48 protein-coding genes and 1 tRNA gene (2 of these 49 running past the window's edge) are annotated in these 57,671 nt (G+C 40.0%); 25 read left to right on the top strand and 24 right to left on the bottom strand.

What is annotated here, in order from left to right; translation table 11 throughout:
- From CBW18_RS04680 to CBW18_RS04725, 10 genes are all read left to right on the top strand, one after another.
- Positions 1-580, top strand: the 3' portion of a protein-coding gene (locus tag CBW18_RS04680; RefSeq protein ID WP_140418628.1) for a glycosyltransferase. 491 nt of this gene lie to the left of the window's left edge; only the last 580 of its 1,071 coding nucleotides appear in the window; its start codon lies beyond the left edge, outside the window; it ends in the stop codon at positions 578-580.
- A gap of 50 nt (positions 581-630) precedes the next feature.
- A complete protein-coding gene (locus CBW18_RS04685; protein ID WP_253248966.1) occupies positions 631-1,884 on the top strand; it encodes a glycosyltransferase in 1,254 nt (417 codons plus the stop codon).
- Positions 1,862-2,719 carry an FkbM family methyltransferase gene (locus tag CBW18_RS04690; RefSeq protein WP_088300132.1) on the top strand — a complete coding sequence of 286 codons (858 nt, stop codon included), beginning with the start codon at positions 1,862-1,864 and terminating at the stop codon, positions 2,717-2,719. Before CBW18_RS04685 ends, CBW18_RS04690 begins: the two co-directional genes overlap by 23 nt.
- 1 nt (position 2,720) lies before the next feature.
- Positions 2,721-3,914 carry a glycosyltransferase family 4 protein gene (locus CBW18_RS04695; protein ID WP_088300134.1) on the top strand — a complete coding sequence of 398 codons (1,194 nt, stop codon included), beginning with the start codon at positions 2,721-2,723 and terminating at the stop codon, positions 3,912-3,914.
- Positions 3,901-5,313 carry an exosortase Y-associated Wzy-like protein gene (locus tag CBW18_RS04700; protein WP_140418629.1) on the top strand — a complete coding sequence of 471 codons (1,413 nt, stop codon included), beginning with the start codon at positions 3,901-3,903 and terminating at the stop codon, positions 5,311-5,313. Before CBW18_RS04695 ends, CBW18_RS04700 begins: the two co-directional genes overlap by 14 nt.
- The gene (locus CBW18_RS04705; RefSeq protein ID WP_088300136.1) at positions 5,310-6,518 is read left to right on the top strand and encodes an XrtY-associated glycosyltransferase XYAG1; all 1,209 of its coding nucleotides are present in this window, start codon (positions 5,310-5,312) and stop codon (positions 6,516-6,518) included. The genes CBW18_RS04700 and CBW18_RS04705 overlap by 4 nt, the downstream gene beginning before the upstream one ends.
- Positions 6,511-7,374, top strand: coding sequence for a glycosyltransferase family 2 protein (locus tag CBW18_RS04710; RefSeq protein ID WP_088300137.1), 864 nt, complete (start codon positions 6,511-6,513; stop codon positions 7,372-7,374). The genes CBW18_RS04705 and CBW18_RS04710 overlap by 8 nt, the downstream gene beginning before the upstream one ends.
- A gap of 30 nt (positions 7,375-7,404) precedes the next feature.
- Complete coding sequence (gene xrtY / locus CBW18_RS04715; RefSeq protein WP_088300139.1) at positions 7,405-7,989, top strand: exosortase Y; 585 nt, start codon at positions 7,405-7,407, stop codon at positions 7,987-7,989.
- A 26-nt stretch (positions 7,990-8,015) separates the two neighbouring features.
- Entirely contained in the window at positions 8,016-8,567 is a 552-nt protein-coding gene (locus tag CBW18_RS04720; RefSeq protein ID WP_088300141.1) for a WcaF family extracellular polysaccharide biosynthesis acetyltransferase, read from the top strand.
- 315 nt (positions 8,568-8,882) lie between these two features.
- Entirely contained in the window at positions 8,883-9,392 is a 510-nt protein-coding gene (locus CBW18_RS04725; protein ID WP_088300142.1) for an RNA polymerase sigma factor, read from the top strand.
- Positions 9,393-9,468: 76 nt separating this feature from the next.
- On the opposite strand, the gene CBW18_RS04730 is transcribed toward CBW18_RS04725, so the two are convergent.
- Positions 9,469-9,708 carry a hypothetical protein gene (locus tag CBW18_RS04730; protein ID WP_088300144.1) on the bottom strand — a complete coding sequence of 80 codons (240 nt, stop codon included), beginning with the start codon at positions 9,706-9,708 and terminating at the stop codon, positions 9,469-9,471.
- Between the two features lie 271 nt (positions 9,709-9,979).
- On the opposite strand from CBW18_RS04730, the gene CBW18_RS04735 reads away from it, so the two are divergent.
- A complete protein-coding gene (locus CBW18_RS04735; RefSeq protein WP_088300146.1) occupies positions 9,980-10,780 on the top strand; it encodes a murein L,D-transpeptidase catalytic domain family protein in 801 nt (266 codons plus the stop codon).
- Here the strand turns inward: CBW18_RS04735 and CBW18_RS04740 are convergent.
- On the bottom strand, positions 10,777-12,309 hold the full coding sequence (locus CBW18_RS04740) for a L,D-transpeptidase family protein (RefSeq protein WP_088300148.1): 1,533 nt from the start codon (positions 12,307-12,309) through the stop codon (positions 10,777-10,779). The genes CBW18_RS04735 and CBW18_RS04740 overlap by 4 nt on opposite strands.
- A gap of 250 nt (positions 12,310-12,559) precedes the next feature.
- Between CBW18_RS04740 and CBW18_RS21325 the strand changes: the two genes are divergently transcribed.
- Positions 12,560-12,730: a hypothetical protein gene (locus CBW18_RS21325; RefSeq protein ID WP_172406444.1), complete on the top strand. Its 171-nt coding sequence runs from the start codon at positions 12,560-12,562 to the stop codon at positions 12,728-12,730.
- A gap of 56 nt (positions 12,731-12,786) precedes the next feature.
- Complete coding sequence (locus CBW18_RS04745; RefSeq protein ID WP_088300150.1) at positions 12,787-12,972, top strand: hypothetical protein; 186 nt, start codon at positions 12,787-12,789, stop codon at positions 12,970-12,972.
- 78 nt (positions 12,973-13,050) lie between these two features.
- Here the strand turns inward: CBW18_RS04745 and CBW18_RS04750 are convergent, their stop codons facing one another.
- The 3 genes from CBW18_RS04750 to CBW18_RS04760 form a co-directional block, all read right to left on the bottom strand.
- Entirely contained in the window at positions 13,051-13,341 is a 291-nt protein-coding gene (locus tag CBW18_RS04750; protein WP_088300151.1) for a hypothetical protein, read from the bottom strand.
- 101 nt (positions 13,342-13,442) lie between these two features.
- Complete coding sequence (locus CBW18_RS04755) at positions 13,443-15,638, bottom strand: catalase (protein WP_088300153.1); 2,196 nt, start codon at positions 15,636-15,638, stop codon at positions 13,443-13,445.
- An 11-nt stretch (positions 15,639-15,649) separates the two neighbouring features.
- The gene (locus CBW18_RS04760) at positions 15,650-16,204 is read right to left on the bottom strand and encodes a ferritin-like domain-containing protein (protein ID WP_088300379.1); all 555 of its coding nucleotides are present in this window, start codon (positions 16,202-16,204) and stop codon (positions 15,650-15,652) included.
- A gap of 268 nt (positions 16,205-16,472) precedes the next feature.
- Between CBW18_RS04760 and CBW18_RS04765 the strand changes: the two genes are divergently transcribed.
- Positions 16,473-16,949: an ankyrin repeat domain-containing protein gene (locus CBW18_RS04765; protein WP_088300155.1), complete on the top strand. Its 477-nt coding sequence runs from the start codon at positions 16,473-16,475 to the stop codon at positions 16,947-16,949.
- Between the two features lie 276 nt (positions 16,950-17,225).
- Here CBW18_RS04765 and CBW18_RS04770 read toward each other — a convergent pair whose 3' ends face one another.
- The 5 genes from CBW18_RS04770 to CBW18_RS04790 all read right to left on the bottom strand — a co-directional run bounded on the left by CBW18_RS04770 (position 17,226) and on the right by CBW18_RS04790 (position 25,651).
- A complete protein-coding gene (locus CBW18_RS04770; RefSeq protein WP_088300156.1) occupies positions 17,226-19,079 on the bottom strand; it encodes an alkaline phosphatase in 1,854 nt (617 codons plus the stop codon).
- Entirely contained in the window at positions 19,073-20,593 is a 1,521-nt protein-coding gene (locus CBW18_RS04775; RefSeq protein WP_088300158.1) for a RagB/SusD family nutrient uptake outer membrane protein, read from the bottom strand. Before CBW18_RS04775 ends, CBW18_RS04770 begins: the two co-directional genes overlap by 7 nt.
- Before the next feature lie 11 nt (positions 20,594-20,604).
- Positions 20,605-23,952, bottom strand: a complete 3,348-nt coding sequence (locus CBW18_RS04780; protein WP_253248968.1) for a TonB-dependent receptor — start codon at positions 23,950-23,952, stop codon at positions 20,605-20,607.
- Positions 23,953-24,038: 86 nt separating this feature from the next.
- A complete protein-coding gene (locus CBW18_RS04785; RefSeq protein WP_088300162.1) occupies positions 24,039-24,983 on the bottom strand; it encodes a FecR family protein in 945 nt (314 codons plus the stop codon).
- Between the two features lie 110 nt (positions 24,984-25,093).
- Positions 25,094-25,651: an RNA polymerase sigma factor gene (locus CBW18_RS04790; protein ID WP_088300164.1), complete on the bottom strand. Its 558-nt coding sequence runs from the start codon at positions 25,649-25,651 to the stop codon at positions 25,094-25,096.
- Between the two features lie 262 nt (positions 25,652-25,913).
- Between CBW18_RS04790 and CBW18_RS04795 the strand changes: the two genes are divergently transcribed.
- The gene (locus CBW18_RS04795) at positions 25,914-26,498 is read left to right on the top strand and encodes a hypothetical protein (RefSeq protein WP_088300166.1); all 585 of its coding nucleotides are present in this window, start codon (positions 25,914-25,916) and stop codon (positions 26,496-26,498) included.
- 73 nt (positions 26,499-26,571) lie between these two features.
- Here the strand turns inward: CBW18_RS04795 and CBW18_RS04800 are convergent, their stop codons facing one another.
- On the bottom strand, positions 26,572-27,837 hold the full coding sequence (locus CBW18_RS04800) for an ATP-binding protein (protein WP_088300167.1): 1,266 nt from the start codon (positions 27,835-27,837) through the stop codon (positions 26,572-26,574).
- A gap of 234 nt (positions 27,838-28,071) precedes the next feature.
- Here CBW18_RS04800 and CBW18_RS04805 point away from each other — a divergent pair, with 234 nt between their 5' ends.
- From CBW18_RS04805 to CBW18_RS04820, 4 genes are all read left to right on the top strand, one after another.
- Positions 28,072-28,686 (top strand): Crp/Fnr family transcriptional regulator, encoded by a 615-nt coding sequence (locus CBW18_RS04805; RefSeq protein ID WP_088300168.1) that lies wholly within the window; start codon positions 28,072-28,074, stop codon positions 28,684-28,686.
- A 30-nt stretch (positions 28,687-28,716) separates the two neighbouring features.
- On the top strand, positions 28,717-29,409 hold the full coding sequence (gene pepE / locus CBW18_RS04810; protein ID WP_088300169.1) for a dipeptidase PepE: 693 nt from the start codon (positions 28,717-28,719) through the stop codon (positions 29,407-29,409).
- 143 nt (positions 29,410-29,552) lie between these two features.
- A complete protein-coding gene (locus CBW18_RS04815) occupies positions 29,553-29,990 on the top strand; it encodes a DoxX family protein (protein ID WP_088300171.1) in 438 nt (145 codons plus the stop codon).
- A gap of 185 nt (positions 29,991-30,175) precedes the next feature.
- Positions 30,176-30,260: transfer RNA gene (locus CBW18_RS04820), tRNA-Ser, on the top strand.
- Between the two features lie 496 nt (positions 30,261-30,756).
- On the opposite strand, the gene CBW18_RS04825 is transcribed toward CBW18_RS04820, so the two are convergent.
- The 4 genes from CBW18_RS04825 to CBW18_RS04840 are packed head-to-tail and all read right to left on the bottom strand — an operon-like array spanning position 30,757 to position 37,433.
- Positions 30,757-32,238, bottom strand: a complete 1,482-nt coding sequence (locus tag CBW18_RS04825) for an NAD(P)/FAD-dependent oxidoreductase (protein ID WP_088300173.1) — start codon at positions 32,236-32,238, stop codon at positions 30,757-30,759.
- Between the two features lie 10 nt (positions 32,239-32,248).
- On the bottom strand, positions 32,249-33,625 hold the full coding sequence (locus CBW18_RS04830) for a radical SAM/SPASM domain-containing protein (protein WP_088300174.1): 1,377 nt from the start codon (positions 33,623-33,625) through the stop codon (positions 32,249-32,251).
- Positions 33,626-33,649: 24 nt separating this feature from the next.
- Complete coding sequence (locus CBW18_RS04835) at positions 33,650-35,911, bottom strand: hypothetical protein (RefSeq protein ID WP_088300175.1); 2,262 nt, start codon at positions 35,909-35,911, stop codon at positions 33,650-33,652.
- Between the two features lie 19 nt (positions 35,912-35,930).
- On the bottom strand, positions 35,931-37,433 hold the full coding sequence (locus CBW18_RS04840) for a ferritin-like protein (protein WP_088300177.1): 1,503 nt from the start codon (positions 37,431-37,433) through the stop codon (positions 35,931-35,933).
- 840 nt (positions 37,434-38,273) lie between these two features.
- On the opposite strand from CBW18_RS04840, the gene CBW18_RS04850 reads away from it, so the two are divergent.
- Entirely contained in the window at positions 38,274-38,696 is a 423-nt protein-coding gene (locus CBW18_RS04850) for a hypothetical protein (protein WP_088300180.1), read from the top strand.
- A 49-nt stretch (positions 38,697-38,745) separates the two neighbouring features.
- On the top strand, positions 38,746-39,555 hold the full coding sequence (locus CBW18_RS04855) for a hypothetical protein (protein WP_088300182.1): 810 nt from the start codon (positions 38,746-38,748) through the stop codon (positions 39,553-39,555).
- Positions 39,556-39,941: 386 nt separating this feature from the next.
- Here the strand turns inward: CBW18_RS04855 and CBW18_RS04860 are convergent, their stop codons facing one another.
- The 3 genes from CBW18_RS04860 to CBW18_RS04870 all read right to left on the bottom strand — a co-directional run bounded on the left by CBW18_RS04860 (position 39,942) and on the right by CBW18_RS04870 (position 45,178).
- The gene (locus tag CBW18_RS04860) at positions 39,942-42,203 is read right to left on the bottom strand and encodes a mechanosensitive ion channel family protein (RefSeq protein ID WP_088300380.1); all 2,262 of its coding nucleotides are present in this window, start codon (positions 42,201-42,203) and stop codon (positions 39,942-39,944) included.
- Between the two features lie 349 nt (positions 42,204-42,552).
- Positions 42,553-43,188: a response regulator transcription factor gene (locus tag CBW18_RS04865; protein WP_088300183.1), complete on the bottom strand. Its 636-nt coding sequence runs from the start codon at positions 43,186-43,188 to the stop codon at positions 42,553-42,555.
- Positions 43,175-45,178, bottom strand: a complete 2,004-nt coding sequence (locus CBW18_RS04870; protein WP_088300184.1) for a sensor histidine kinase — start codon at positions 45,176-45,178, stop codon at positions 43,175-43,177. Before CBW18_RS04870 ends, CBW18_RS04865 begins: the two co-directional genes overlap by 14 nt.
- A gap of 362 nt (positions 45,179-45,540) precedes the next feature.
- Here CBW18_RS04870 and CBW18_RS04875 point away from each other — a divergent pair, with 362 nt between their 5' ends.
- Both CBW18_RS04875 and CBW18_RS04880 read left to right on the top strand, forming a co-directional pair.
- Positions 45,541-46,335: a hypothetical protein gene (locus CBW18_RS04875; RefSeq protein ID WP_140418631.1), complete on the top strand. Its 795-nt coding sequence runs from the start codon at positions 45,541-45,543 to the stop codon at positions 46,333-46,335.
- A 77-nt stretch (positions 46,336-46,412) separates the two neighbouring features.
- A complete protein-coding gene (locus CBW18_RS04880; protein ID WP_088300186.1) occupies positions 46,413-47,063 on the top strand; it encodes a DUF6624 domain-containing protein in 651 nt (216 codons plus the stop codon).
- A 28-nt stretch (positions 47,064-47,091) separates the two neighbouring features.
- On the opposite strand, the gene CBW18_RS04885 is transcribed toward CBW18_RS04880, so the two are convergent.
- On the bottom strand, positions 47,092-47,604 hold the full coding sequence (locus CBW18_RS04885) for a hypothetical protein (RefSeq protein ID WP_088300188.1): 513 nt from the start codon (positions 47,602-47,604) through the stop codon (positions 47,092-47,094).
- Between the two features lie 307 nt (positions 47,605-47,911).
- Here CBW18_RS04885 and CBW18_RS04890 point away from each other — a divergent pair, with 307 nt between their 5' ends.
- Both CBW18_RS04890 and CBW18_RS04895 read left to right on the top strand, forming a co-directional pair.
- Positions 47,912-50,413, top strand: a complete 2,502-nt coding sequence (locus CBW18_RS04890; RefSeq protein ID WP_088300189.1) for a TonB-dependent receptor — start codon at positions 47,912-47,914, stop codon at positions 50,411-50,413.
- A 116-nt stretch (positions 50,414-50,529) separates the two neighbouring features.
- Positions 50,530-51,543, top strand: a complete 1,014-nt coding sequence (locus CBW18_RS04895) for an FAD:protein FMN transferase (RefSeq protein WP_088300381.1) — start codon at positions 50,530-50,532, stop codon at positions 51,541-51,543.
- A gap of 116 nt (positions 51,544-51,659) precedes the next feature.
- Here the strand turns inward: CBW18_RS04895 and CBW18_RS04900 are convergent, their stop codons facing one another.
- The 5 genes from CBW18_RS04900 to CBW18_RS04920 form a co-directional block, all read right to left on the bottom strand.
- Positions 51,660-53,849: a PepSY domain-containing protein gene (locus tag CBW18_RS04900; RefSeq protein ID WP_088300190.1), complete on the bottom strand. Its 2,190-nt coding sequence runs from the start codon at positions 53,847-53,849 to the stop codon at positions 51,660-51,662.
- A 12-nt stretch (positions 53,850-53,861) separates the two neighbouring features.
- On the bottom strand, positions 53,862-54,347 hold the full coding sequence (locus CBW18_RS04905; RefSeq protein ID WP_088300192.1) for a DUF2271 domain-containing protein: 486 nt from the start codon (positions 54,345-54,347) through the stop codon (positions 53,862-53,864).
- A gap of 4 nt (positions 54,348-54,351) precedes the next feature.
- Positions 54,352-55,824, bottom strand: coding sequence for an ankyrin repeat domain-containing protein (locus CBW18_RS04910; protein ID WP_088300194.1), 1,473 nt, complete (start codon positions 55,822-55,824; stop codon positions 54,352-54,354).
- 175 nt (positions 55,825-55,999) lie between these two features.
- Positions 56,000-57,514, bottom strand: a complete 1,515-nt coding sequence (locus CBW18_RS04915) for a SusD/RagB family nutrient-binding outer membrane lipoprotein (RefSeq protein ID WP_088300195.1) — start codon at positions 57,512-57,514, stop codon at positions 56,000-56,002.
- A gap of 13 nt (positions 57,515-57,527) precedes the next feature.
- On the bottom strand, positions 57,528-57,671 hold the 3' portion of the coding sequence (locus CBW18_RS04920) for a SusC/RagA family TonB-linked outer membrane protein (RefSeq protein ID WP_088300196.1). The gene runs 2,883 nt beyond the window's last position; the window shows 144 of its 3,027 coding nt (coding positions 2,884-3,027); its start codon lies off the right edge, out of view; the stop codon is at positions 57,528-57,530.

Below are 57,671 nucleotides of genomic sequence, written 5' to 3' on the forward strand. Positions count from 1 at the left end.
GTTTTTTAGCAATAACGCAATACTGAGAATCTTTTGGTTTTCACAAACTATAGGAGATAATAGAGGTATAGAAACAATAATTGAAGCCCTTAACATCTCTGATAATAAGTTTGAACTACACTTACTTGGCAGCGTGGATCTGCAATATGCCGAAACACTAAAGAATCAACTTGCAATAAATAAGAGTCAAATTCATTTTCATTCTCCAATAACACCCGAAAAGCTACCAGCTTTTGCAAGCCAATTTGACATTGGAATAGCCTCAGAAACAGGGTTTTCAAAAAACAATAAATATGCACTAAGCAATAAAATTTTTACTTATATCCAAACTGGTTTAGTAACCATAGCAAGTGATACGCCAGCTCAAAAAGAATTATTAACAAAATACCCGAATATTGGCTCACTCTACAGAATTGGCAATGCCAGTCAGTTGGCAGCAGTATTAGATCAATATCAGAATGATCGCAACCTGCTATTGGTTCAAAAAACAGCTGCATTTGATTTGGGACAATCAGCGCTTAACTGGGAGGTAGAGGGCAAAAAACTGTTAGCATTGATTAGAAGTACATTCGAAGTTTGAAAAAGATCCTCATCATTTCCCCCTATTTTCCTCCAGTAAATTCGGCAGATATGCAACGCATCAGAATGAGCCTGCCCTATTTTTCCTCCCATGGATGGGAACCTGCGGTGGTAGTGGTAGATCCGGAATATACCGACCTGCCGACTGATACCCTTTTGAATGAAAATATTCCTGCCAGCTTAACCATCCACCAGGTAAAGGCATTACAAAAAAAATGGACGAGTAAGATGGGTTTAGGCAGTATTGCTTTACGTGCTTTATGGTTCTATAAGAGAAAGGTGAATCAATTGCTCAAAAGTGAAAAATTTGACCTCATTTATTTTAGCACTACACAATTCCCCGTATTAATTCTGGGCCCGTACTGGAAAAAAAAATTCGGGGTTCCGTATATAATCGATATGCAGGATCCCTGGCGTTCTGAATACTACCAGGACAAACCGAAGAGCGAACGCCCGAAAAAGCACTGGTTTTCATATCGATTGAACAAGTTTTTAGAGCCCATTGCCATGCAAAAAGTTGATGGGTTGATCAGTGTTTCAAAAGGCTATTTAGATACACTGACCGAACGGTATCCCCAATTAAATGATTTACCAAAACGCATAATCACATTTGCCGCATTTCCTCCAGATTTCGAGACGGTAAGGAAACACCGCGCAGAATTCAACCTACCCTATCTAAAAACCGCATCGAATTATAATTTTGTATATGTCGGCCGCGGCGGCCACGATCTTAAACAGGCAGCGGAAATTTTATTTTCGGCATTTCAAACCGGGCTTAAAGCACATCCCGGGTTATTTAAACATGCCCGCTTTCACTTTATCGGCACCAGTTACGCCCCCAAAGGAGAAGGAGTTGCCACTATTCAACCCATTGCCCGACAAATGAATATCTCAACATATGTAAATGAACAAACCGATCGTTTACCTTTTTATCAAAGCCTGTTCACACTCGATAATGCTGATCATTTACTGATACTGGGATCTGAAGATAAAAGCTATACCGCGTCTAAAATCTTTCCTTATATTTTATCTGACAAACCCATACTGGCCTTTTTTCACTCTGAAAGCAGTGCCGCACAAATTATTAGTGAATGCCAGGCGGGCACGGTGATTCCATTGGAAGAAGATGCTATCCATTTACAGAAGATAGTGTATGAATATTTGCATCGGGCACTGCTAGGCAGACAAAAACCTGCGAAAACCGATTGGAAAGCCTTTGAAAATTATGAAGCGTTTAACATGTGCCGTAAGCAGTGTGAAGTTTTTAATGAAGTAATAGCAAATGCGGAAAGAAAAAATGGTTAAAAAATCTATACATCGTTTGTTGCGCTTCATTTTAAGGAGGAAGCTATTTAAAGGCCAATTCAGAATTTTCCTGTCACTGTTCAAACGTCATATCCTTCATGGAATAATCACCATTACCCGGCCATTGTCTGGAAATTTTCGCTTAAATGTAAATACCGGTAACTTTATTGATGCAGCTATATATTTTACTGGTGATTACGAACCCTATTTAAAAAAACAATATCAAAAACTGATCAACCCTGGAGACTATGTCATGGATATTGGTGCCAATATTGGCTTCCACACGATGTATTTTGCTGAACTTTGCGGACCTGATGGAATGGTATTTGCCTTTGAACCCATCCAATTCAACTACGATGCTTTATTGGATAATTTATCATTAAATAGCTTCACTCAAATACGCACTGTTAATGCTGCCTTAGGAAATGAAAACAGGGAAATGGATATACATATCGATCCATCAGCGAAAAATCCAGGAGCATATAACCTCCTTAGCGAAGGAGAAAAAAACACCTTTATAACCTGCCTGAAGGGTGATGATTATCTTTCGAGTATAGCACTTAAAAACATCAATTTTATAAAAATTGATGTTGAAGGTTATGAATATGAAGTATTGAAAGGTTTGAAACAAACGATACTACGTTTTCGCCCCACTATAATTTTTGAATATGACCGGAATTACCAGCTCAAGATGAACGCAGATGCCAGGGTTATTTTTGATTTCTTAAAAGAGCTAAAATATAATTTTTACTGTGTTGATGGTTATGGTGTACGAAAGCCTTTTACATATAATGAGCATGTACAGGGTGCTGAAATCATAGCACTTGCAAATTAACATGAAAAAACTCGCCATCATTGTTACCCATCCCATCCAGTATTACGTACCTGTTTATCAGCAACTTGCTAAAGCCTGCCATTTGAAAGTTTTCTATACCTGGGGAGAGCAGGGTGCCACATCAAAATATGATCCTGGTTTTAAAAAACATGTTCAATGGGATATTCCACTACTGGATGGTTATGATTTTGAGTTTTTAAAAAATACATCCAAAAATCCCGGATCACACCATTATAAAGGCATCATTAATCCTCAATTAATTGGAAGCATCAAAGCCTTTCAGCCAGATGCAATACTCATTTACGGCTGGGCTTATCAAAGTCATCTTGCGGTGTTGCGCTACTTTAAAGGAAAAATTCCACTATGGTTCCGTGGTGATTCTACCCTGCTGGATAAAGGTACCGGCCTTAAACAGTTGTTGCGGAATTTATTTTTAAAATGGGTTTACCGTCATGTAGACCGGGCGTTTTTTGTCGGCAGTGCAAACCAGGCATATTTTTTAAGATTTGGCCTGCAAAACAGGCAACTCATTCTTGCACCGCATGCAATAGACAATAGCCGTTTTGCGGCAGACAGATCAGATGAGGCCCTTTTGCTCAGGAAAAAACTGGGTATTGATCAGGACGCATTAGTCATTCTATTTGCCGGGAAGCTGGAGAAAAAGAAAAATCCTGAATTATTATTGCATGCTTTTATCGATATGAATATAGATAACGTTCATCTGCTCTTTGTCGGGAATGGCGAACTGGAAGCTGTTTTAAAGCAAAGCATTGAAGGACTGGAAACGGATAACACTGATACAATCAACTCACCCTTACACACGAAGATTCATTTTATAGATTTCCAGAATCAGACGGATATGCCTGTAGTTTACCAGGCATGTGATCTATTCTGCCTACCTTCACAGGGTCCTGGTGAAACCTGGGGGCTGGCTGTTAATGAAGCCATGGCTGCAGGCAAAGCGATTTTGGTTTCTGATCGGGTAGGTAGTGCAAAAGATTTAATTTCAGAAGGAATAAATGGCAACATATTTATTTCAGGTGATTTAACCGACCTGAAAAATAAACTATTGATCTTAACTGCAGACCGTGAACAGCTATCGGCCATGGGGCAGGTAAGTAAAGAGATGATTCAAAACTGGACATTCAAACATCAGGTTAACGCATTGATTAAAACATTACATGAAGGGCACTAAGCACGTTTACTATATCCTATTGTATATACCGTACTTGCTCAGCGTGGCTGTACGATCTTTACCCCATAGTTCTTATTTAATTGCCTGGTTTGGCTCATTCTTTATCTTTTGGGTGTGTTTCAAAGGGATCATTAAAAAACTCCCAAATGATCTGCCCCTCTTTGAACAATTATTAAGACCTGTCTTTTTTCTGCATGTCATCTTTGCAGGCTATATGGCCTGTACTTCTATTTTTTATTATGTGAATGCTTTAGGTTATGAATATTTCAGTTATGTGGGAAACAGGGATTTTTTATCAGGAGATATTTATAAGTCCATTGCGCTTTGTCAGCGTTATTATGTTTTAGGGCATGCTGCACTCGCGCATGGGATTATTGCCGGGATGAATGATCCGCAGGAAAAAAAGTACCGGGTTTATGCACCATCCATGAGTAACTTATTATTGGGTATTTCAGTGGCATGTTTGCCGTTAGGCTATGTATTCTCTAAAATTGGCAGCTTAAACCAGTTTAGTGTGCAGTTAAGCGGCCTCAGTTTTGTGGCAGGCAGCATTGCACTGGCCTTTGCCATCCGGGAAAATAAAAGCGTTAATCTTTGGGCATCAGCAGGACTCTTTGTTTTAAATATGATGTCGGCCTTAAGTTCCGGATTTAAAGAACCCATCATCATTTGTGTATTACTGCTGGGTGTTTTTCTCCTGCCCGTTTACGGGAAAAAAGTATTACCCGTACTGATTCCAGTACTAGTTTTATTATTTTTTGTGCTCCCCACCTTTATCGGAAACTTTAGAAAAATATCTTCACAAGGGACGGACGCCATCACCGCTAGGAACAAAAGTTTCGACAGCATTTTCAACAATGATCACCTGAGCAATGATTTACAGGAAGATAACTGGGCATTTTTAACCGGTCGTTTATCCGAAATCAGTATGTTTATTACCTATACACAATCTACCCCATATTATATCCCCTACTACAAAACCAATCTGCTTAAAAGTGCCTTGCAAACTATCGTTCCACGTGTATTATGGCCTGGAAAGCCAAATGTTGAAGAATTGGTTATGAATCGGGTTTATGCTGCGAGAGTGGTTGACAGGGAAAGTATTGTATCGGCCAAGCCTGCATTTATTGTAGACTGTTACCTCTCTTATGGTGGAATAGGCATCTGGATAGGCCTGTTTTTATATGGATATGTCGCCCAGAACCTTTCAGCACTTGCAGAAAGGATGTTCGGCGGTTATTTTATGGGAACGGCCGTGATGTTTGCAGGTTTGTTTCAAATTCTGTGGCGGGGAAACAGTTTTGAATTTGTTGCAAATGCTGTTTTCTGGAGTTTGATCACCATGCTGATCTTTCAAAAGGTATTTAAAGCCAGGGGAATCTTATATCAAGCCAGTTGAAAGTTATTCACGTTACCGCTTCCTATAAACCTGCATACATTTATGGTGGCCCTATTCAGAGTGTGGGCAAACTTTGTGAAGCCCTTGCTGCCGATCATAAGCACCCGATCCATCTTGAAGTTTTCACCACCACCGCCAATGGCGCTGCTGAACTTGCGGTAGAGACGCAGCAACCGCAGGTGGTTGATGGGGTTCAGGTAACCTATTTTAAAAGATGGACAAAAGACCACAGTCATTTTTCGCCAGGCTTACTATTAAGATTAAGAAAAGTACTTAAACAGGCTCAGCAGAACGATGAACAACTCATTATTCATATCCATGCATGGTGGAACCTGGTTTCTGTATTGGGTTGTCTGATTGCCAAATGGTATAATTTCCAGGTAGTACTTTCCCCAAGAGGCATGCTTACCCGTTATAGTCAACATAACCGACACTCCTTTGCGAAGCGTTTCATTCATTCCATTATGGGCAGGCACCTGTTAAGCTACTGCCATATTCATGCAACCAGTTTGCAGGAAAAGGCAGATATTCTGCAAATAATTCGTCATAAATCCATTACCGTCATCCCCAATCTGATCAATTTGGCACCAGCAACACATCAGCCGCAGCCGATTTCAACCGGATCCACGTTGAATCTGATTTTCCTTTCCAGAATCGAAGAAAAGAAAGGACTGGATTTATTATTCGATGCGCTTGCAAGGCTTAATTTTTCGTGGCATTTAACTATAGTGGGATCCGGATCAGCAAATTATGTGAAAAATTTAAAAGATCGGGCCAATGACTTGAAGATTGACGATCAGATTAAATGGTACGGACAAGTGAGTGATCAGGATAAGTTTGAATTGATGTCCGCACATGATGTACTGGTTTTAACCTCTTACAATGAAAACTTTGCTAATGTTGTGCTCGAGAGCCTTAGTGTTGGCACCGCCGTTTTAATTTCTGATCAGGTTGGATTGGCAGACTATGTCGAGGATAAAGATTTAGGATGGATTTGCCGTTTAACAGTAAACGATATCGTAAATAAACTCATTTCTTCAAATGATCAAAATAAAAGAGAAAGGATCAGACTGACAGCACCAGATCTGGTGAGACAGGATTTTAATGCAGCATTACTGGCAAGAAGATATTTGGAAATGTATAAGGAAGCGATGCGTTGTGAAGTTGATCAGACGGGTATAGTTGGGGATTATAATAATGAATAAGAATTATAGTTTTATTATACTCACCTTCAACGAAGAAATGCACTTGCCCAGGCTTTTGGAATCTATCAAAGGTCTCCATGCAGCAACCTATATTTTAGACAGTGGAAGTATTGATGCCACCATCGGGATTGCAGAAAAATATGGTGCTATAGTTAAACTGCATTTCTTTGAAAACCACCCTAAACAGTGGGATTTTGCTTTAAAAAACTTTGATATTCAAACGCCCTGGACTATTGGCTTGGATGCAGATCAAATCGTAACACCTGAACTTTATCACCTGCTTGATCAATTTAAAGCGGAAGAATATACCGGCGTTAACGGAATTTACTTTAACCGTAAAAATTATTTTCAGGGAAACTGGATTCGATTTGGAGGCTACTATCCGATTTACCTCCTAAAAATGTTTCGAACGGGAATTGGATATTCAGACCTAAATGAAAACATGGATCACCGCTTTATTACCTGCGGAAAAACAATGATCTGGAAAAAGGGTCACCTGGTAGAAGAAAATCTGAAAGAAAACGATATTGATTTCTGGTTTAAAAAACATGAGCGATATAGTGATCTTATTGCGCTTGAAGAAGTGGAAAGAATGCAAAACAAAAGAACACAAACCTTAAAGCCAAATTTATTGGGGAATCCTGATGAGCAAAAGGCATGGCTCAGGCGCCTGTGGTGGAAACTACCCCTGGGCTTCAGGCCCTATTTATATTATGGCTTCCGGATGTTTTTTCAATTCGGTTTATTCGATAATAAAACGGCCAGACGCTTCCATTACCTTCAAGGACTCTGGTTTAGAAAGTTAGTGGATAAAAAAATCAATATTCTACTCCAAAAAAAAAATCTTTCACAATAGTATCATATTCTCACCTAGTTATAGCTCAAGATGCAAAGCCAAAAAATTACAACAGATAAAAAAGCGGCTAATAAAAAAGCCATCCAGTTTATTATTACCTTATTTGTACTGTATATTTTTTTCAGTCAGGGTAACCTGTTCATGTTTAGCGTGATGACACCTACCGGGCGTTATTACAATCCATACATTGCTGAACATTTTGATTATATTCAGGGTCTGAAAACTGCATTGATTAATCCAGCCGTATGGATAATCAAGTTATTTGGCTTTTATGCCATTCATAATGAAATGGATGTTTTAATCATTAACGGTCCGTATTTAAGAATAAACTATTCTTGCCTGGGTTTAGGAGTAATGAGTTTTCTGACTGCTTTTGTACTCGCCTATCCGGCATCTTGGAAAGCTACCTTTAAAATGCTTTTTTTAGGTATAATAACCATTTATATACTGAATATCTTGAGAATTGCAGGACTAGGGCTATTATTTGGTTTATTTCAAAGCCAGCGCAATTATTTTGAGTATCACCATGAAATCTTCAATGTTATCGTTTATATCATCATATTTGTGATGCTTTACATCTGGATCAAAAAGAACACTACAAAAGTTAGGCTTTAGGAAAAATTATCATTAACCATAAAAAATTGCTAAAAACACAGTTACAGAAAGATTTTGATACCGGTCATTTTCAGATTGGTGCTTCAGTTTTGAAGCAATTGCTATGGTATTTTACGGATGTGTTTTTCTTTAGAAGTAAGCTTATTCCATTCAGCACTGTGCTCGTTTTTTTATTAAGGGCATTTGGTGCAAAAATTGGCAGGGAGGTCCGCATTAAACCAGGCATACAAATCAAATATCCCTGGAAACTGGAAATTGGTGATTATTCCTGGCTGGCAGATTGTTATATAGAAAACCTGGATTGGGTAAAGATTGGTAACCATTGTTGCATTTCACAGCAGGCCATGCTCATGACCGGTAACCATAATTATAAAAAAACAACTTTTGATTTAATGATATCGCCCATCATATTAGAAGATGGGGTATGGATTGGTGCAAGGGCGACAGTATGTCCGGGTTTGAAATTACATAGCCATTCCATATTAAGTATGGCTGGTGTGGCTGTAAGCAATCTTGACGCTTATGGCATTTATCAGGGAAATCCTGCTGTAAAAATAAGAGACCGGATAATTCTTTAAATATGAATTATTTATTAAATTTCTTAAGCCACTTTGTGGCTTTTTTTGTTGGTGATCATCTTTCAGGTGTTTTAATTCATCCGGTATTTTAGCTACCTGAAGCACCGATTCGAAGAAAAGTTAACCTATACTGATAAAAATCTGATACAGAATACGAACAGATATATTACTGTTGCTGAAAAAGTACCTGTACAAGCTGAGTATATCTACCCGTTTTTACCTCATTAAGGCAATTCTGCCCGTTATTTAAAAACCCTCCTGAAAGCTTTAGTGTTGTTTCCACAATCACCCTTGTTAAACCTTAACTGTTTACCTATGACAGAAAATGAATTTTCCATCAGCGTTAAAACACATGCTAAATCGCTGATCTCGCATGCGTTAAAATTTACCAAGGACCTCGATGATGCGAATGACCTTGTTCAGGATACACTCGTTAAAGCCACCCGGTTTGCTTACCGGTGCGATTATGAAACCAATACTAAAGTCTGGCTTTTTGTAATCATGCGAAATACCTTCATTAACAATTACCACAAAGGTGTTAGGCACAGAAGTAGAATTGTTCGGGAAGATGAGATATCCTCAAATCAGATGGCTTACAGTGCAACTACCAATGGTGCTGAAACCAGTTTTGCAATGGATGATATTAAAAAAGCATTGAACAGCCTTCCGGCCATGTATTCCGTGCCATTTATACGGTATTTTGAAGGCTATAAATATCAGGAAATTGCCGATGAACTGAATTTACCACTCGGAACCGTTAAAACTTATATCCATCATGCCAGGTTAAGGTTAAAAAAATTGCTTAAGCAGTATAAAAACAACTGAGCCTGTTTAACTCAAACCTAACCGGTCATCCTGAAAATTTCAGGATGACCGGTTTTATTTCCGGGTGTTAGAACTTTTAAAGCACAATATCAGCTATTTCAGCAGCTGAAGCATCCGCATTTCCCCTGGGTGTATTTTCATTGTAAGAAGCCTCCAGGTGATTCAGGTATATTTTTAAATTCTGAATCTTCACATTTACCGCATCCTGCTGTTCAACAGAATGTTCAGGAGCGCCATCCATGGCATTGAGTACATCCACAGAATAATCCATAAAATCCTTCAGATTCTCGGATAAGAGTTCTTTCTTTTCTATCATTTTAATTTTGTTTTGTAGAAATAACAGGAAGAACAGCAAAAGGTTCAGGTTAAATTTAAAGGCTGGAAGCTGCCGGCACTAAAGAAATGAATTAATGCTTCATTGATGATTTAAAAAGCGATCTTTCAAACAAATTCATACACTTGATACACATTAAATGTTTGCTGTTAATTTGCATTTAACGTAACATTTTTGTATCTTTATGTTTAACCAAAAAGAAAAAGCCTATTCATCAAGACCTACTTAAATCATTATTATAATCGTATAGCCTATGAGAAATTATGTTTTGGGAGTCTCCGGTCTTTTGTTAATTGCCACTTGCTCATTGTTTACCGCATGGAAAAATGATGATGCCAATCAAGCAGGTAAGCGGTTTTCATCCGAAAACACTTTGGAGACAGCCTATATTCATCATGCAAGATCACTTTATCAATCTGCACATTTAAAAGATTCAGGACTTTCTTTTCCTGTATTTGAAAAAGCCTTAACTGGTTACTATAATTTGAAAAAAGCTGGCTTGCTTTCTGATCATGCCCTTTTAAGCATCGCTGATTTTGATCAGCCAAGCACCAGTAAAAGATTGTATGTATTAAATGTTGATCAAAGGGATGTGGTGCTCAATACCTGGGTAGCGCACGGACAGCGAAGTGGTGAAAATCAGGCTGTAACTTTTTCCAACCAGAATGATTCATTTGCGAGCAGCATTGGTTTTTTCGTTACCGGCGAAGAATATCATGGTACACATGGCCGATCCTTAAAACTGGATGGCATGGACCCGGGTTTTAATGATAATGCCAGGCTGCGTTCTATCGTGATTCATGGTGCGCCATATGTTAGTGAAGGTACTATAGCGGCTTTAGGACGATTGGGCAGAAGCCAGGGTTGCCCTGCTGTGGCTCCCGAGCTGGCTGATCCGCTTATTTCTTCCCTTGGTGAAGGTAGTGTACTTTTCATCAATAAATCTTCTGAGCGGTATGCTTCTACCTTTCTTAATGAAGAAAGTGCCTATCTGGCGATGATGCCTGAAATTAATGATACGCCGCTTTATGGCAACCTTTCCAATATGGATTAAATTTTAATAAGATGCGTATATAACACGGCATCCAATCCATAAATATCCTTTGCAAATTTCAGTTTTCCTTCAGTATCCTGCCAGCAGGTATAATAGCTGAGATACACTGGAATTTGCTTTGGAAGTGAGATATTTTCGGCTTTTGGGTCTTTACTGACCATACCTGTACTGATTCTGTCGAATTTTTTTCCTGTACCAAAAAGTGCTCTTGCCAGTTCAAGAGGCTGTTCTACCCGAACACAGCCATGGCTCACCGCCCTTACAGGCTGATTAAAAGCCGCTTTTGCGGGCGTGTCATGCAAATACACACTACTTTGGTTATTAAACAGGAATTTGATTTTACCCAATGAATTATCATCCCCCGGACGTTGTTTAAAAGTATAGGTTTTTCCAACATCGGCAGCAGACCAGTCAATAGTTTCCGGGTCTTCTACCAGTTTTCCCTTATAAAACACATCAATATTTTTATTACCTAAATAATAACGATCTTTTGCTGCGTATTTAACAATTTCATTGGTCGCAATACTTTCCGGAATATTCCAAACCGGATTTACCTGAACGCTATGGATCATACTTTTTAGCTGTGGTGTTTCACGGTTGAAAGGCCTGTCTTTTTCAAGGTCATTATCATCAAATTCTGTTAATGATGGGGCAATATTCTGGTTCCGCCCCTCTCCTACACATACTTTCATGGTTAAAGCAGCTTTTCCATTTTCGATGACATGAAGCTTAAACTCAGGAATGTTTACCCAAACGTACTTATCCTCGGCCGGGATATTCTTCCAGCGTAAACGTTCAAGATTTACCGCAATGAGGCGTTTACTTTCTTCAGCAGAGCACCCCGGAGCAAGCACCTCTTGTTTCAGCGCCTGCTGCAGCATTTTATAATCTGCTCCTGCCGGCTGGATGTTGTCCAGAAAGAAGGCCAGATTTTTAGTTTGATAAGGTTTGATAAAACTTAATGAATCTGGTCTTTTTGTTTTGGTATAATATTGCGCATAAATGCGACGCGGACTTACCTTTCCAAATTCTATCGCCTGACTATAAGCTGTAATGGAATGGCTGGCGGCAAGTTCCAGTTCTATCAACGCCTGATAGGCTGCATCCAGGTTATTTATATTGGTTTTCTGGTGGATTTTTGCGAGTGTTGATTTAAATTCCGAAACCTTAAATGTTTCCGGGGATAAACCATGATCTCCAGCCTGGGAAATGATTTCAGTAGCCTTTAACAATCCGCTATCCGGGAAATATTTCGTCACTAAAACCGGTTCATAATTGTTGGCTGCGTATATAGCTTCAGTAAATTTAGGGTTTTGAAGTGTTTTCGCACGACTGGCTATGGCTGATTTTAGCTTCTGACCGAATTGCTCCATATCTACCTGACTGAAAATCTTATTACCGGTTTCTTTAGCCAGCTGCGCACCAATTTGTGATTTATTTTTCTTGCAACTTTGTAATATAGTTAAACTGAATATAATCAGCAGGAATATGCCCAACGGCCCGGGCCTTCTAAATTTCAATAAATACATAGCCTATATAATCTGATTTTCAGGCGATTTGTTTTATCAATTTCTTATCTGACTGATGACTAAATCATTGCATTAATTATGATATCCATGAAGTATAAAATAGCCAAAGGATATAATGCATTTTACCAAATTGACGAAGTTTTCTTTTCAAAAAGCTTATTTAGTCAGAAGTTCATTAAATCTTCATTTGATATGTAGAATTTTATGGAACAATTAACAACGTTTATAAATCGATAATTCAACAAGCAAAATGAAAGCAATAAAAATTTTAATGATCGCCCTTGTAGCTGCCTTTACTGTAAATACAGTTAGCGCACAAACAAAAACTCCTGCAAAAGCAAAAGCTGATACAGCACAGGTTAAAAAAGTAAAAAAAGAGCATGGCAAACACAAAGCCAAAAAAGCTGAAGTAAAAAAATAGTAATTAATATTTAATCTGCAATTAATCAGATTTATTCATCCATAATTAAAAACAACATGAAAGCAATTAAAATTTTAATGATCGCCCTAGTAGCAGCTTTTACTGTAAATACAGTTAGCGCACAAACTAAAACTCCTGCAAAAGCAAAAGCTGATACAACACAGGTTAAAAAAGTAAAAAAAGCACATGGTAAACATGCCGCAAAAAAAGCTGAGGCTAAAAAAGCTGAAGCTAAAAACTAATACCAATCACAAATGAAACCTACAAAGGGGTTGCCTTGAACTTTAAGGCAGCCCCTTTGTGATTTAAATAGTTGTGACCTAATTTAACGGCAGCTCACCCAAGCCTTCCAAAAACCATCCTGAATGGTATTTAAATGTTACTTCCTCTTCTCCAGATTTACGAATTACCTTTGAAGTAAAATCATGTGCGATTTCCTTTTTACTTTCTAAAACTACTTTAGCTAAAAGGGCAAACTCATCCAGGTTTAAGCCATCTTCGATTACAAAATAAGGCTCTCCAGCTTCTGTCCAGCGGGTCTCTACCAATCCTTCTTCAAATTTTTTCTGTTGTTCTTCAGTCAATTGAGGAACATGGTTTTGATTATCCATATACTGTTAATTATTTAATTAATAAATCTTCTGCGAAATGCATAAGACAAAAAAAGACCGGCTTTGTGCCGGTCTTAGTATTTTAATACCTGGCTTATAAATTAAGCCGGAATTTTTCTAGGCACTTCCCTATCCCAGAATCTGTGCATCGCAATCATTTGCGCAAACAGATCTGTTAAAGCATAAAGATCATCGGATACGATAATACCTTCCCTAAGTACGGTTTCAGCGGAATATTCTGCCGGAAGTTTTTTATGGAAATAACCAGCCTCCAATACTTGAATGGCAGCAGCATCAGCAGCAATCGCCTTGCAATGCTTAAAGGCTTCATTCAGGAAATGTACCGCATTGGCTTCAGCTTCTAAACTGGCTACACTGTTGGTTCCTCCCGGAACATACACGGCATCATAAAGTACAGATGCAGCAGTTAGAAAACTTTCATCTACCTGGATATGCTGATCTTCTGCTGAAATAATGTCACCCAATTTAGGCCCAATAATATGAACCACTGCGCCCTTAGCAACCAGTGCATCTTTCACGGTACTTAATGATTTTCCATCAACTCCATCTGCAGCCAGGATAGCAATTTTTCTGGTTACAATAGAATCCTTGATGGTATTGGCCATGCTTAAAGCTTCTGACTTAGCCAATGAACCTTCTTTTTTCTCAGATGCATAATCTTCAGGATCAGCATCTGCAGGAACACTTCCATTGATTTCGGCAATTGGAATCTCAGGCACATGTAAACCTAGCGAATAGGCAACTGCAGCAGCCAGACCTTTATCAATGTGTGCTAAAACCCCCAGCATACGCTCACGGATAGGTACCATTTTCACCTTACCCAACTCAAAACAAAGGGCGTCAATCAAGTGATTTTTTTCAGGGTCAGACTGGCTATCGAAAAATAATTTTGCCTGAGAAAAATGATCGAAGAAACTTTTGCTTCTGGCCCGTATCTTTCTGGCATCGATGCGTTCATTATAACTGGTAAAACCTCCATTTGCAGCAGCAGTTTGCTGTGGATCATTTGCCGCAATGGCATTTGGTCCGTAACTGGTTTTGCCACGATTAATGGTCTGGCGCATGTAGCCATCACGCTGGTTATTATGTACTGCTATCACCGGACGGTTAATCGGGATTTCATGAAAATTTGGTCCGCCCAAGCGGATCAATTGCGTATCGGTATAAGAAAATAATCTGCCTTGCAACAGGGGATCATTGGTAAAATCAATTCCGGGAACGACGTGACCAATATGATAGGCCACCTGTTCTGTTTCTGAAAAGAAATTATCGGGATTGCGGTTCAATGTCATTTTACCGATTCTTTGCACAGGAACCAACTCTTCCGGTATCAATTTCGTAGAATCTAACAGGTCAAATTCAAATTTAAATTCATCTTCTTCCGGTATAATCTGAACACCCAATTCCCATTCCGGAAAAGCACCGGCTTCAATGGCATCCCAAAGATCTCTTCTATGAAAATCAGGATCTTTTCCGGAGATATTCTGGGCTTCATCCCAGGCTACTGCATGCACGCCCAAGAGAGGTTTCCAATGAAATTTAACAAAACTCGCTACGCCGGAAGCATTCACGAACCTGAAAGTATGCACGCCAAAGCCTTCCATCATACGGTAACTTCTGGGTAAAGCGCGATCGCTCATGGCCCACATAATCATATGTGCGGATTCAGGAAGTTGGGAAATAAAATCCCAAAAAGTATCATGGGCAGATGCGGCCTGAGGCATTTCATTATCGGGTTCAGGTTTTACCGCATGGATCAGATCCGGAAATTTAATGGCATCCTGAATAAAGAAGACTGGCATGTTGTTTCCAACCAGGTCAAAATTTCCCTCCTGGGTATAAAACTTAACGGCAAATCCCCTTACATCCCGGGCAAGATCCGTTGATCCTCTTGATCCGGCTACCGTAGAAAACCTTACAAATACAGGTGTTTCTGCACCCGGATCACAAAGAAATGCTGCCCGTGTTACTTCAGACATGTCTTCATACACTTTAAATACACCATGGGCGGCTGATCCCCTCGCATGAACGACACGTTCTGGAATACGCTCATGATCAAAATGCGTAATTTTTTCCCGAAGGATAAAATCTTCCAGCAGGGTTGCGCCCCTATCGCCTGCCTTTAACGAATTCTGATCGTCACTGATTTTCACCCCATGATTGGTGGTCATCTGCTGTCCGGTACTATCGGCCACAAATTCTTCCAGCTTAGTGGTTTTATCGTTTTCAACCTGAGCAGGTTTAGTGCTATTATTATTTACTGATTTCTTCGCCATCCTATTTTCTTTTAAGCTTCCTCAGCTGCTTTATAATTGATTTCATTGCCTGCGATATCCGAAAGTTTCGAATCCGCATTTTTCTCTTCAGAAAGTGTTTCTTCCAAAAGATCGCCAACTTCTGTTAAACCCAAAGTGTTAGCCAGTTGAATTAAACCACTATAAGATGCAATTTCATAGTGTTCTACTTTTTGTGAGGCCAGAATAATGCCTACATCACGGGTGGCCGTACCTGGTTCTGTTTCTTCCACAATGCCTTCACCTTCTTTGGTAATCCCTTCCATGGCATCACATTTCTTTGCAATGGCCTTTTCTCCCAGCAATTCAAAAACCTGTTCTAATCTGGCTACATGTGTTTTTGTTTCTTCCAGGTGAGATTCAAGTGCAGAAACAAGTTCCGGGGCAGTAGCGGCAGAAATCATTTTTGGTAACGCTTTCACCAGGTGATTTTCTGCCCAATATAGGTCGCGGATACCGTCGGTAAAAAGTTCCTGAAGTGCTGAAGAAGAATCTTTAGTGGTTTTAGTACTCAACTTTGGTTCAGTACCGCTTTCCTGTTTTTTCATATTGATGTTTTGTTTAAGTTGATATTGGTGACTATACTGCATAGATAGATCAGAATTTATCTTTCGTTCCGTTTCTGCAACAAGTCGTTTTAAGAGAACCCATGCCAACACGAAATAGTTTTAAGAGTTTTAAGCAATAAATGCTTTTCTTTCTCAGGGATACCAAGTTAAAATCTCGATTCTCCACGCTAAAACGCGATGCTGATCAAAAGCATCAAATAAACTGTTCATTATCCAAACTTTGACAGGATAATATGGTTTTGATTGCATGGAAAATATCGACCAGTTGATGATACCCGCCGCAAGGAAAGGCGAAATGGAAGTTTTAGCAGAACTGATTCGCAGAAATGCCAATGTAAATGCACGCGATGAAAAAGGATATACGCCGCTAATTATTGCCTGTTACAATAACCAGCTAGCTGCCGCGAAGGCACTGCTTGATGCCGGAGCAGATATTAATGCCGCCGATGATGGTGGCAATACAGCGCTCATGGGTGTAAGCTTTAAAGGTTATATTGAAATTGCCAGGTTATTAATTGAACGTGGTGCAAAGCTCGACCTCCAGCATGGTAATGGTGGAACAGCACTGATGTTTGCCAGCATGTTCGGACGGAACGACATCTTGCAATTATTACTTTCCAGCGGAGCCAATGTAGACATAACTGATTTTCGCGGGCAAACCGCAGCAGATCTGGCTGCCATGCAAAGGAATGAAGAAGGACTAAAATTGTTAAATGCATCCTAACCTCATCCTGAATTTAATTCAGGATCTTCATCATTGTTAATTTTAAAGGTGCTGAATCAGGTTCAGCATGACGAGTAATGGTCGTTATTTACGTCATCAGATAAGCGGCACGGTGACGATTAATACATTATTTATCGATAAAAAAGATTGCGTCGTCGGCAGAAAAAGCCTTCTCGCAATAACGGAGATATTGGAGAAAAAGTTAAAGAATTAACCAACAGCGTTGTCAACTCCCCCCCATAAAATAAGGAGGGGAGTTGATGCTACAATCATTAATTATTTTACACCAAATGCCTGTAAAATTCGCTTACAAATCTCAGTGTTCGGATAAACGCCAGTAAATTTTTGCGATCCCGGGCCGTAGGCAAAAACAGGAACCATGATGTTGGTATGGTCATCACTGCTGAAGTTCCCCCTAACGGTACCTTTTCTGTAAGAAGCATCCAGCATGGAGAGCCCGCCAGTTTCATGATCTGCCGTCACGATAACCAGTGTTTCCCCATCCTGATCAGCAAATCGCATGGCTTCGCCAACCATCCGGTCAAAATCATGCAGCTCGGTAACCACATAAGGTAAATCGTTTGCATGTCCGCCATGATCAATTTGTGCCCCTTCAGCCATAATAAAGAAACCCTTTTTATTTTTAGATAGCAATTCCATACTTTTTACCAGTGATGTTTTAAGCATTTCTCCCCTACCCTTTAAAACACTTCGGGTAACGGAATCATCTAACAACACCAATTGCCTGCCCGATGTTGCTGTCCTAAATTCACTCAGGTTATTTTGCAACTGGTAACCTTTGGTTTTTAGTTTCTGCATTAAACTGGCATCCTTATTTTCTAAAAAGCTTTTACGATTTGAACCAATTAACACATCAACCGGACTGTTCTGAAAATCGGCTGCAATATCCTGCGACATGGTTCGTTCGATCTGATGCGCATAAAATGCTGCCGGAGTGGCATCAGTGATATCTCCACTGGTGATGATAGCCGTTTTCATGCCAAGTGGTGCTAAAATTTCAGGAATAGATGATAAAGGCTTACCATTTACATCCATACTGATGTAACGATTATTGGTTTTTTGCCCGGTGGCCATCGCCGTAGCACCCGCCGCAGAATCAGTAAAATCAGAATTGGAAGCCTCTGTACGGGAAAGGCCAATATGCTGGATATTCATCATATTGAGTTGTCCGAAATTGGCACTTAAACCCGCCTGAATTTGAGCCAGTCCCATGCCATCTCCGATTAAAAGAATCACATTTTTAACCTTTTTAGGCAAACCGTCATTTTTATATGTGGGTTGATAGGGCTGATACTTTTTGGCATTGGTGTACTCCAGCTTATCTCTGTTTTTATAAAACTCGCCTAAAACAGTCGGCCGATCTGTTCCAATCCAGTCTGCTCCCATTTGTTCCAATTCTTTCCAGCTATTCGGACTATCTTTTGTGGCCCAAAAACGAAAGGGCTTGCCCATCCGGTGTGCTTCAGCAATCACATTTTTCATCTTCTGCAAATCAGGTGGTGTTGGTGTACCCTTTCCATTCCATACGGAAAAATGCGAAAGATCATCACTGATCATCCCGATATGCTTCAACTGTTCATCAGTATAATTCATCCCCGGACGACCGTCAAAAAAAATCATTTGCGGATATTGGCTAAACTGATCAGCTGGCGGCACATCACCACTCATTACAATTTTAATGGCAGATGGGTTTTTAGACTGATCAAAAACAGACGCATAACCTTTCAGCTGTTTGATCAAGGTAGCAAGCACATGCGGGTAATCTTCCTTAATATCAATTACCAGCTGAAGTTTTTGCGAGGCACTGGCATAGGGTTGATTTCCGTTTTGCTTAAACAAGGCTACCAGCGGATCAAGGTAAATCTTTTTCAGCGTTTTACCTGGCTTAATCTCGTTGCTTTCATGCGCTACATAAAGTTCACCATCGCGATAGAAAACATCTGCTTCTATGGAACCCATACCCGCATAATAAGCCTGAAGCAAGGGTATCTGTTGTTTATAATCATTGTGGCTATGTCCATTATTGGCGGTCAGTTTCCGCTGTGCAGAAACTGACTGAATACCAAAAATGATGAACAATAAACAAATGAGTTGAGTGCTCTTTACCATCCCGGGTTTTGTTTAATTACGCCTGAACTGTTATCAATTTCTCTTTGCGGAACGGCCCAAACATCATGAACCTGTGGGTTAAATGTTCTGGCCGGCCAGATAACCGAACCATCATAGTCATGAAGTGGTTTGGCATAGGTGGCTTGTGCATCTCCCCAACGCACCAAATCGCGGTGGCGATCGGCCCATTCGCCGGCCAATTCATTCCGGCGCTCACGCTTTAAATCATTCATGGTCATTCCGGTTTTGGATGCCAGACCGGCCCTTACCCTGATTCTGTTTAGTTCGGTATCGCCTGCACCAGCGCCATTTAAATTAATCGCTGCCTCAGCTTTAATCAAAAGGACTTCAGCAAAACGCATTAAAGGCACATTTAAATCTGTTGTTCCATTATCGCCATTTGGGTTAACGTGGGTAGGAATGGGATTGGCATAACTAAAAGGCTCCATATACTTTTTAAACTGGTAATTTGAAGTGGCACCACCATCTTTGGTAAAACTCCGCTCGGCACCAAAAAACATAAATTTATCACCTGGTTTTAAAATTGTAGCTTCACGACGCTGATCTCCTGTTTCAAAAGAATCATAAAGTTCTTTTGTAGGCAGGTAATAGCCCCAGCCATTATAAATTCCCCAGGCTTTGTTAGTCAGCATTACACCTGGCAATTTACTACCCCAGCCTGTGCCACCACCGTTTGGCGTACATACTACCGACCAAATGTATTCTTTAGACCAATTATTTGAAGCTTTAAATACATCAGCAAAGTTAGACAGCAAATCATGCTGACCAGAGCCAATGACCATATCAGCATATTTTGCTGCGTTTGCATAATCTTTCTTAAACAGATATACTTTTGATAAATATGCCCAGGCAGCCGTTTTGTGTGCTTTGCCATAATCAGCGGATTTCATTGCTGAAAAATTAGGCAAATTATCTGCGGCTTTCAATAATAATGAAATGATGTAGTCATAGTTCTCTGTTACATTTTTTGCCCTTGGGATGGCCACAGATGCATCAGCATCCGGAGTTACAATGGGTACGCCAGCTTTATCATTACCATAATTAGCCGCCAGTTGAAAATAAACCAGTCCGGCATTAAAATAAGCATCACCAATAATCTGTTTTTTTAATGTTTCATCCATGGCGATGGCTGGTACATGCGTAATGATGTCATTTGCCCTTTTAATAATGGCATAACGCATGCTCCATTGCGATTCGGTATAACCACCGCCTACATAACTCCGGTTAAAGTTTTTGATATTATCTGCTTCTGGCTTATTTCTACCCGTAACCATATCATCGCTGGCATTGATAAACCAGAACATGCCACGACCATAAAAATCTTCTGCATTATAATTTTCATACATTCCGGCTTCGGCCTTCATGGCATCTTCCTTTGTTTTCCAGAAATTTTGCGCCGACGGAGATCCCTCTGGTGTGATATCCAGTTGCTTGGTGCACGAGGCGAAAGCTGCCATAACAATCAGTGCCAGGTATTTTATATTCGTTTTCATTAAATTATAAATTAAAGGTTAACACTCAAACCCAAGATGAAACTTCTGGCTTGCGGGTAACGGCCCACATCAAGGCCATTATTATCCATCCCGATTTCCGGGTCGAAGCCTGAGTACTTGGTAATGGTAAATAAATTGTTGGCAGTGACATAAACCCTTACCGCCCCGGTTTTAAGTTTGCCGGTGAGTGATTTTGGCAAACTATATCCGAGTGTTACATTGCGGATACGCAGATAAGAGCCATCTTCAATATAAAAATCGGAAGCATTAAAGTTTCCATTGTTATCACTGGTAGAAATGACAGGTACTTTTCCACCCGGATTTTCGGGAGACCAAGCATCTAAAATGCCCACCAGCTTATTGTAAGAAGGTCCGCTGGCACTATAAGTCGTTCTCTTTACCGCATTGAAAAGTTTATTTCCTTGCACGCCCTGTGCGAAGATATTGAAATCGAAGTTTTTATAACTGGCATTAAAGCTTAAGCCATAAGAGAAATCAGGATAGGCGCTCCCTGCGAAGTAACGGTCTTTGCTATCAATTGATCCATCGCCGTTAAGATCTGCAAATTTGAAATCGCCGGCTTTAGCATTTGGCTGAATTTTCTGTCCATTTGCATTTTTATAATGATCGGCTTCTGCCTGGCTTTGGAAAATACCTTCCGTTTTTAAAACGTAATAGCTATACAGCGGTTGGCCTACTGTAATAGACAGGGGCGCAAGCTCATTTCTGAAATTGGTACCCACAGCAATATTGGTTAATCCTGGTGCCAATTCCTCTACCTTGTTGTTAACTTTGGTTAACGTAGCGTTCACGGAATAAGTAAATGCCGTATTTTTAGCACTGTTATAAGTTAAACCAAGTTCAATACCTTTATCTTTCACTAATCCTGCATTGATGGTTTGAGAAGTTAATCCTGCGGTGCCTGGCAAAGAACGGGTCAGAATCATTTTATCCGTTTTCTTAATAAAATAATCTGCCACCAAACTTAAGCGATCAAGCACCGTTACATCCAAACCTATATTGGTTTGTTTACTTTCCGCCCATGTTAAATTTTTGTTGGCAAGAATGGTTTGAACATAACCGTTTTGCAGGGTTGGTGTTTGACCGAAATAACTTTGTGTTGCAGCCAGTAACGGATTAACCGCTGATGAAGATAAACTCCCCAGGTTACCTAAAATACCATAGCTTCCTCTTAGCTTTAGTTCATTTAACCAGTTGGCTGATTTTAAAAACGCCTCTTTGTTGATAGACCAGCCTGCTGAAACAGAACCATAATTTCTAAACCTGTTTTCTTTGGCAAGCATAGATGAACCATCTCTCCTGCCAATAAATGACAGTAAATATTTTTCCTTATAATTATAATTGGCCCTTAAAAACAGTGATGAAATGGCTTTGGCATCATAATAACTGGTAGAAGGTTGAATAATGGTGGCATTGGTTAAATAACGGTACTGGTTAGACTCATCATCAAAGCCAGATCCGGAGGTATACAAGCCATTGCTTTTGGTTTTCTGAAAGGTATAGCCACCTGTTAAATCAATTTGATTAGATCCAATGGTGGTTTTGTAGTTTAGTACCTGTTCTGCTAAAAAATCATTTACCGCATCTGCTCTTTGTACCAAACTATTGCTTAACACCGGCTTTCCAACTTCCGGGCGTTTTGGTGTAAAACTTTTAAATTGGGCATCTGATTTGGTGATACTCAGGTTTGACCGAAAACTTAAACCTTTGGCCAGCTGAAGGGTAGCATAAGGATTCACCACCAACACGTTGACAGGGTTATTGATGTCAATTCTTTTTAATTCGGCAACCGGATTAATAATATCTCCGTAATCACCGGCATATTGTCCGCCAGGTAAACCTGCAAAACTGCCATCAGCATTGTAAGGTGTACCGTTTGTAGGGTAATAAATGGCCGACAAAAGTGCACCCGTATAATCACTGCTGGTATTGGCACCATTACCATTGGTACTGCTATAAGAAAGGTTTTCACCCACTTTTAACCAGGGTGTAAGTTCATGTTCAGAATTGACCCTGAAATTATAGCGTTTGGTTTTGGTGTTCAGTACGATGCCTTCAGCATTGCGGTAATTGAAACTTAAATAAAAGGTTGATTTTTCACTTCCCCCGTTAATAGCCGTATTATAGTCCTGCAGTAAGGCATTTCTAAACACCTCATCCATCCAGTTGGTTCTGGTGGTTTGTCCGTCAGGATATTTGGAGAGATCAAATGCAGGCAAAATGGTTGTTCCGCCGTTTTTAGCTGCCGTTGCTGCCACCTGTGCACGTTGCTGGGCATTTAAGGTTTCCAGCTTTTTCCAGGCACTTTGTTCTCCAACCTTGGCATCAAAACTGATTTGCATTTTGCCTTTCTTTCCTTTTTTAGTGGTGATTAAAACCACACCACCAGAAGCACGCGCACCATAAATTGCCGCGGAAGCATCTTTCAATACCGATATTGATTCGATATCGTTAGGGTTCAGGTTTGGCGTCCCCAGAAAAATTGATCCATCAATGACGTAAAGAACACTTTCGCCATTAATTCCACCCGCTCCTCTGATATTGATTCTGGGTGCTGATGTCGGGTCGCCGCCTTCATTGGTTACGATTACTCCTGGCGATTTACCAGCCAACACTTCTCCAACACTATTTACAGACCTCGATGACAGTTTATCCAGTGAAACCAAACTCACCGCTCCTGTTAATGTTTCTTTCTTCTGGGTTCCGTAACCTACCACCACCACATCTGCCAACATAGACCTTTCCTCGTTCATTATAACGTTAATGGTGAGGTGATCACCCACGGTTACCTCTTTGGTGCGGTAACCGATCATGGAAAAGGAAAGCACCGTTTGTGCACTTACTTCAATGCGGTATGCACCATTGGCATCAGTAGTGGTACCGCTTTGGGTGCCCACTACTTTAACGGATACACCAGGTAAAACCAAACCGGTTGAATCTTTCACTACACCTGTTACAATCCGGTCGGGTTGATTAAAAGTAGCATTATTCAAAATGACGTAGTCGCCCTTTTCTTCTACGCGAAGGCCTAATTTATCCAGCAAAGAACGAACAGGCTCCATCTGGAAATCGCCGCTGAGCTGTGTATTTGTTTTTTGAAGAAGATCGGGATTGTAAACAAAGCTTAAACCTGAAACGCTTTCGATCTCCCGGATAATTTCATTGAGTTTACGGCCCTTGCTGATTTTAATGTTCACTTTGCTTTTCGCCAATCGCTGGGCCATACCGGGCGAAGCCAAAAGTGAGCTGCAGAATATGCAGATGATTGAAAATGTTAAGCATGAATATTTCATGATCTGATAAAGGGATAAGGTCCTCCTGGACGAGGTTGTTTTCATTTGTTTGTTTGCTTATAAGAATTAAAATAGTTGTGAATAGTCTGTTTGAATAGCCACAGATAGTTTATGAATGATTTAATTGTACATTATTGATAGATTTTAAATGTTTGGTGATTTTGATGTGAACTAAATTTGAGGTGGTGCAGTGTGCAAATGATATCAAGAATTTCTTCAGGCCGCTGTGCACTGTTAAATGTTGCCGTTGTTTTTAAGTTCACTAAGGAAGTTTGATGCAGCTGAATTTTAATATGATAGAGGTATTCCATCCGCCGGACAACCTGCATTAGTGTGGTTCCATTGAAATTGATTTCAACTGGGCGGACATCACGAACAGTATTGAGGATAGATTTGCCGCTAGTTTTATTAAATGAAAGTTTCTGATTTCTGGTTAGCGTTCCCAGCAGTTTATCTTCATTTTTAATGGCCACCTTACCTGTTGAAACGATGACTTCCACTTCTTTTCTGGCATGATAGGCACGTATGAGAAACGAAGTTCCTAATACGGAAACATTTAAATGCTGGGGAAGCTTTACCTGAAAAGGTCTTTTTTCATCATGCGCAATGGAAAAAAATGCTTCTCCTTCTATGATGGAAACCTTTCGGGAATTTTTCAGGAATTTCTCAGGGTAAGTGATTTTGGCTAAAGGGGCTAAAGTAATTTCCGAACCATCGCTCAGTATAATCTTTTTACGCTCGCCTGCCTGGGTTGAGGCTGTGATTTGTGTATTAGGGATTTCATGCCCTGTATGCTGTTGCCAAAGCCAGAACGTAACAGAAACAACAATTGCGATGGCAGCGGCAATGTTGATCCAGTGTTCCAATAAGAAAGGCTTCCTGGTTTCCTGATGATTAATAGCCAATCGCAGTTTTTGAAACATCTCTTCACTGATGGCAGCTTTTTGCTTGCCTGCAGGTGCTTCCTGGTTGGTGCCTAAGGCATTGTACCAATCTGTTACCTGATCACATTCTTCAGAACTTGCCGCTCCGTCCAGATATTTCTCCAACAGTTGTTTTGCCTTTTCTTCGCTCATTTGTATAGATGTCGTTTCAAAAGGAAAAGGGTACTAACCAAAAATGTTATCAGTAAGTTAAGTTTTGGTTAAGACCAATAAAATGAAGAAAAGACCAGGTCTCAAATGAATCAAAACCATAAAAATGCGATAAGCAGCAAGTAGGATAAGTTTTCGCGGAGTATTTTCATTGCTGTGGTAATCTGGTTTTTTACCGTCTGTACAGAAATGTTAAGTTCAGCTGCAATCTCCTTAACGGTTTTATCCTGTTCCCTGCTCATCGAAATCACCAAACGCATCCGCTCAGGTAGAAGTTGCAGTACAGCCTCTACCTCTTTTGCAGTATCCTGGCGTATGAGGTGTTCATCCGGGGCAATTTCCCTCCGCTGATTCATCAGGTTGGCGTATTCAACCTGGTGAATATCTTTAATGGAACTGGATCTGTAATAATCGATTACCCTATTTTTTACCGCACCACATAAGTAGCCGGAAAGGTGGCCCGTTAAATCAAGTTTCTTTCGTTTTTCCCATAAAGAGATAAAAATCTCCTGCGTGATGTCTTGCGCAAGTGTTTCGTCGCCCAGCTTTTTAAAGGCTAAATCAAATACCTTTTCCCAATGGATATGGAATATTTGCTCCATTGCAAAAGGATCATCGTTTTTTAATGATGCAATTAATAAGTCGTTCAATGCTTTTAGTTTGCTGCAGCAAAGCTAGCAAGCCAATATTCACTTCATATTAATTCTTTATAAAGAGTGATGCATTAACTGCTCTTTCATGAAGGACTTGTTTCAAATTAGTATCTGTATTAAGTAATTAGTACATCAATAAAACCTAAAATACTGATTTTCAAAAGGAAATAAAATAATTTAAACATTATTTAATTATAAATGTTGGCTCTTTAAATCGAAAATAATCTCGGTTATTATATTTATTATTAAATCATTTATCATGAAAAAAATTTTTATCTCTAGTTTATTCTCAGTAGCATTATTTATGGGTGTTGCTCAGGCACAAATTCAAAAAGGCAATGTAATGGTTGGTGGAAACCTGGCCAATATCAAGTTAGGTTTGGATAACCCTAAAGTTTTCAGTGTAGACATTACACCTAAAGCAGCCTGGTTTATCCAGGATAACCTGGCATTGGGTGGATATGTAAACTTTGGTTTAAGTACGACAAAAAATGCACCAACTACAACTAATTATGGTGTAGGTGCATTAGGTCGTTATTATGCTGGTAAAGACGTTGAAGTATTAAACCACGGACGTTTCTTTGCAGAGGCAACAGTTGGTGTTGGTGGTACCAGTGTAAGCAGAGGTGGTGCTAATACAAACGGCTTAAACCTAAGTGTTGGTCCGGGTTTTGCTTATTTCATTACACCAAACATTGGTTTAGAAACCTTGTTAAAATACAATGGTTTAGTAGGATTTGGTAATACTACAGCTCAAAACAGCTTAAACCTTTCTTTTGGTTTCCAGGTTTATTTACCTGGACAAAGAACGGCTAACAAAGTAAAAGGCGATATCCGTAATTAATAACGAATAAATATTACAAAAAATGCCGGTATCGATCAGATACCGGCATTTTTTATTTCTGTAAAAGAAGCATTTATACAGGTGGCCCTAAAGCCTCTTTTAATTCCTGACAATCTTCTTCCTCCAGTGAAATAATTTCACTCAGCAGATTAAAGATTCCCTCCTTTTCATTAGTTTTTAGCATCAGATCAAATAAACGGATCACCATTTTCTTTTGATCAATGTTTAAACTGCTAAATAATTTAGGTTCTACTTCATATAATATTTTAATCAGCCGGATTAATTTTGGTTTAACCAGTTCCTTTTCGTGTGCAGTTGTGTAATTCGGAAAAATCCCATCCTGCTCCAGACTTTCTATTAAGCGATCTGCATATTCCCGTAAAAATGGCTTTCGTTTATTTTTCAGGTAATCATTTAGTTCCTTAATTAGAAAACGATATTCCGGAGAAGATTTAGCTGACCCAAACAAAGCCACTTGTTCTTCATTTTCAAAACTTTTAAAATCAAAATCCCTGAAAAAGTCGCTATCTATATAAACGCTGTGAAAGTAATCATCACTTTTTTTATTCAGGGTAGTGTAATCCTTATAAATTTCTTCGCCACCTGCCAGAAAGTAATATTTAGAGAGTTCTTTATGCAGACTCTCCTTCCAGTGTACATATTTGATTTTAAACCTAAAGGCTGTATCCGCATAGTAAAGCTCAAACTCTTCCATACTTTTAACATTGGCTGAGAAATCCAGCGCATTTCCATTCACCAGCACTTGCAGTTTCTGATGTCGGTTTAGTTCAATAAACCAACAAAATTCCTGAACTAAGAAAGGGATTACGGTTTGCTTAAAATCCAATTCACCAATACGCAGGTTGGTAAAGGTAACCACTGTTCCCGTCGTTTTAGCCGCATGAGGCTGCTCAAAGGCTTCATAACTATTCAACCTTCCGGTATTGATTTGGATGACTCCCTGATGAAAGCCTTTATCATCCTGGTAAGTGGTATTCCAGCTGGCATTGTGGGCAAAAGTGAAAAAAGTAAGCCGGCCAACACCGTTCCGTCCGTGCATTTTGGAAGTATGCTTGGGAGCTGCAATTTGAACAGCCTTTTCTGATTCGAAAAAGGGATCAAACTTCTGCTGTAATTTTTCAAAGTTAATGCCATAACCATTGTCTGCAATTTGAAGACTATCCAGCCAGCCAAGTTCATTGCTCACATAATCGATGTGAATGGTATCAGCATTGGCGTCAAAACCATTCCAGATATATTCTGCTATCGCTTGCTTTTCATTATAATTTTTTAATACCCTTTGAATTCCCTTGGAGGTAATATTAACTTTCTCAGACATCTATTACTAAATTAATTAGCAAATATATCAGAATATTTCTGAATCTGTAAACTGTTGATGTTATTCACATCATTTATATTCAGCATACTAAGGGCAGCAAGACTAAATGAATTTAGTTGTAGGTATGTGGCTTATCCCATTATCTAACTAAAACACCATAAAAGCATAACTAACTTTACTATTCTGCTATTTTTATATTTTTAATTGCGAATTTTGCTGAAAAGTAATTTTTAAATGAACATCGAAAATGTCTATGGCGATCAAAAGTGGGCCTCATCTGGCGGGCAATCACCCTTAATTGCTGTCTTTAAATCATTTCATCAACTTAATCCAGAAATTGAGGCAGTGATCAATGCCTATACTTTTCCGGTAAACTTTCCGAAAAATAAACACATTGCATCGCCTTTAAAAAGAAACAAGTATATCTATCTGATCCTGCAGGGCGCTGTTCATGGTTACATTAAAATGGGCAATAAAAAAATCACCACGTGGATTGCTGCGGAAAATGAACTTGCAGGAACAATCAGAAACCTGTGGGAAGATGTCATTACTGATGAATATATTGAAACCATTGAAAATGTGTTCGCCATTGCCATTCCACACAGCATGTCTAAATTGCTATATGAAAATTATCCTGTCGCCAACTATGTAGGCAGAAAGATGACCGAAATGTATATCAAGGGTGCATCCGAAAGGGCATTTATTGTGCGGTTACCTACAGCTTTAAAACGCTATCAAAGATTATTAATTTCTTACCCGCACCTGATGAACAGGGTACCGCTAAAATATATTGCCTCCTTTATCAGCATGCGTTTAGAAACACTTAGCCGCATCAGAAGTAAAGTTTAACAACTATGCTTTTTATAATCCAACTACATCATGAATATTATTCTCGCTTCTACTTCGACGCTCTTCGGCGGCACTTATCTCCACTATCTTAAAGATGAAATTATAGACCTTTACAAAGGCATTGATGAAATTATCTTTATTCCATTTGCCAGACCAGGCGGCATTTCGCACGATGAGTATACCGATAAAGCCAGGGATTTTTTCGCCGCCCTGGAGATTAAGGTACGTGGTTTGCACGAATTTGAAGATCATATTAAGGCTATAAACGACGCCAGGGGATATTTTACCGGTGGCGGAAATACGTTTATGCTGGTCAAAACCCTTCATGAAAACGGCTTAATGGATGTTTTAAAAAGCAATATCGGAAATGGCAAAGCTTATCTTGGCTGCAGCGCCGGAAGCAATATTGGCGGCATTAATATGAAAACCACGAATGACATGCCGATTGTTTACCCGCCTTCCTTTAACTGTATGGAACTGGTTCCTTTTAACATTAATCCGCATTACCTGGACGCAAACCCTGACCTGAAACATAACGGAGAAACCCGGGAAACAAGAATAATGGAATTCTTAACCCAAAACAACATTAAGGTGATTGGTTTAAGAGAGGGCAACTGGATCAGAAGAATTGGCGACCGGATTACTACGGAAGGTAAGGAGCAGACAAGAATTTTCGAACAACATAAAACCCCATATGAAGTTGATCCGGGTACAGTGCTTTAACAACAGCATCCTGATTAAAGACCTACCCTTTTTAACATGTGTAAATATGATGATCACATGATTTAAATTACTGAAAATAAAGCAGGTAAACTTTGTTATTGATACCGACTTTCTGTAAATTGGGTATACCAAATATAGAAATCATGAAACTACTCAAGAAAATTAAAAAATGGGGAGATCAGCATCATCCTCAATGGATTGATTATTTCAGAATATTATTAGGCATCATTCTCATCTGGAAGGGTGTTGGTTTTTACATTAACATAGAAGCCTTTAATCATTTAATGCGAGGCGCAATGCTCAGTACGGCATTCAGTATTAGCATAGCAGCTCATTTTATTATTTTAGTCCATATTATTGGCGGTATTGCTATTGCCCTGGGCACACATACCAGGTTATTTTGCCTGGTTAACCTGCCCATACTAATCGGAGCTGTCTTTTTCATCAATATTTCTGCCGGGATATTTAAACCCTATTCAGAATTCTGGTTTTCATCGCTGGTATTGATTGGACTCATTTGTTTTATTGTCGAAGGAAACGGGGTGCTGGCTGTAGACAAAACGCAGCCTGTTCCTCAATAATTGACGTTTAATCGGGACTTTAATTCTGGCTAAAAAGCCAGGGATGCCACTATTTCCGCAAATTGAGCTTGATTTTTCTTTAAAAATCAAATGCTAACTTAATGGTTAACAAGAAGTAATGTTTTTTATTGAATATTAAAGCTAAAATGATTTGCAGATTACGATCAACTTTGTACTTTTGCAGCGGAGAGCTGGCAGAGTGGTCGAATGCGGCAGTCTTGAAAACTGTTGACTGTAATAGGTCCGGGGGTTCGAATCCCTCGCTCTCCGCAGCATAAAATTAAAAGCCTGTTTATCGTATGATAGACAGGCTTTTTGCTTTTTGGTAAAAAATATAAGGCATGATTTTACCGGCGAATATGATTTCTGTTTGAGGCGGTTCGGAGAAGCAATAATAACTTTGTGGTGAAGTACCTTAAAAATTTCGGAAAGATTATCAGGATCTGTTTGGCAAATGGATGGATGACCAAGGAATCATTTCCTAAATTATAAGCATAGCGTTAAACCTGTGAAAAGACAGTATTTGACGGAAGGTGAAATTAAGATTATTGCTTCTAAATCCATATCTCGGAAAGTCTAATGAACTTGTAGTTAACTCGTTTTTTACTTTTACAGCCTATTCTTCCATGAGTCTGCTCATTAAAATTATCCGTTCCAGATTCTTTTTCATGGTAATTTCTCATTAAACTATTATGTCCCCATTGCCTGCGTTTTGGTTTTGGACAACAAAATATTCACTTAAGCCCTAAAAAAGTAATAGCTACGCTCAAATTACTTCCAACAGTCCGAGATGACACAAACGGACTAGGATATCCCCGGCCATTTCAAATGGTATCTGCCGGCTCCAGAAATAGATCAGCTCTCCAATGGTTTCACCTCCTTTAACCGAGCTGATAAGGGGGAAAATCGCGACATTGCCGATATAAGCAACTTCCCTCTCCAACATAGGATGCCGAATAGTATCCTTTAACTGTAGCCGATCGTTTTCGACACAGACTGCTTTGGTAAAAGTAACCTGTGGAGAAATCCTTACCTTTTTATGCCATAATTGGTCTATCGCATCTGCCGGCTTTATACGGGCACCGACAGTATTGTCTTTTTTATTGATGGGGCTTTCCTGTAACTTTAGCTTCAATTTAGTGTAGAATGCAGTTTCGTTAGCCTGTGCCGATATACCTACTTGAGATCTTTCTTTCCAGAAGCCGTTGTTGCTACCGGGCCAAGCACTATGGTAATATCCGCCTGTCCATTTTATATGCTGACTAATTGAATCTGCCATGTGATTCTCAAAAAAGGCCTGCGAAATTTCCACATCTCCGGAGTTAAGTATATTATTTACAGCAATTACCGTCTGTAGCGAAAAACGCATCGCTTTTTCCACTCCTGAAGAGGATAAGGGATCGAGTGTAAATGCGGCCTCTCCAATCCTGACATAGTTGTTGTCCCAGGGGTTATTATGACAATAATTCAATACCACACAGCTTTTGATTCCGGAATTTGAGAGACCAGTAAGCCCCTTACGAAACAATAAGGAAGAAGATACGCTGTGTTGAAAAAGCTTTTCCGGATGCTCTTTGCGAAGATCTGCCAGCGCAAAAAAAGCCATCATCCTAAATAACTTATCACCTGGTAAGGGGGAGCCCCATAACCAACCATTTTCCTGTGCCTCTATCAGGGTACAGGCTGGCATCGAAACGCTGCTGGTATTTGCGTAAAGCGCAACCATCGGTGGCGCAGTAATGATTTTATCGATCATCCTGCTACTGCTCCTACCTCTGGAGTCAAGCACAAAAATCGTTTTGAGCTCCATACACTGATTTTTTATCCTGATCAGCACCTTCCAATGATCGCTTTCTCTGCGAAAAATTTCCGGCTTTGCAGGCTGAAACAACACCAGCCCCTTTGAAACTGCCAACTGGATCAGATCATGGTCCAGTTTCCCTCTATCTACCATAATACCGCCGTTATGGTTCCTTAGCTCAATATTTCCCTCTTTGGCATTCTCCCAGATTACCCGGGCTGGGAGCTCATCGATATAGCCACGCTCCTTCAGCAGATGTCCTGCACCCAAGTAATCGAAAATATTCCGAATACCTGCAGATAAGGATTCCCCGATCTGCGGACGTGGAAAAACATGCTGTTCAACCAATGCTACGCGGTGACCAAGATCAAGAAGCCTGATTGCAGCAGAGGTTCCAGCAGGCCCTCCGCCAATGATTACTACGTCGAATACTTCAGGATTTCCCATTGAAACAAACTTAATTGAACCAGCCAGGTGCCAATCTCGAAATCCGCTCGTGTGCCTGAATGGTATAATGGAGCCAGCCTCGTATATAATCACAGGCATTTCTTCCTTTATCAATCACTTCATGATGACAACCGCCTCCACAGAGATAGCGGGCCCAGCACTGGTTGCAGGGAGACTGTTGATGCACATGTCTTGACTCCAGCCAACCATTCTGCAACTCTACATCAATGCCATTTAAAATATCACCCATGCGCCCGGCCGGTTCATTAACAAACCTGTGGCAAGCAGCAATTTCTCCATCGGCAGATACCCCCATGTAGCCTGCACCGGCGCCACATGGGTAGGGCCGGTGTGTTCCTTTATTGATTTCTTTAAGGGCATTGACCATATTCAGGTAAGGATAACGTTCACCCTGCAGCACTTTCTTTTCAAAGTGCAAACCACAGGCGATCATTGCCCCTAACAATTGCTCTAGGTCTTTTTCATCCATTTCACCTTTTCCGTTACTGGAGTTTAATAACGGGGAAAAACCTACACTATGGAAACCCATTTCGATAAAACCCTCAAGAACCTCAAGCAGATTAAGGTTTGCAGGAGTAACCGTTACACGGGCTGATACCTGCATTTTCCGCTGAATCTGCAGCAGCGGCTTAATATTTTCCATAATCTGATCATAGGTACCAGAACCGCTTTTCAGTGGCCGTTGTGCATCATGTTCTTCCCTTAATCCATCAAGGCTGACTGTAACGGAAAAAGCATATTTTTCAAAAAAAATGGCATCATCTTCGGTCAGCAATGTTCCGTTCGTAGTAATGGAAAAACCGATGTTAATATTTTTTTCCAGTGCCTTTTCGGCTGCGTATGCAGTTGCTATCCTTATCGCTTTCCGGTTAAGCAAAGGTTCTCCACCAAGGAAAGTAAGCTGTACACTCCCGTTTTCAGGACAGTCTTTAAGCAGTAGGTCGATCGATCTGGTGGCCACATCTAATGACATGCTTTTCATTGCGCCGCCAAAGCCTCCCTGATCTGCATAACAATAGGTACACCCCATATTGCATTTTTGAGCTATAGCCAATGAAAGCGCATAGACCGCGGGGCTTTTTAATGGCACATCATTTATTTTCAGCGGTGCATCAAGGCCCATATCCATCAGCTTGTTTTTAAGCCCGTTTTCATCTTTTGATCCCAGGAGCACTCGAAACTCTGCCTCAGTCTGGGGAGAAATCCGGTAAAGCATAGTGCCGTTGGTAACCAGTAACTGTGTATCCTGTCCACCTCTAACTAAGTGTACCTGCGGAGAGACCGGTTTGGATTCGGCTGCAATTTTTATCGCCATCCTGCCAGCTATATTGCCTGCCGGGGAATCTGTCTGTTTAAGCGTTAACATAAGTTATCTCCTTTTTTATAAATTCTACTTTTCCTGATCTGTTCCGGTAGCATCATTACCCTTGATGATAAAACTTAGTTCACCCTCCCAGTTTCTGAACAAGTCATCATAACTCAACAGACGTGAATCTGTCCTATTGTCGAGAATATATTCACCTGTTCTTTTCTTTGCCATCCAGTTATCGCCGGAACTAAGTCCTTTTTCGTCCGGCACTACATTTACAAAATCCGGACGGCTGGCTGCCCAATAATAGCAGGCACATTCACGATAATCGTTCTGCCATGGCGCACATAGCCCTTGGGTCATTTCGCCCGGCTTAATGATTTCTTCAGAAAAAACACTTGTGTCAGCTTCAAAAAAGTGGTTTACTTTTAGGGGCACTTTTTGGTACAATTTTTCATTATCAAGATCTTTTGCCAAAGCAACAACCTCTGTTATTGAAGGTCCAATGGTAAAATGGCATATTACTTCCTCTCCCTGTTTCTGTAATACCTGCGCCATAGAATTTGACCATTCCATAAAGGAAACTCCATTTGGATTGGCAGCAGTAATCAAAGGAATACTGTCGCCGCCCGGAAACACAGGACCAGAGGTAGCAACCATGGTTGGCTTATACCCTATCGCAACCAGGCGACAGCCTTTCAAATGCTCGAACTCTGGATCAGCGCTAACCACATAATTGTTATTTTCGATGAGCAAGATGCCTTCAAATGCACGCCGCCAAAGGTTCCTAAAATCGAATTCGAGTCCTGGAAAACAGTTGGAAATCGCTGCCCTCGGCAAGATGGAAAAAGGATTTCCCTCACCCAGATAATGTAGCTGGGCGGTAAGGTTCGAGGCCTTTAGGGCCTTATCACTTAAAGAGGATTTATCAAGTGCTCCTGCCGCCTGGCTATCCTTGAAAATTGCACCGGCAGCTGCCTGGATTACCAAATTAATCTGGCGATGCGTCAGGGTAAGCGATCGCCCATCTGCACCGCGCATAAGTGCCGGCATTTTGCGGAGCATTGGGCTGGAAAGATCGCCAATTTCATTCGGATGGCGGAGCGCATCGGCAAACCATGCAGCTGCACCTGTGCTGAGACCTCCGAACACCCGTTCATGAAGCGCGCGCAAAGCCAGATTATCTACAATTGAGGTTGCCATTATCGGTTCATAAAGACGGCCAAAATCATTGGTATTCTGTCTAACCATTGTACTGGCCGCATTCTGTATGCCTTCAAAAGAATTGCCGTTCATTACGCTGGTATTCATCAACCTAATCGTTTCCAGTGCCCTTCGTACAATTTCCTCTGCTTCTTCAATATCTACTTCGCCAGTAACCTCTGGTCCAAGCAGGATTTGTTCGAGCTCATCCGAAACTACCCTGACTGGAAGCGTATCGGGTGCAAATGCCGGAGGTCCGGCGCTGATATGTGCCCTTGCTGTAAGCTTATCATCCTTACCCTTAAGATGTACAGAAACAAAACCATCACACTCATCATCCAGATAACCCCAGCTGATTCTATCATTGTTCTCCAGGTAGTAACCTGCAAATATCTGTGCCGGATTGGTGTAGGTGGGTTCTCCAACTCCCTTTTCACAGTAACCCCACCAGCCTTTTTCTTTGTCGTAGATCACAAGATCTTCCGAATTGATGATCGGATCAGGCTGATTGAGCTTGTTTGGACTCTCATTCCTAAACCTGCTCGAACCATAAACCTTTCCCGCCCCTGGAGTAAAGCGGAAGCGAACTTCAGGAAATTCGGCCGTTGGCGAAATAAACTGTACTGATCCCAACGGCAATGTCTTTCCAGGGAGGAAGTTTTCGCTCTCGCCTAGTAAAGGCGCGACAGCATGGCTATTGAGGCCTAAAACCTTAGCATAAATCTTATCACCTTCCTTACCTGTTCTCCGGAATATCTTGATATTTCCAACCTCTACGTCCCAGCTGATGTCTTTTAGACTATAGCCAGCCATTATCAATAATGCTTCAGTTAAGGGAACAAGCCTGTCTCCATCTTCATCGGTAAGTGCAAATACTTCAAGAAAAGGCGCTACAGGATGTATCTTGCCATCTCTGGATTCTACAGAAGGTGCATCCTTAAAATTGATCTGCTTTGGCAGTTCACCGGTAATCTTTCCCGAAACAGGATCAACACTAAAAGTCTGTTTTGGTATTATATTCCTGAAGTCAAGCGGTCTTTCCGGGGACAGACCAAGATCGTAGGCGGACAGGGGAACTGCAGAGGAGCCCAAACGGCCGATGGCAATAGGGGGAAGAATGCGAAGCGCTAAAATTTTCATAACAATAAAATTTAGGTTATTATTTAGAGGTAGAAATAAGTTCTTTTATAATTGCTGAAAGTCCCTGATCGGCTTCCCTTAGCACATAAAGGTATTTGAGGTTGGTAGGTGATACAAAAGGCACCAGGCTTTCTATGATGGTTTCACTGGCATCTATCAGATCCTGATGTTCACGCCAGCGGTTTCCCTCTCCCATCGGGAGATCCAGCGTATAAGGAATGCTGAAAGGTGGCCCTGCCATCTTATCATCTATCCCGGGCGGGTTAAGTGGTGTTTGAACGAGTACATTAGAAATACTTCTTAAATTGTACATTTCTCCAAATGTGGCATTGATAATGGTAGCTCTTGGTGAGGTAGCACCGTTATTGTTAAAACCATTATCTAACAGGAAACTATGCGCAAGGTAATTCAGCAACATCCGGTAGCGAACATTAAAGAGATGGGCCCATGCTCTGGCCTCGGGATTGGTTATTGCATCCTTCTGGTAATCCGTCCCAACCTTTTTTGAAGGTTCCAGGCTACCGTCAGCCTCCCTTTCGGCAATAAATGGATTAGTGGCTACATTTCTTGATGGCTCCCATGATCCGCCTATTTCTTTTTCCAGTTCACGCAGCTCTTTGTAAACAAACAGAAACCGTTCGAAATGTGAAGGCTTACCAGCATTTTCTTCATTTGTCGGCGCCTCGCCCTGTTCGGAAATTTCAAGTAAGGCAGCGTAAGCATCATCCCTACAGGTAAGTGGGGCAACCAGCACATCCGGACCTCCTTTAGGTCCTGTTTGCGCACTGCCGCGCTGTCCTCCCGTATATCCGCGTCCCCATTCATCAAATTTAGCCTGAAAGGGATAGGTATTGGCATGAAAAAGTTCATCAGGAATCTGTTTATCATCATTGATAAGGCTGAGAATCACTGTAAAAAGCGCACCTACCCGGTGAGGATCTGTGGTATCTTTATATACTTTTTCTTTGACCTCGATAGCGATTGGATCATCACTATTGATCCATTCTTCAGGGGATTCAGCGTATACATACTTGGCAAGCGATTCTAAGGTAAGCCGTTCTAGTTTAAAGGGAAAGGGATAAAAAGGGGTATCCCAAGGGTAGTCCATCCGTCCAAAGTTTAACGGAGCACCAATAAGCTTGAGTACATTCTGTACAGAGATAAAATGCCCCATTTCTTCTTTTGCTATGCCAAGAATAATATCTTGCCAGCCTTTAACCTTTTGCTGATACTCTTCAGGGATTTTTGAACCACCGATACTGTAACCCGCATACAGGTACTGGAGCATCAGTCCATGCTCTATTTCTGCATTAATGTAGAGCAAAAAGGAAAGATAATCTTTAGCATTAAATTCATATGGGATTTCGACTTTCAGGTCTTTAGGATCCGGAGGACCGGAAGCCCCGCCGGTTTCAATAGCGTGGAAATTTTTGATTCCTTCGGCTTTCATTAAAGCCTCTGCTCTGTTGCTTTCCGCCAACTGAAAAACAGGCTTTAAAAATCGTTCAAAATTGCTTAGCATAGTATGGTTTTTAGAGGTTAAAATTTTAATATTTATTCTTTGAATGATACTATGGATGACGTATCCTCAACACGTTATAAGCGGTACGCCTATTTGTATTTTAAGAAATACATAAAATCCGGATCTACAGGCCGCCGCTGTATTACACTTACCGATCGGTTTACACTTACTGAGCCATATGAAAACTCAACTACTGGAACCGCGTATAAATATATTGAAGGTATAAAGCTTGTAAAAAGATTTTTTTATCAGTGACTGACAGTGAAATAAGATAAACCTATAGCGTCCACCACTTAAGGATGGAGTAATATGAATGGAGAGCATACGTGAGAGCGTTTTGTAAGTTAGTATCTAATGTAGTATTTATAATATAAATAAACAACTATAAAATTGTAAATAATACACAACATAAACACAATGAACAACCATCCATACCGGCTGGAAAAAAACATGGATATACCATTTGGAATTTTAAATTAATGATGAAACCTATTGTTAATTGAAAGTGATGATGATAAAAGGCGGGCTAACAGAAAAAATAACTAAAGAAAGGAATAGCGCTGCTTAAGGTCCCGCACCTGTTCATCCACAACCATTCCAGATCATATTTCTGGCTAATTAATCTTGCTTTAAAACCAAAATAGGCCCGAAGTGTTTATAGTTACAAAATTGAAAGTCTTGATGAATTATTCACCACAAAAAACCTTATGGAAATAAGTCAAATCAGGGCAATATAATCCGGAATAATTGAGATTACAGCAAACCGGATCTGAACAGATGCCTTTAAGTAGATGGGTAACTCGTAAAAACTAACTAAAGAATTTAATTACTTAAATTATAATGAAATACATTCTAATTATCGCTTCTTTTCTTATCCTCAGCTCACAGGCGCATTCACAGATAAAACCAGTTCGAAAAGGGTGGCATTCTTTCACTATTCAATGGATAAGTTTTAATAAGACCAATCCAGGTAAGGTATATATTAAGAGTATTGGCGATGAGGAATATAGTATTGAAGGGGAACAAAGGGATAAAAAAACGAATGAATATGTAACTATCAAAGGGACATTCCTGAACCAGGGACGTACCTTAAAATTCAATGGTGATATTGTTTCAAAAATCAATTCGATTAACGGTGGCCAACCTTGCACACTGAACGGGCTTTCCATTTTTAAAGCCAGTGGCTCCAGAAAATACTGGAGGTTACAACAAATGCTTAACTGTGACGGTGAAACCACAGACTATATTGACATCTTCTTTTAGATCTGATCACTTCATAAAATAAACTCCATATCATTGAATCAATAACGCTATGAAAAAAAAGCTGCCTTTTGCATTATTCATGCTCATTACCATTTCTGTATTCACAACAGCTTGCAAGAAAAAACCAGCTGATGAACCAACTTCGCCAAGCAATTGTGGTACAAAATACGAAGTGATGTTAGGGGAATCGGGACCAATTAATGAAAATGCCTCCGCGACTTACGAAAATGGTCAGCTTAAATCAATCAGCTCTGGCAGTTCAAATTTTAGCATCGAATATGCAACAGACAAAGCAGTTTTATCGGCTTCGGGTGTTCCATTTTATCAGATCGATATTGTAAATAAATTAGCCACAAGATCTACTGATCTAAAAAGTCAGACAGAAGAGCGTATGTCTTATGATGGTAACCGAAATCTCATTAAAATAGAAGCCTATCAGAATAATAGTTTAACAGACACCAAAATCCTGACATACAGCAATGGTAATCTTGCTTCCCTTACCCAAACCTATCCTGATGCGCCTGCGGTGAAAAGATTTACCACGTATAGCTATTTATCTGAAATTGCCTCAAAAGCTGACAATGATACACGTCATTTAATATTTGGTCCGCTAGACTTTTACACACCCCTGTTTCTTACCGGATCAACCTCCAGAAATCTTTTATCAGGAAGTTTATATACTTATACAGCCGAAAACTTTCGTACAGACCTGACAAAAACTTATACTTATACCAGAAATAGTAGTGGCATCATTACCAAAATTGTAGAAGATTCCCATACCGTAACAGTTAGCAATGGTGTGCAGACACAAAATGAAAGGTTAAAACGTACCATTTTCATTAACTCTACTTGTAATTAAAGGGGTTGCGAATTGGTGGCAAGCTACTGTCAATCTAGTTTTGCCTGCAGATTAAAATGATGTACGCGGATTGGAATAAGATGATGAATCATTATTCTTTAATCGTCGTTTCTGATCCGCTGGAAGAAATAGTAAGATAAGCACAGATTAATCATAACCGGCCAAGGTAGTTGCCCGCAGATTAAAATGATGTACGCGGATTGGAATAAGATGATGAATCATTATTTTTTAATTGTCGTTCTGATCTGCTGGAAGAAATAGTAAGATCACCACAGATTAATAATAATCGGCCAAGGTGGTTGCCCGCAGATTAAAATGATTTACTGTTCCATTTTAATTATTAGATGGCTCTTTATAAGCAGAGATTCCAGTGAGCAGGCAAATGATTACAAAATTTCAATTCCTTTCTCTTCAAATGCTTCAAAGACCTGTGCATTAATCATGCTTCTGGTTAAATCCGCTTTGGAAATATCTTTACACCAAAAATAGATGTTGACGTTACTGTTCAGCTTACTCACCGGACTAATCATGATGATGGGTTCTTTACTGGTAAAGACATTATTGTTTTCCACGATAATATCCCTGATCAGACTCACTACTTCAGTTGAATTAAAAGGCTTGGCAATCGAAAGGGTTAAATCCACACGCATTTGATTGTTGCTGAGTGTCCAGTTGATGATGTTATTTGATAAAATGGAACCGTTAGGGATGATAATCTCAGCCCCCTCATCGCTTAGCAAAGTACTTGCACGCACACCTATTTCCTTCACTCTCCCCTTTTTATTGCTTAACTCAACAATATCGCCTATTCGGATGGTTTTATCAAAGATGAGAATAATGCCTGAAACAAAATTACTGACGATATTTTGTAAACCTAAACCAATACCTACACCCAGGGCACCAAGAATCACTGTGATTTTATCAATAGGCAACCCGGATGCGGCTACAGCGATTAAAAAGCCCCCAATGAGCAGGACTAACCTGGTTACCAACAGTTTGGATCGCTCACCTTTATTGTCATCAAAACTGTCATCTCCCGTATCACCAAAGAAGTAAGCAATATACTTTTGTAAGAAATTCGCAATCCAGATAATACCCAGAAATAAAACAATGCCTCCAAAAGTAAAAGAGAAACTCCCTATAGTTCTTTTTTCGGTTAACACCTCCATTACTGATTCATAAAGCCCGTTAAAGACATTAAGATTAGTGGCAAAAATCACAAACCAGATGATCGTAGCACCAATACCGGTTAATTTTTTAAGTCCGGAAATAACCGGTTGCCAATCGAAATACTCGGGATATCCTTTACGGATCCTGCTGCTTTTCATCTGCAATAAAAAAGCTTCTACCAAAACTTTGGCTAAAATGGTAAGTGATATTGCATTCAGCAACGAGCTTACTCCGGTTGAATAAAATATTTGTGTAAGCGTAAAGCGGCCAAACAGGTTACAGAAAACAGCGATAATGGCAAATCCGGTATAAATAAAACCTGTTACAAGGATCATCCTGTATCTCTTAATATTTTCATCAAGCATTTTCCACACCATTATACCATAAGCCACTGAACATAAGCTTAACAAGAGGAGCATCCAGCGCTGGTATCTGGGTGGCATACCTAAAAGACGCAAAAAAACAGGCGCCAGCAGGAGTACAACAAACAAGCACCAGTAATAGAATATTCTTGAACCCAGTTTTTTTCGCAGATAAAAGGAAAGCACAATAGCCAGCAGTACCTGAACAGCTTCTATATAAAGTGCCGGCGCCCTGAGATCGAAAATGGGTGCCAGCGCAAAAAGCATAATTAGTGTAATTAAAAAAGGCTGCGGACTGATTAGTGAAAAATCATCAAGGGTTTCTAAGCGGTCATGCTGTTTTACACTCCGGAAATTAAAGAATACCCAGAAAAAGAATATGGCACAGGTAAAGAGCAAAAGGAGCCTGCTGCTTCTGGTATACACAAAATAATAACCTGATATTTCCTGCTCTCCCTGAATAAACCTTCGGAAACCCAGGCTCTTATTTGCTGACCGGTTTACTGATTCCCAAAGATACCGGCGCTCTTTACCAAAGGCTTTAATACTTACAGCATCAAGCTGACTATCTGTAATATACATTAACTCTTTGATGTTAATCAGATTCGATGAGGTTCTGGCATGAAGGTTATTGATGGATAAGGTACCTGCTTTTATTAAACTATCTGTGACGAAACGTTTCTTTTTCAATTCTGCAAACTGGTCCTTAAACAGGATACGCAGGGCAGGCAATGTAAATACTTTGACCAGTACGGTATCCTTCCTGAGATTCAGGAGTTCCGTTTTTAATGACCTTAATTCCTTTTCATATTCATCAAGATCTGCTAAACAGTCCCTGTTATTGCTTTGCAGCTCATCCAGCAAAGTCTGATCCATCTGAAGGTTCTGAAGATTTAAACTCCGGTCTGCCATAGTAAGCCTGCTCTTCAGCAAGGCCAGGGCAGCCTCATCCTGGGTTAAGTGCGCTTCCATCGGCTTTAACTTTTTAAAAGAACCTATGGTTACCGGAACTTTATTGATGGCTTCAAAAACTTTTTCCAGGTGCATGAGATAATCGCCCTTGGTTAAGGTTGCAGAATCAGAAAGAATAGAGACATCCTGATCCTTTTCTATCATTCGCCCTTTTTGAGCAAATGCATGGCTTAAACCAATGATGATGAGGAATATGATGAGGCTAGCAACCTTAAAGGAAAAAGTTTTTTTTGTTATCATTAGCATGGACATACCGCCTGCTGGCGTCAGGTCAAAAATAGCGAATTCTATTGGTTTAATAAACGATGCAATTGGCATTTGATAGAGGAAAGCCTATTGTCCTTTGGTTTACCAATATTTATTTTAACAGCCAGCTGAAGGTTTATCAAACGACATCGTGATATTATTATATTGGTTTCCCGGTAAAACAGATGGCTTCGCGATTGATCAAGCCATTTTAAATTAACTTTATGAGCTTGACAGCTTTTTAAGCCTAAAACAAGTGTTGCTGGTTGGCAGACATGATTAACTCTGCTACGTTTTTTACCTGAAACTTTTGTAAAAGGTTTTTTCGGTGGGTATCAATCGTCAGCGGACTAAGAAATAATTCCTCACCAATGGCCTGACTGGTTTTGCCCTGGGCAATGAGTTCCAGGATTTGCTTTTCGCGTTTGGTTAACCGGGGTGCGGCAAGCAATTCATTTCTGGATGGCCGGCTCAGAATTTCCGTAACTTCTTTGCTGTAACAAATGCTTCCTTTTACAGCTTCCGCAATACAAAGACGGAGTTCATCAAGCGAACTGTTTTTCAACAGGTATCCACTGGCCCCGTTCTGTATGGTTTGCACCACGATACTTCGCTCCGTTCTGTTACTTAGAATTAAGACAATAACAGATCTGTATTTTTTCTTAATCTTCAGGCAGAGATCCATTCCATTCACATCCGGAAGCGTAATATCAAGCAGGATGAGATCCACCTTTTCTGATTCGAGATACTTCATAATGGTTTCACCATCCTGAAATCCACCAATCAGTTCAATATTTGATTCATTTTTTAAAAGATTTTTCAGCCCTTCAATCACAATCGGGTGATCATCAACTATAGCCGTTTTTAATTTATTTGGTTGCATCAATATTCAGTTCTATATTTATAGTTGTACCTTCCCCTTCAGCTGAAAGAATTTCCATTTGTCCGTTAAAAAAATCCACCCTGTTTCTGATACTCTTTAAGCCCATTCCCTTACTTTTTTCTTCACGCAAATGATCAAAACCAATGCCGTTATCCTCCAGTGTAATCAAAAAAACTTTGGCGTCCTGTGTACATTGTAAAATGATACTGGAAGCTTGTGCATGTTTAATCGCGTTGGAAAGCAGCTCCTGTGCAATCCTGTAAATATGCAGCTGAATGGCAATCGGGATATTGGTTTGAATGTTAAAAGCTTCGAAGGCAATTTGCAAATTGTCACGCATGTGAAATTCACAAAGATCCTTCAAGGCTACTTCAAGTCCAAAATCAAGCAGCGTTTCGGGCACCATATTCCGGGCAATCCTTCGTAACTCACTTACAGAAGTATCCAACTGGCCAATAATTCGGTGCAGATCTTTATCCTGAGAAGCACCCGGCCGGGTATCGGTCCAGCCGGATAAGCCGATTTTTACACCTGCCAGCATTCCGCCCAAACCATCATGCAAATCTCTGGCGACACGCTCTCTTTCATGCTCTTCACCATCAAGCATAGCTTTAGTTACTTTAAGCTGTTGCTTCTGCTCCATTTCACTTAGCTGCTGACGGTAATTGATTTCTTTCTGCTCTGCCAGTTTTGATTTGTTCCGGGCAATTACGGCAACAAAAACCAATGATGCCAGCAGAAAAAGGCAACCAAGACCAAGAACCAGATTATATAGCCGGTTATTCCGGGCATTCAGCAATGCCTGTTTATTTTGCACTTCCAATGATGCTATTTTATGTTGATTCTGAACGCTCCTGTATTTGGTTTCCAGCTCATTAACCTTCACTTTTATTTGATCATTATTAATGCTATCACTCACGCTACGGTACTTGCTTAACCACTTGTAAGCTTCTTTATAATCGTTCAGCTTCGCACTGGTTTTAGCCACCTCTCCATAAATGGTAGCCTTATCAATCATACTGGCCGTTAGCGTACCTTCCTTAATAATATCCAGTAGAATTTGCCTGGCCTTTCGATATTCTTTTTGCTGCCCGAAAATATCATACTGACGGAATAAAAACTGCTGATAGAGTTGATTTTGGTGATACTTTTTAGCCAATACGATGCCTTTATTAATGCTGGACAGTGCCCGATCAAAGGCCTGAATAGTCGAAAAATAAAGTACCTCGTTATAAAAATACAGCGTATAATTTACGGATTCAGGAAATGGTTTTAAAAGTGCATTTGCCTTATTTAATAGTGTTTTAGCCTTTTCCGCATGATTTTCATAACAATAAATACTCACACCACTCAGGTAAGCAAATAACAGGCTGGTCTTATCATGTTTAGCGCTTTCAAGCAGACTGATTGCTTTCTGATTATAGAAAGTAGCCTTGGCAAATTGTGAATTGTTCATTAAGATGGTAGAAAGCCGAGTATAATATTGCGCCACCAGAGTCGAATCACCAGATTTTTCAGCATCTGGAATAGCCTTTTCGAGCGTAATTTTTGTAATAAAACTATACCCCTCCTTTTCTATATTCATGATGGCATAATTGTACCATGCGGCTGCCCGCATGACATAAGCCTTTTTAGTAGTAAAATAGGAGAGTGCATCTGCTGCCTTCCTAAATGCTACCGATGCTCTGGCTTTGTTCCAGTTAAAATAGTATTCCCCCTCATAAAAACAGGAAACGGCAATAGAATAGGGATCCTTTTTCGCGATTTTTTTCCCAGCTAATAGATAAGCTTTACTCTTCAGGGTATCTTTAAATTTCCAATAATCTACCAGCAAGAAATTAGCATTGGCTTTTGAACTATCTGCACCGGATGTCTTCAGGATATTTTGCAGACTATCCAGATAATGTTTTTCATTAATCGGAATCTGCTGCTGACAGAACACATAATGCACACTTAACAGACAAAGAATAAATAAAGATAATTTTTTCATTGATTAAAAACAGTATAAACTGGAGCTGAGCATGATACACAGGAAATAATAACTACTTAAAAGACACAAAGCTCAGGTGTAAATATCAGTCATAATTTGTAAGCAACCATAATTTCAGCCATTTGCTGCGAAAAATACCTAAAAACCAGTAGAAAAAAAACGATGAATCATGGTATTTCTTTTGGGAATGACTTCTGATAATTTTGTATGAGTTGCCTGAATAAGTAAAATGTAATGAGAAGCACAAGCGATCTGCAATGCGAATGGTGTAATTAATGATGCATCACAAAGGGTTTGTTTATTCTTTATACAGCCTATTAACGGAAGATCAATCATTTAAATCAGGATCTAATTTAATAATTATGATGAAAAATTTTTTATCGTTTTCTTTGGTCGCCTTCCTCCTGCTATCAGGAAATAAAGTACATGCCCAACTGGAAAACCTGCTGCAAAAAGCAAAAGATAAGGCAGAAAAGGCCTTAGAAAAAAAAGTAACCCATAAAGATGCTTCCCGCAAATCTAAAAATAGCGGTACGGATATGGGCTTTGATTTTACTCCTGGAGACTCGTTGATCTTTGCAGAGAATTTTTCAAAATATGCAAAAGGAGCAACTGCTGCCAGCATCAAAACCAATGGAGCAGCAATAGTGACAACAGTAGAAGATGAAAAAGGTAAGTGGATGCTGTTAAGGGATAAAGCTACTTACAAGCTGACTAAACTCATCAGGTATCCAAAGCAATTTACAATTGAATTTGATATACTGGCCTCCGCCGATCAGGCAAATGATATCTCACCTTTATCATTTGGCTTTACAACAGATAATAGTGTACAGGATTATACCAGCAACGCGGGTGCTTATGTTGAGCTTCAGTATTATGATACCGATCAGGTGAATGTTGGCAATAGCAATCCCAAAAAATATGTCAATACAACCTTTGATCTGACTGAAAGCTTAAATCGCCCCCTAAAGGTATCTATACACGTTGATGAAGAAAGAATGATTGTATACCTGGATAAAACCAAGCTTGTAGACACGGAACTGTTTACCCCTGCTGCTGCTAAAAACTTTTACATCACTGCACCCTGGGATTATACAAACGGAGCCAAGGTGATGGTAAGCAATATCATGATCAAGGGTTTTAGTAAAACTAAGTAGATTTAAAAAAACTATAAGTAAATGATAGCGCTGTTGAGATATTATGAAGTACCAGCAATATCAATCAATATAAAAAAATGAAACCCCTGATCACGCTTTTATTTCTCTTCTTCATTTATACACTACACGCTCAGGATCTGTTATGCGATGACCGAAAGGCCATTAGTGAGAAACTTGAAATGATCCGCGAAACGGATCAGGGAATCAGGAGCAGGCTGATTAAAGAAATGGCCACGAAAGATCCGCAGGCCATGAAAAAAATTGCACTGGAAATGAAAGCCAGCGACAAACAAAACCAGCTTGTTGTCGGATCACTTCTGGATAGGTGTGGCTGGCCAAAAGGGCTCAGTGCAGCGGAAAACAATACCATTTTCCTGGTTATTGATCATGCAGATACAGCGTTTATGATCAGGTACTTTCCTTTGTTGAAATCACAGGCAGACCAGGGCAAAGTGGCCAGGCGTGATTTGGCGACACTGCAGGATAGAATGCTTTTGAGAAGTGGGAAAAAACAATTCTTTGGTACCCAAACCCTGAAAGAAGGCAATATCGTGACCATCTGGCCGGTAGATGATCCGCAAGGCCTCGATGCACGCCGTAAAGAAATGGGACTCATACCAATGGGTGCATACATGGCGCTATTGAAAAAAACCTATCAATCGGAAGTGATCTGGGATCAGGACTTATCAGTGAATGCAGCTCAGGAAAAAATGCGTAAAAAGAATTAAGGGTCCAATATCAATGATCAAACATCGTTTAGTGTTTAGACTCACGCTCCATATATTGCGTTAATTCAAAAAGCCAATCGCCTCCATAAACAAACAAAATGCAAACCGTCACTAAAATAATAACATAGGTAATCACTTGTTTGAGCCTTTTATCATTGTTTTTATCCTTCAGGAAAAAAAAGTTTATGACCAAAAAGATTAATGCAGAAATAATACCTGATGGAATGCCCAGCCATGCGGCAGATAAAGCATTCCAGGGGTCTTTAAAATAGAAAGCATAGATAGAAGCAAACCCTAATAAGGCACTTGAAAAGAGTAATAACAACCCTTTAAAAAAATGTTTGCCCATCAAACCAAACATCATCAAAAAAAGTGAAATGGCAAGTGTTAAGTAAGTGTAAGGAAGTTCTGTAATGAGATACGTTTTACTGCTTTCAATCGGAAAAATGATTCCAACACTGATCAGCAGGATCATCATACCAGCGATTAGATAAAGTTTTTTTAATTCCAATCCTTTTGAGGGCAAATTAGTATCATGCATTAGTGATTGTGCTTTGTGATTCAAAATATTTCTAAGGATTGATAAAATGTAAGATAGGTATTCTTAATCATTAAACACACCGTTTTGCATTTGTTAAACTATTTGTATTAATCCCTATATATCAAAAACTTACACCATATCTATTCTGATTTATGCTTAAAGTCATTAGCTCATGGGCAGAACAAATCTGATTTCTAAAGCAGCAAAATATTCAAACAGATATTATTATTTAGAATAATTAAAAATAAGTTTCTAATCCCGTTTTAATTTCTTTCTTTTGCGACAACTAAGAATTAATCTAAATAAAATGAAGAAAATCTTTACCTATTTTTTTAACATAATCCTGCTTTCTATTTTTCTCACGGGCATCACTTATGCACAATCCAGAAACGGATCAGTATCCGGTTCCATTAAAACCAGCGATGGTAACCCTGCTCCATTTGTAAGTGTTGGCTTGAAAAACACGGCTAAAACAACACAAAGTGATGAAAAAGGAAACTTCACTTTAAAAAATGTTTCACCTGGAAACTATGTATTAAAGATTTCAGCAATTGGTGTTTCGGTACAGGAGAAAAATGTTTTGGTTGTAGCTGGCGAAAATGCAGAAGTTTTATTATCCATCGCGGAATCCTCGTCACAATTGGATGAAGTAGCCATCACAGGTTATAAAACACCTAATAAAAAACCGGTGAACCTCGGCAAAATTGCCATCGCCCCGATGGATCTTCCACAATCGGTACAGATTATTGGCAACCAGGTCATTACTGATCAACAGGCCAATCGCTTAAGCGATGTACTAAAAAATGTTAACGGTGTGGCTTTTGGTGAAAACCGTGGATCAGTAAGTGGTGAAACATTTTTCGCCCGAGGTTATAGCTTAGGTACCAACAATGTGTTTAAAAACGGATCACGTGCCAGTAGCGGAGGCATGCCTGAAACCAGTACCTTAGAATCAGTAGAAATTTTAAAAGGAAGTGCAGCCTTACTTTATGGCGGCGTAACAGGAGGCGCAGTGGTAAACATGGTCACTAAAAAACCTAAATTTGAGTATGGCGGAGAAGTATCTATGCGCGCCGGAAGTTACGACATGTATAAACCCATGGCAGATATTTACGGACCAATCTCTAAAAAAGTAGCATTCCGTTTAATCGGTACTTATGAAGATGCAGCAAGTTTCAGAAATTCTGTAAAATCAAACCGGATCTATGTAAATCCTTCCTTGCTTTACAAAATAAGTGATCAAACAGATCTTTTGCTTCAGGGGGATTATTTAAAAAGTGACATGACTCCTGATTTCGGGATTGGCACTGTTGAAAATCAGATTGTTGATATTGGTCGCGGTGCATTCGTAAATGCACCCTGGGCTTACAACAAAACAAACACCGCAACCTCACAATTAAACCTTAATCATAAATTTAATGATAGCTGGAAATTAAATGTTTTGGCTAATTTCCAGTCTTACAACCGCAATTACTTCAGTGCTGAGCGACCATTTGCCGATACCAAGGTGGCAACTAACCCTCTTCCATATGGTTTCGCGGCCCGAAATGTTACCCGTTCTAAAACAAAAGAATTTACTTACAATGAGCAGATCAACCTGAATGGCTTCTTTCAAACCGGAAGTATTACCCATACCTTGTTAGTTGGTGCAGATGCAGATCAATCGCGTACCACAAGCGGTGGCTTCAATTTTAATAATAACCTCACTACATTCAATTATGGAAATGTCAACCTACTGGATCCAGCCACTTATTTCGGATCGGGAATTGAGCCAACCGCAAACATGATTACCCAGACCTTCGCACCATTGTATCGTATGGGTGCTTTTGTACAAGATTTAGTTTCCATCACTGATCAGTTTAAAGTGCTTGCCGGAGTACGTTATACCTTTCAGAAAACACCGAGAACCGTGGCGACCAATCTGGCCACCGGTGTGCAAACGCTCAGCGTAAACAGTTTAGACAGGTCGAAAGTAGAAAGTGCTTTCACACCAAAATTTGGATTGATTTATCAGCCCTTAAAAACAACCTCTATTTATGCCAGTTATGCCAGCAACTTCATTCAGAATACGGGTACAGATGTTAATCTAGCACCTCTTGATCCATCTACCGTTGATCAATATGAAGCCGGTGTTAAAAACGACCTTTTCCAGGGCAAACTTTCTGTTAATTTAACTGCTTACAGAATTTCAAACGATAAATTTGCCCAGCAGGCACTTCTAAATGCAAAAGGCGCACCTAATGGTGACACCAACATTAAAGAACTTAATGGAAAAACATTAAGTGATGGTCTGGAACTTGATATTACCGGTACAATTGTAAAAGGCTTAAACTTTATTGCAGGCTACAGTTACAATTATATTCGCTATACGCAAACACGAGACAAAACAGTTTATACCGTTCCTGAACCCACTACAGCGCAGCCTAACGCCACCAGAACGGTTACATTAGGTGGCATTATTGAAGGTCAGCGTTTAGTAGGCTCTACGAAAAATACTGCAAATGGCACCTTATTTTATACCTTTCAGGATGGCCGTGTGAAAGGATTAAAACTGGGTGCTTCAGCTTATTACACAGGAGCAAGAAACGGTGGGTACAATGATTCTAAAATTCAGGCTTACAGCAGGCTCATTCCATTAAGCGCCTTTACCACATTCGATTTCTCTGCGGGCTACAACTGGAAAAAACTTTCATTGCTGGCAAAAATTGCCAATATAACCAACGAGCTAAATTATTTCGTTCATGAAAACTACAGTGTGAATCCTATTCCGCCACGTCAGTTCATGACCACATTATCTTATAAATTTTAACCGATAAATCAGTCATGCCGAAGGCCTCAAAGTGTGTAAAATACTTTGAGGCCTTTTTATGGCTTGGATTACTGGTTTCCGGAATTGCTTTCTTAAATTTGACGATCAACCACCAAATGAAACACCTTTTAAAAATTAAGCTGGCTACCTTCCTCCTGTTGTTAAATTGTGCTGTCTTCGGACAGACAATGAAAAAGAGAACGACCCTTTTAATGGGAAGTAAATTTGAAATTACCATCGTTGCAAAAGATGCACAAACTGCTTCGGACAATATTGATACGGTGATTCAGGAAATCAGCAGAATTGAATACCTGATATCCGACTGGAAACCCAGCTCACAAATTTCACAGGTAAACAGCCATGCGGGTATTAAACCCATTAAGGTAGATAAAGAAGTTTTTGATTTAACCAAAAGGGCATTGAACCTGTCTGAAATTACCGGAGGTGCTTTTGACATTAGTTTTGCAGCCATGGATAGAATCTGGAAGTTTGATGGTTCCATGAAAGAGATGCCTACTGCCGAAGCCATTAAAAAATCAGTAGAAAAAGTAGGTTACAAAAACATTATTCTGGATAGCGTCAATTCCACCATCTTCCTGAAATTAAAAGGAATGAAAATTGGTTTTGGCGCACTGGGGGAAGGTTATGCAGCCGACCGGTCTCGCAATATGATGCTCAGGAAAGGCATCAAAGCAGGTATTGTTAATGGCTCAGGAGACATGAGTACCTGGGGAAGACATCCTAAAGGCCATTATTGGACCATCGGAATTACCAATCCTTTTCACAAAGATAGTTTATATGCTATAGTTCCCATTAAAAACGGTGCCGTAGTAACTTCCGGAAGCTATGAAAAATTTGTAGTCTTTAATGGAAAAAGATATGCCCATATTATCAATCCGGTTACGGGTTACCCGGCAACAGGTTTAACCAGTGTAACGGTATTTGGGCCAGATGCAGAACTGGCAAACGGTTTCAGTACATCTATTATGGTTTTGGGAAAGGATGCAGGTTTAAAGTTCATCAGTCAGTTTCCAAAATTTAGCTGCATCATGTTTAGTGATGATGGCCAGGTGTATCATTCTGATAATTTGAGCCAGAAAACAATTAAACAATGGAAAAAAGGCTTATAACATCTTCAATTTATTCCCCGCATTGATAATATTTTAGGATATTCTATTGATCAAAATCAGGAAAACTGCATCCTGAAAAATAACTTCTTCATAATCCATGAACAAATCGAAACTGCTTAATAGCAATCCATTAAAATCTGTCCCCTCGACTGGTAAAAACTGACACTTTGATTTGATGATTGCTGACATGCATCTTCCAGCCAGTCGATCACATCCTTTTGCATGCCCAGTGAACCGCACAGCATCAATACCCCGCCATCATTGAGTGCTTCACCAACAAAAGCAGCATCTTCAGCCAGTAAATCTTTAACATATTGTTTGTTTCCTTCTCTGGAATAAGCCACATTTAATTTGGCCAGTTTGGAAAGTTCATTTTGCAAGGTATTTTCATAGAGCGAAAAGGATTCCTTATTCTTAAAACCGCAATAAAGATGAACATTTCTGCCCTCGCCATGCTGGCTTAACATGCCCAGAAACGGGGCGATACCGGTACCGTTTGATACCATAATTACAGTACGGGCTTTTTCAGGAAAGTGGAAGTGCTTATTTTTAACAATGATGGCATTTATGGTTTGGCCGATTTTAAGCTGATGTAAATAACCTGAACCCAAACCACCCTCATGCAGTTTAACGCTTAACTGAATTTCTCTTCCAATTTTACCAATTGAATATTGTCTTTCGCGATGATCACCGGCCGGATAAATGGCAAGCAAATCTCCTGAAGTAAATCTTTTTCTGCGCTTCGGGCGCAAGCGAATAATAAATGAGGTTTCGGCATGAGTGGAAATGGTTTTCTTTACCACTTCAAAAGGCTGCGTTTTTGGACGTTTCGTATCCAGCAATTTCGACAAGAGAGACAGCGTTATATCCGCATGTTGCGCCCATAAATTCGCCCATCTGGTAAAATCATCCGGAGATCGGTCATTAATGGTATGAATATCAAGTAATGGCCTGGCCCACTTCTGATGCGATAATGCGTTATTCACTTCGTAACCAAACTTGCAGAAATCAGGATAAGCATGAGAACCAAAAGCAATTACGGAAAAATCGACGGAATTGCTTTGTGGATATTTTTCCAATAGTGCACTGAACTTTTTAGCGTTTACAGGCGATTCACCCTGACCGTATGTCGCCGTAAAAACCAGCAATTGCCTGGCCTTTGCAAAAACCTGATAATCGTTTAGCTCAGCCATAAACGATGTTTTACCATTCTTTAACAGTTCCTGATGTATCGCACTGGCAAAGCGGAAGGTGGTTCCGTTTTCTGATCCAACCAATAGGATAAATTCTGCCTGATCTGATCGAAACTTATTTTTAATCCTGCCTGAACTGCGTTTCCACCAGATCACAAAGCCTGAATAAATAAAAAAAAGGATATTTACCGAAGCAATAGCCAAAACCATTGCCCAGAGGACACTTCCTCTACCAGTATGTAAATCCAGACTAAGGTTATTGAAAAGTGTAGCTTTTGAATAGGCTTGTTCCGTCAGGATATCGCCGGTTATCTGGTTTACAGTAATTTCTTTATTATCCAGTTTCAGTGTAAAATAATCTTCTACATCCTCAGAGAAAGGAAATTCAATGGATTGAACTTTAGTCAGTGGAATATTTCTGAATACTTCGAAATCCGCCACTTTTTTTTTCGGCTCCGTTTGAAGTGCATCAAAATCAATCTTATGCGTAATCTTTTGTGTTTTAACGAGCCCAAATCTTTGCAGCGACAAAAATGTACCACTTAAGGAAATGATGATAACCGGAATCAGCATCAGTCTGCCCAGCACCACATGATAATATGCAGCAAAACCATCTTTGACAATTTTTCCAAAGAATTTTTTAATGCTTCGCTGGCGTTTGATGATCAGGATTGTACCTGAAGTGGCAATTAAGAACAAGAAAAAAGCCGTTAGCCCGATAAAAATCCGACCGGTTTCATGTAAAAACAAGGAACGGTGTAAGGTGGTTACCCACTGAAAAAATACATTTTCCTTTTCTACCTTCCCCAATGATTTTCCTGTTGCCGGATCCACATAAAAATTCCCGGAATTAGCTGCGAAGTCAGTTCCGTTTATCTTCACGAACTGATTGACATCTATGGTAACATCGCCAATATCAGTATACGACTTTTGAAGACGTGGAATGAGTTCAGCAACGGTAAGCTGACCGAATTTTTCTGACCGGTAAGGTTGATTTTTCTCCGTAACAGGCTTAAAAGACAGGATGACCCCCGTAACGGAAGCAAGGGTTATAAAAAGAAAAGAAGATACCGCCAGGGCTAAATGGCTGTATCTCCATATGGAAATTGTCATTAATAAAGCTGTTTAGTTTGCACTTAGGCGTACATACCTGATGTAACCTGTGCCTTCAGTTTTAGCGGCCAAACCTTCGGTGGTTAACGGAATTTCAATATCTTTTAAATAGTATTTATTATCTTCAACAGCGGTTTCAAAACGCAGCTTGTAACCTTTGTTTATTTTATCGGTTTCAATATCCAGAACCGTAACGCTGCGATCGCCGCCCGTAACCGAAGCACCGGTTATGGCACTGATATTGGTTGGTTTTTTCTTGTATGCTTTGTGCCACTCTTTAAGGTCGGGATACCATTTTTTATCAGATCCCATCACATAAAGTGTTTTTTCATAGGCCCCTTTCGCATCTATTAAAGACACCGCGATGTAAGCGCCTTCGCCAACATAATTGGTCATTTGCACCATACATTTATACTTTGTAGTTTTTTGGGCAACACTGACTGCAGGAACGGAATAAATTAATGTTAATGCCAGGCACAGTTTAAAAAAGTTATTCATTTGATTATTTTAAAAAGTCGATTGATACTTTGTTTTTAGTTAAAAATTCATTTTCTGATGCCAAATCATAAGGTGTTTCCTTAAAATCTGTAGCCACATCTTTTTTAGCACCTGCTGAAATTAAATAGTGCATCAGTTCTGTATCCTTTGCGGTCATCGCCGCTTTATGCAATGCCGTGTAACCTTCTTTATTTTTAAGATTCACATCAACCTGATAACCAGCCACAATCTTAGCCAATGCCAGGTCATTTTTAGCCACAGCCAGGTGATATAAAGAATTTCCGTTTGGCTGGATTGCAGCCACATTGAAACCTTTATCGGTTAACACCTTCAACTTGGCGTTGAAATCGTCCATACTCCTTGTACCGTAAGATTGGAAAAGATAATAAGCCAGGTTATTACCCTCTTTATCGGCTATGTTCATATCTGCTCCTTTGTCAAGCAGGAATTTCACTACCTCACCGGAGTTGCTGCGAACCGCCATGGCCAGTGCCGATACGCCTTTGGCATTTGTTTGATTGATGTTTTTTACCTTTGCCGAAAGCAATTCAAGTGTGGCCAGGTCTCTCGTAAAACCGGCAGCATTAATAAATGCTGTATTTCCGTCTTTATCAGCCTGATTTATATCTACTCCTTTTGAGAGAAAATAATTGATCACTTCTTCCTGTTTAGGTTTGCGGACAATATAAAATAGTGCATTTTCACCATTACTTCCGGTAACCGTTGGTTTCAATTTTAATCCTTCCAGGTATTGAAACACAGCTAAACCATTGGAAGATCCGCGACCGCCCTGAGCCGCCATGATGAACGCATGATCATTGTATTTTACCCCTTTTGCGATGAGCTTATTCATCAGTTCTATGTTTCCGCTTCTGGCTACGTAATTAAAAGCAGTATTTCCGTTCGCATCCACACTATTCAGGCTTAAGCCTTTCGATACAAAATAATCCGTCAGGGCAAAATTCTTATCATTTGAAATGGCAATTAAAAGTGCATTTGCGCCGTCATGATTCAGGTCTTTTTTGAGATCAGCACCTTTTGAAAGTAATAAGTCATAAACTTTAGTATTGGCCTGGCCACCAACTGCCGCGAATGTTAATGGTGTAAAACCATGACTATCCTGAAGATCCACCTTTGCACCATTTTTCAAAAGGTATTCCATCACCGGGATATTTCCTTTTGATGCAGCCCAGAACAAATAGGTTCTGCTGTCGTGGGTTAATTTATTGACATCGTTCCCTTTTTGAGCCAGCAGGTATAAAATAGATTCCTCTGGTGCTCCATTGTTAATGGCATAAACGGTGGCATCAAAAGACATTTGATTCAACTGCGAAGGACTATTTCCCTTCTCAATTTCTGATTTAATGGTGGCCAGGTCTGTATTTCCTTTCCAGAAGGATTGCTCCAGAAAGGTATTTTTTTGAGCCTGTGCCCCAAGAGCAGCCATGGCAAGAACAGCAAAGAAGATTTTTTTCATTTTGAAGCTGAATAGTTTTTGATTTCAATTCTCCGGGCGAACCACAAGAATTCCGGCTAAGTTAACAAGAATCGTTCTAAATAATGGATTGTATTGAATTTATTTAAATTAATTACAGATAAATTTTCTGTTACAGAAAAGCCGCAGCTTATGTTTCTGCGGCTTGAAATTAACATTAGTTATCCCACCAAACTTTATCAATAGTAACCTGATCGCCGCCCTGTTTGGAGGCTTCTGCGTTATTGGTTTGTCTTTCCGATTCCGGGTACATCAAACGAAGGGGTCTGGCATCTGCTGAAGGTGCTTGTAGCGAATTAGGTATGGCCGGCAAACCCAGTCTTCTATAATCACTCCAGGCTTCAATGCCGTTTGTGCCATTCATTGACAACCATTTTTGTGTAATGATGGCACTGATTTTATTGGCTGCCTGATCAAAATTAACCGCAGTTTGTGCATTATAGGCCGTGAAAGCCGACGCCGGAACTTCATTGTAAGCGAAAGATGCTTGAATGCCCTGCTCATAAAAGTTTTTTGCACTCCCGGCAATCCATCCTCTTTGTGCCGCTTCGGCTTGTAAGAAAAGACTTTCGTAAGCACCCATTAAAACCAATGGCTGTAAGGCACTTTTCAGTAAACCCGCAGCAGCATTTGCATTTTCCTGCGGTCCGCGGAGGGCTGAAGTGAATGCCCGGTTATATTCTGCCGCGGCATTCGGATTTCCGAAAAGTACTCCCTTATAATCTCCGGCAATGGCCTGATAAATTTTGGCCATTCTTGGATCATTCCGTTGTTTATACTGATCAATTAAGAATGTAGTAGGCCTTAAGTTATCGTAAGCAGCCGTAGTAGCCCCCTGAACATTGCGGTAATACGTTTCCCAAAAAGGATTAATCTTTCCTGCTGTATTTTCATATCCGGGTTTAAGTGTTACATGCTGGTTCAGTTCCAGGTAACCACTTCCTTCCGCCTGGATTTTCTGAATTTCTGCCGTAATGTAAGCCTGATTATTTTTTTCACTCTGGCGGATCAGTGCCCTGAGTTTAATGGTATTGCCAAATTTCGCCCATAAAGGCTTTGATCCATTGAAGATGATATCTGCACGGGCAATGCTCGCATCAGCAGCTGCTCCTTTAATTTCATTTATCCCTTCAGTAATGAGGTTAATGGATTTCTGATAAACCGCCTGGCCACTTTCATAACGCGGGGTCGGAAATCTGGTACCCTGCAAGGCATCATCAAAAGGGATATTGTTGTAAATATCAACCAACCTTAAAAAATGCCATCCTTGCATCATTTTAGCAATGCCGGAATAGTAGCCTGCACCTTCCTGCTGCCCCTGTTCTTTAATTAACTGGTAATAAAGCAAATTCTGGAAACCATTTTCCCAAATTGGAATCCCATCCCGCTGGTGCCTGATGGATGGACCATCATAACTTTTTTCTTTAAAATATTGATTAATACCTTCACTATTGGTTCCCCAGTAGCCACCCCAGAAAGCACCAAGCTGATTGAGCTGAATGGCTTCCTGGTTTACTGTACTCAAAAGGGCAGCGGGTAGTTTCGCACTTAAAGGGAGATTCTGATTAACCGGATTATTTGGATCGTTATTCACATCCAGAAATTTTTCACAGGCACTAAAAACCATCATGATCAACCCTGTGAACAGATATAAACTTAAATGTCTTTTCATTTTATTAAAATCTTTAAAATACCACGTTAATATTGAAACCAAATGTTCTGTATGGAGGCACCTGCCTGAAACTGATATAACCATCAGTATCATTGTATAAATATTCCGGATCTCCATAGGTATTATCCTGGTGTCTGATCAGAAAGAGGTTATTGGC

The organism is Pedobacter sp. AJM (assembly GCF_002197755.1).
Classification (GTDB): Bacteria; Bacteroidota; Bacteroidia; order Sphingobacteriales; family Sphingobacteriaceae; genus Pedobacter.

What these genes read in the sequence shown, in the direction of transcription:
- CBW18_RS04815 (WP_088300171.1), top strand. Translation starts at nt 29,553, where the DNA reads ATGAAACTACTCAAGAAAATTAAAAAATGGGGAGATCAGCATCATCCT.
- CBW18_RS04870 (WP_088300184.1), bottom strand. Translation starts at nt 45,178, where the DNA reads ATGAAAAAATTATCTTTATTTATTCTTTGTCTGTTAAGTGTGCATTAT.
- CBW18_RS04745 (WP_088300150.1), top strand. Translation starts at nt 12,787, where the DNA reads ATGAAAGCAATTAAAATTTTAATGATCGCCCTAGTAGCAGCTTTTACT.
- CBW18_RS04760 (WP_088300379.1), bottom strand. Translation starts at nt 16,204, where the DNA reads ATGAAAAAACAGGAAAGCGGTACTGAACCAAAGTTGAGTACTAAAACC.
- CBW18_RS04805 (WP_088300168.1), top strand. Translation starts at nt 28,072, where the DNA reads ATGAACATCGAAAATGTCTATGGCGATCAAAAGTGGGCCTCATCTGGC.
- pepE (WP_088300169.1), top strand. Translation starts at nt 28,717, where the DNA reads ATGAATATTATTCTCGCTTCTACTTCGACGCTCTTCGGCGGCACTTAT.
- CBW18_RS04785 (WP_088300162.1), bottom strand. Translation starts at nt 24,983, where the DNA reads ATGAGCGAAGAAAAGGCAAAACAACTGTTGGAGAAATATCTGGACGGA.
- CBW18_RS04860 (WP_088300380.1), bottom strand. Translation starts at nt 42,203, where the DNA reads ATGATAGAAAAGGATCAGGATGTCTCTATTCTTTCTGATTCTGCAACC.
- CBW18_RS04915 (WP_088300195.1), bottom strand. Translation starts at nt 57,514, where the DNA reads ATGAAAAGACATTTAAGTTTATATCTGTTCACAGGGTTGATCATGATG.
- CBW18_RS04730 (WP_088300144.1), bottom strand. Translation starts at nt 9,708, where the DNA reads ATGATAGAAAAGAAAGAACTCTTATCCGAGAATCTGAAGGATTTTATG.
- CBW18_RS04890 (WP_088300189.1), top strand. Translation starts at nt 47,912, where the DNA reads ATGAAGAAAATCTTTACCTATTTTTTTAACATAATCCTGCTTTCTATT.
- CBW18_RS04780 (WP_253248968.1), bottom strand. Translation starts at nt 23,952, where the DNA reads ATGAAAACAACCTCGTCCAGGAGGACCTTATCCCTTTATCAGATCATG.
- xrtY (WP_088300139.1), top strand. Translation starts at nt 7,405, where the DNA reads ATGCAAAGCCAAAAAATTACAACAGATAAAAAAGCGGCTAATAAAAAA.
- CBW18_RS21325 (WP_172406444.1), top strand. Translation starts at nt 12,560, where the DNA reads ATGAAAGCAATAAAAATTTTAATGATCGCCCTTGTAGCTGCCTTTACT.
- CBW18_RS04895 (WP_088300381.1), top strand. Translation starts at nt 50,530, where the DNA reads ATGAAACACCTTTTAAAAATTAAGCTGGCTACCTTCCTCCTGTTGTTA.
- CBW18_RS04695 (WP_088300134.1), top strand. Translation starts at nt 2,721, where the DNA reads ATGAAAAAACTCGCCATCATTGTTACCCATCCCATCCAGTATTACGTA.
- CBW18_RS04755 (WP_088300153.1), bottom strand. Translation starts at nt 15,638, where the DNA reads ATGGCGAAGAAATCAGTAAATAATAATAGCACTAAACCTGCTCAGGTT.
- CBW18_RS04795 (WP_088300166.1), top strand. Translation starts at nt 25,914, where the DNA reads ATGAAAAAAATTTTTATCTCTAGTTTATTCTCAGTAGCATTATTTATG.
- CBW18_RS04690 (WP_088300132.1), top strand. Translation starts at nt 1,862, where the DNA reads ATGCGGAAAGAAAAAATGGTTAAAAAATCTATACATCGTTTGTTGCGC.
- CBW18_RS04850 (WP_088300180.1), top strand. Translation starts at nt 38,274, where the DNA reads ATGAAATACATTCTAATTATCGCTTCTTTTCTTATCCTCAGCTCACAG.
- CBW18_RS04855 (WP_088300182.1), top strand. Translation starts at nt 38,746, where the DNA reads ATGAAAAAAAAGCTGCCTTTTGCATTATTCATGCTCATTACCATTTCT.
- CBW18_RS04835 (WP_088300175.1), bottom strand. Translation starts at nt 35,911, where the DNA reads ATGAAAATTTTAGCGCTTCGCATTCTTCCCCCTATTGCCATCGGCCGT.
- CBW18_RS04905 (WP_088300192.1), bottom strand. Translation starts at nt 54,347, where the DNA reads ATGAATAACTTTTTTAAACTGTGCCTGGCATTAACATTAATTTATTCC.
- CBW18_RS04910 (WP_088300194.1), bottom strand. Translation starts at nt 55,824, where the DNA reads ATGAAAAAAATCTTCTTTGCTGTTCTTGCCATGGCTGCTCTTGGGGCA.
- CBW18_RS04885 (WP_088300188.1), bottom strand. Translation starts at nt 47,604, where the DNA reads ATGCATGATACTAATTTGCCCTCAAAAGGATTGGAATTAAAAAAACTT.
- CBW18_RS04700 (WP_140418629.1), top strand. Translation starts at nt 3,901, where the DNA reads ATGAAGGGCACTAAGCACGTTTACTATATCCTATTGTATATACCGTAC.
- CBW18_RS04800 (WP_088300167.1), bottom strand. Translation starts at nt 27,837, where the DNA reads ATGTCTGAGAAAGTTAATATTACCTCCAAGGGAATTCAAAGGGTATTA.
- CBW18_RS04840 (WP_088300177.1), bottom strand. Translation starts at nt 37,433, where the DNA reads ATGCTAAGCAATTTTGAACGATTTTTAAAGCCTGTTTTTCAGTTGGCG.
- CBW18_RS04775 (WP_088300158.1), bottom strand. Translation starts at nt 20,593, where the DNA reads ATGAAAACGAATATAAAATACCTGGCACTGATTGTTATGGCAGCTTTC.
- CBW18_RS04900 (WP_088300190.1), bottom strand. Translation starts at nt 53,849, where the DNA reads ATGACAATTTCCATATGGAGATACAGCCATTTAGCCCTGGCGGTATCT.
- CBW18_RS04865 (WP_088300183.1), bottom strand. Translation starts at nt 43,188, where the DNA reads ATGCAACCAAATAAATTAAAAACGGCTATAGTTGATGATCACCCGATT.
- CBW18_RS04770 (WP_088300156.1), bottom strand. Translation starts at nt 19,079, where the DNA reads ATGGTAAAGAGCACTCAACTCATTTGTTTATTGTTCATCATTTTTGGT.
- CBW18_RS04765 (WP_088300155.1), top strand. Translation starts at nt 16,473, where the DNA reads ATGGAAAATATCGACCAGTTGATGATACCCGCCGCAAGGAAAGGCGAA.
- CBW18_RS04710 (WP_088300137.1), top strand. Translation starts at nt 6,511, where the DNA reads ATGAATAAGAATTATAGTTTTATTATACTCACCTTCAACGAAGAAATG.
- CBW18_RS04725 (WP_088300142.1), top strand. Translation starts at nt 8,883, where the DNA reads ATGACAGAAAATGAATTTTCCATCAGCGTTAAAACACATGCTAAATCG.
- CBW18_RS04880 (WP_088300186.1), top strand. Translation starts at nt 46,413, where the DNA reads ATGAAACCCCTGATCACGCTTTTATTTCTCTTCTTCATTTATACACTA.
- CBW18_RS04740 (WP_088300148.1), bottom strand. Translation starts at nt 12,309, where the DNA reads ATGTATTTATTGAAATTTAGAAGGCCCGGGCCGTTGGGCATATTCCTG.
- CBW18_RS04830 (WP_088300174.1), bottom strand. Translation starts at nt 33,625, where the DNA reads ATGTTAACGCTTAAACAGACAGATTCCCCGGCAGGCAATATAGCTGGC.
- CBW18_RS04750 (WP_088300151.1), bottom strand. Translation starts at nt 13,341, where the DNA reads ATGGATAATCAAAACCATGTTCCTCAATTGACTGAAGAACAACAGAAA.
- CBW18_RS04735 (WP_088300146.1), top strand. Translation starts at nt 9,980, where the DNA reads ATGAGAAATTATGTTTTGGGAGTCTCCGGTCTTTTGTTAATTGCCACT.
- CBW18_RS04685 (WP_253248966.1), top strand. Translation starts at nt 631, where the DNA reads ATGCAACGCATCAGAATGAGCCTGCCCTATTTTTCCTCCCATGGATGG.
- CBW18_RS04875 (WP_140418631.1), top strand. Translation starts at nt 45,541, where the DNA reads ATGATGAAAAATTTTTTATCGTTTTCTTTGGTCGCCTTCCTCCTGCTA.
- CBW18_RS04825 (WP_088300173.1), bottom strand. Translation starts at nt 32,238, where the DNA reads ATGGGAAATCCTGAAGTATTCGACGTAGTAATCATTGGCGGAGGGCCT.